This window comes from Bifidobacterium pullorum DSM 20433 (assembly GCF_000771405.1).
Lineage (GTDB): Bacteria > Actinomycetota > Actinomycetes > Actinomycetales > Bifidobacteriaceae > Bifidobacterium > Bifidobacterium pullorum.
Window position 1 is genome coordinate 1 of the sequence record NZ_JDUI01000009.1, and the last position, 57,671, is coordinate 57,671.

The 57,671-nt window shown below is 64.4% G+C and carries 50 protein-coding genes, 5 tRNA genes and 1 pseudogene (1 of these 56 running past the window's edge); 22 read left to right on the plus strand and 34 right to left on the minus strand.

The genetic code is table 11. The features are described 5' to 3' along the window. Window positions 1-426: 426 nt before the first annotated feature. The 3 genes from OU11_RS05280 to xylA all read right to left on the minus strand — a co-directional run bounded on the left by OU11_RS05280 (window position 427) and on the right by xylA (window position 5,094). Window positions 427-1,668 carry an MFS transporter gene (locus OU11_RS05280; protein ID WP_033515040.1) on the minus strand — a complete coding sequence of 414 codons (1,242 nt, stop codon included), beginning with the start codon at window positions 1,666-1,668 and terminating at the stop codon, window positions 427-429. Next, on the minus strand, window positions 1,637-3,475 hold the full coding sequence (locus OU11_RS05285; protein ID WP_052122723.1) for a glycoside hydrolase family 43 protein: 1,839 nt from the start codon (window positions 3,473-3,475) through the stop codon (window positions 1,637-1,639). Before OU11_RS05285 ends, OU11_RS05280 begins: the two co-directional genes overlap by 32 nt. Before the next feature lie 272 nt (window positions 3,476-3,747). Continuing rightward, the gene (xylA, locus tag OU11_RS05290; protein ID WP_033508454.1) at window positions 3,748-5,094 is read right to left on the minus strand and encodes a xylose isomerase; all 1,347 of its coding nucleotides are present in this window, start codon (window positions 5,092-5,094) and stop codon (window positions 3,748-3,750) included. An 834-nt stretch (window positions 5,095-5,928) separates the two neighbouring features. Here xylA and bilR point away from each other — a divergent pair. Together bilR and OU11_RS05300 are read left to right on the plus strand one after the other, a co-directional pair. Beyond that, on the plus strand, window positions 5,929-7,938 hold the full coding sequence (gene bilR / locus OU11_RS05295) for a bilirubin reductase, long form (RefSeq protein WP_033515042.1): 2,010 nt from the start codon (window positions 5,929-5,931) through the stop codon (window positions 7,936-7,938). A gap of 177 nt (window positions 7,939-8,115) precedes the next feature. Next, complete coding sequence (locus OU11_RS05300) at window positions 8,116-9,333, plus strand: ATP-binding protein (protein WP_206538223.1); 1,218 nt, start codon at window positions 8,116-8,118, stop codon at window positions 9,331-9,333. A gap of 13 nt (window positions 9,334-9,346) precedes the next feature. Here the strand turns inward: OU11_RS05300 and OU11_RS05305 are convergent, their stop codons facing one another. Then, window positions 9,347-10,342 carry an EamA family transporter gene (locus OU11_RS05305; RefSeq protein WP_206538224.1) on the minus strand — a complete coding sequence of 332 codons (996 nt, stop codon included), beginning with the start codon at window positions 10,340-10,342 and terminating at the stop codon, window positions 9,347-9,349. Window positions 10,343-10,518: 176 nt separating this feature from the next. On the opposite strand from OU11_RS05305, the gene OU11_RS05310 reads away from it, so the two are divergent. Both OU11_RS05310 and OU11_RS05315 read left to right on the plus strand, forming a co-directional pair. Further along, window positions 10,519-11,796: an O-acetylhomoserine aminocarboxypropyltransferase/cysteine synthase family protein gene (locus OU11_RS05310; RefSeq protein WP_033507685.1), complete on the plus strand. Its 1,278-nt coding sequence runs from the start codon at window positions 10,519-10,521 to the stop codon at window positions 11,794-11,796. Window positions 11,797-12,086: 290 nt separating this feature from the next. Beyond that, window positions 12,087-13,628 (plus strand): ATP-binding protein, encoded by a 1,542-nt coding sequence (locus OU11_RS05315; RefSeq protein WP_033515048.1) that lies wholly within the window; start codon window positions 12,087-12,089, stop codon window positions 13,626-13,628. Between the two features lie 34 nt (window positions 13,629-13,662). Here OU11_RS05315 and OU11_RS05320 read toward each other — a convergent pair whose 3' ends face one another. Both OU11_RS05320 and OU11_RS05325 read right to left on the minus strand, forming a co-directional pair. Next, window positions 13,663-15,048 (minus strand): MATE family efflux transporter, encoded by a 1,386-nt coding sequence (locus OU11_RS05320; protein ID WP_051917118.1) that lies wholly within the window; start codon window positions 15,046-15,048, stop codon window positions 13,663-13,665. A gap of 53 nt (window positions 15,049-15,101) precedes the next feature. Beyond that, window positions 15,102-15,623: a nitroreductase family protein gene (locus OU11_RS05325; RefSeq protein ID WP_033515050.1), complete on the minus strand. Its 522-nt coding sequence runs from the start codon at window positions 15,621-15,623 to the stop codon at window positions 15,102-15,104. A gap of 211 nt (window positions 15,624-15,834) precedes the next feature. Here OU11_RS05325 and OU11_RS05330 point away from each other — a divergent pair, with 211 nt between their 5' ends. From OU11_RS05330 to OU11_RS05340, 3 genes are all read left to right on the plus strand, one after another. Then, on the plus strand, window positions 15,835-16,851 hold the full coding sequence (locus tag OU11_RS05330; RefSeq protein WP_033515052.1) for a DMT family transporter: 1,017 nt from the start codon (window positions 15,835-15,837) through the stop codon (window positions 16,849-16,851). A 140-nt stretch (window positions 16,852-16,991) separates the two neighbouring features. Further along, window positions 16,992-17,762 (plus strand): flavodoxin domain-containing protein, encoded by a 771-nt coding sequence (locus tag OU11_RS05335; protein ID WP_161782764.1) that lies wholly within the window; start codon window positions 16,992-16,994, stop codon window positions 17,760-17,762. 12 nt (window positions 17,763-17,774) lie between these two features. Continuing rightward, window positions 17,775-18,704, plus strand: a complete 930-nt coding sequence (locus OU11_RS05340; protein WP_033515056.1) for a serine hydrolase domain-containing protein — start codon at window positions 17,775-17,777, stop codon at window positions 18,702-18,704. 222 nt (window positions 18,705-18,926) lie between these two features. Here OU11_RS05340 and OU11_RS05345 read toward each other — a convergent pair whose 3' ends face one another. Both OU11_RS05345 and OU11_RS05350 read right to left on the minus strand, forming a co-directional pair. Next, the gene (locus OU11_RS05345) at window positions 18,927-19,613 is read right to left on the minus strand and encodes a YczE/YyaS/YitT family protein (protein ID WP_033515058.1); all 687 of its coding nucleotides are present in this window, start codon (window positions 19,611-19,613) and stop codon (window positions 18,927-18,929) included. Window positions 19,614-19,762: 149 nt separating this feature from the next. Then, the gene (locus OU11_RS05350) at window positions 19,763-20,218 is read right to left on the minus strand and encodes a MarR family winged helix-turn-helix transcriptional regulator (RefSeq protein WP_051917119.1); all 456 of its coding nucleotides are present in this window, start codon (window positions 20,216-20,218) and stop codon (window positions 19,763-19,765) included. 397 nt (window positions 20,219-20,615) lie between these two features. On the opposite strand from OU11_RS05350, the gene OU11_RS05355 reads away from it, so the two are divergent. From OU11_RS05355 to OU11_RS05370, 4 genes are all read left to right on the plus strand, one after another. Further along, window positions 20,616-21,035: a peptide deformylase gene (locus OU11_RS05355; RefSeq protein ID WP_033507690.1), complete on the plus strand. Its 420-nt coding sequence runs from the start codon at window positions 20,616-20,618 to the stop codon at window positions 21,033-21,035. A 315-nt stretch (window positions 21,036-21,350) separates the two neighbouring features. After that, window positions 21,351-22,028: a DUF3800 domain-containing protein gene (locus OU11_RS05360; protein ID WP_033515060.1), complete on the plus strand. Its 678-nt coding sequence runs from the start codon at window positions 21,351-21,353 to the stop codon at window positions 22,026-22,028. Window positions 22,029-22,276: 248 nt separating this feature from the next. After that, a complete protein-coding gene (ettA, locus tag OU11_RS05365) occupies window positions 22,277-23,953 on the plus strand; it encodes an energy-dependent translational throttle protein EttA (RefSeq protein ID WP_033515062.1) in 1,677 nt (558 codons plus the stop codon). Between the two features lie 349 nt (window positions 23,954-24,302). Further along, window positions 24,303-25,205 (plus strand): acyl-CoA thioesterase, encoded by a 903-nt coding sequence (locus tag OU11_RS05370; RefSeq protein WP_033515064.1) that lies wholly within the window; start codon window positions 24,303-24,305, stop codon window positions 25,203-25,205. A gap of 57 nt (window positions 25,206-25,262) precedes the next feature. On the opposite strand, the gene OU11_RS05375 is transcribed toward OU11_RS05370, so the two are convergent. The 11 genes and pseudogenes from OU11_RS05375 to fucO all read right to left on the minus strand — a co-directional run bounded on the left by OU11_RS05375 (window position 25,263) and on the right by fucO (window position 38,645). Further along, the gene (locus OU11_RS05375) at window positions 25,263-25,799 is read right to left on the minus strand and encodes a DUF3180 domain-containing protein (RefSeq protein ID WP_033515066.1); all 537 of its coding nucleotides are present in this window, start codon (window positions 25,797-25,799) and stop codon (window positions 25,263-25,265) included. After that, window positions 25,796-26,269: pseudogene (locus OU11_RS09485) on the minus strand (2-amino-4-hydroxy-6-hydroxymethyldihydropteridine diphosphokinase); the annotation flags it as partial. The gene OU11_RS05375 and the pseudogene OU11_RS09485, both read right to left, overlap by 4 nt. A 439-nt stretch (window positions 26,270-26,708) precedes the next feature. Further along, window positions 26,709-28,790, minus strand: coding sequence for an ATP-dependent zinc metalloprotease FtsH (gene ftsH, locus OU11_RS05385; RefSeq protein WP_033515068.1), 2,082 nt, complete (start codon window positions 28,788-28,790; stop codon window positions 26,709-26,711). A 2-nt stretch (window positions 28,791-28,792) separates the two neighbouring features. After that, window positions 28,793-29,350: a hypoxanthine phosphoribosyltransferase gene (gene hpt / locus OU11_RS05390; protein WP_033515070.1), complete on the minus strand. Its 558-nt coding sequence runs from the start codon at window positions 29,348-29,350 to the stop codon at window positions 28,793-28,795. Continuing rightward, on the minus strand, window positions 29,283-30,431 hold the full coding sequence (gene tilS, locus OU11_RS05395; protein WP_052122704.1) for a tRNA lysidine(34) synthetase TilS: 1,149 nt from the start codon (window positions 30,429-30,431) through the stop codon (window positions 29,283-29,285). The genes hpt and tilS overlap by 68 nt, the downstream gene beginning before the upstream one ends. 5 nt (window positions 30,432-30,436) lie before the next feature. After that, the gene (locus OU11_RS05400) at window positions 30,437-31,891 is read right to left on the minus strand and encodes a D-alanyl-D-alanine carboxypeptidase/D-alanyl-D-alanine-endopeptidase (RefSeq protein ID WP_033515072.1); all 1,455 of its coding nucleotides are present in this window, start codon (window positions 31,889-31,891) and stop codon (window positions 30,437-30,439) included. Between the two features lie 27 nt (window positions 31,892-31,918). Continuing rightward, window positions 31,919-33,556, minus strand: coding sequence for an ABC transporter permease (locus OU11_RS05405; protein WP_188599647.1), 1,638 nt, complete (start codon window positions 33,554-33,556; stop codon window positions 31,919-31,921). After that, entirely contained in the window at window positions 33,553-34,416 is an 864-nt protein-coding gene (locus tag OU11_RS05410) for an ABC transporter ATP-binding protein (protein ID WP_052122706.1), read from the minus strand. The genes OU11_RS05405 and OU11_RS05410 overlap by 4 nt, the downstream gene beginning before the upstream one ends. Window positions 34,417-34,487: 71 nt before the next feature. Then, window positions 34,488-35,714: a glycosyltransferase family 2 protein gene (locus tag OU11_RS05415; RefSeq protein ID WP_033515217.1), complete on the minus strand. Its 1,227-nt coding sequence runs from the start codon at window positions 35,712-35,714 to the stop codon at window positions 34,488-34,490. Continuing rightward, window positions 35,714-37,210, minus strand: a complete 1,497-nt coding sequence (locus OU11_RS05420) for an AI-2E family transporter (RefSeq protein ID WP_052122707.1) — start codon at window positions 37,208-37,210, stop codon at window positions 35,714-35,716. Before OU11_RS05420 ends, OU11_RS05415 begins: the two co-directional genes overlap by 1 nt. A gap of 283 nt (window positions 37,211-37,493) precedes the next feature. Then, on the minus strand, window positions 37,494-38,645 hold the full coding sequence (fucO, locus tag OU11_RS05425) for a lactaldehyde reductase (RefSeq protein WP_033515076.1): 1,152 nt from the start codon (window positions 38,643-38,645) through the stop codon (window positions 37,494-37,496). Between the two features lie 158 nt (window positions 38,646-38,803). Here fucO and OU11_RS05430 point away from each other — a divergent pair, with 158 nt between their 5' ends. Beyond that, window positions 38,804-39,292, plus strand: a complete 489-nt coding sequence (locus OU11_RS05430) for an HD domain-containing protein (protein ID WP_052122709.1) — start codon at window positions 38,804-38,806, stop codon at window positions 39,290-39,292. Here OU11_RS05430 and OU11_RS05435 read toward each other — a convergent pair. The 6 genes from OU11_RS05435 to trmB form a co-directional block, all read right to left on the minus strand. Next, window positions 39,272-40,039: a carboxymuconolactone decarboxylase family protein gene (locus OU11_RS05435; RefSeq protein WP_033515078.1), complete on the minus strand. Its 768-nt coding sequence runs from the start codon at window positions 40,037-40,039 to the stop codon at window positions 39,272-39,274. The genes OU11_RS05430 and OU11_RS05435 overlap by 21 nt on opposite strands. A gap of 234 nt (window positions 40,040-40,273) precedes the next feature. Continuing rightward, on the minus strand, window positions 40,274-41,242 hold the full coding sequence (locus tag OU11_RS05440; protein WP_223224090.1) for a LysR family transcriptional regulator: 969 nt from the start codon (window positions 41,240-41,242) through the stop codon (window positions 40,274-40,276). A 143-nt stretch (window positions 41,243-41,385) separates the two neighbouring features. Continuing rightward, window positions 41,386-41,913 (minus strand): cation efflux transmembrane domain-containing protein, encoded by a 528-nt coding sequence (locus OU11_RS08655; RefSeq protein WP_052122711.1) that lies wholly within the window; start codon window positions 41,911-41,913, stop codon window positions 41,386-41,388. Next, window positions 41,910-42,056, minus strand: a complete 147-nt coding sequence (locus OU11_RS09595) for a hypothetical protein (RefSeq protein WP_188599648.1) — start codon at window positions 42,054-42,056, stop codon at window positions 41,910-41,912. The genes OU11_RS08655 and OU11_RS09595 overlap by 4 nt, the downstream gene beginning before the upstream one ends. 87 nt (window positions 42,057-42,143) lie before the next feature. Beyond that, window positions 42,144-42,215: transfer RNA gene (locus tag OU11_RS05450), tRNA-Glu, on the minus strand. A 54-nt stretch (window positions 42,216-42,269) separates the two neighbouring features. Next, window positions 42,270-43,151, minus strand: coding sequence for a tRNA (guanosine(46)-N7)-methyltransferase TrmB (trmB, locus tag OU11_RS05455; RefSeq protein WP_033515080.1), 882 nt, complete (start codon window positions 43,149-43,151; stop codon window positions 42,270-42,272). Window positions 43,152-43,315: 164 nt separating this feature from the next. Between trmB and galE the strand changes: the two genes are divergently transcribed. From galE to OU11_RS05485, 6 genes are all read left to right on the plus strand, one after another. Further along, a complete protein-coding gene (gene galE / locus OU11_RS05460; protein WP_033515082.1) occupies window positions 43,316-44,326 on the plus strand; it encodes a UDP-glucose 4-epimerase GalE in 1,011 nt (336 codons plus the stop codon). Between the two features lie 127 nt (window positions 44,327-44,453). Next, window positions 44,454-45,233 (plus strand): DUF4190 domain-containing protein, encoded by a 780-nt coding sequence (locus tag OU11_RS08825; protein WP_052122712.1) that lies wholly within the window; start codon window positions 44,454-44,456, stop codon window positions 45,231-45,233. 121 nt (window positions 45,234-45,354) lie between these two features. Further along, window positions 45,355-45,428 (plus strand) — tRNA-Asp (locus OU11_RS05470). Window positions 45,429-45,474: 46 nt separating this feature from the next. Continuing rightward, window positions 45,475-45,550 (plus strand) — tRNA-Phe (locus OU11_RS05475). A gap of 170 nt (window positions 45,551-45,720) precedes the next feature. Then, window positions 45,721-45,794: transfer RNA gene (locus OU11_RS05480), tRNA-Asp, on the plus strand. 5 nt (window positions 45,795-45,799) lie between these two features. Beyond that, a tRNA-Phe gene (locus OU11_RS05485) sits at window positions 45,800-45,875 on the plus strand. 144 nt (window positions 45,876-46,019) lie between these two features. Here the strand turns inward: OU11_RS05485 and OU11_RS05490 are convergent. From OU11_RS05490 to OU11_RS05500, 3 genes are read right to left on the minus strand one after another with little or no spacing between them, the layout of a single operon-like run. Further along, window positions 46,020-46,532 (minus strand): low molecular weight protein-tyrosine-phosphatase, encoded by a 513-nt coding sequence (locus tag OU11_RS05490; protein WP_033515084.1) that lies wholly within the window; start codon window positions 46,530-46,532, stop codon window positions 46,020-46,022. A gap of 22 nt (window positions 46,533-46,554) precedes the next feature. Then, window positions 46,555-47,214: a dihydrofolate reductase gene (locus tag OU11_RS05495; protein WP_033515087.1), complete on the minus strand. Its 660-nt coding sequence runs from the start codon at window positions 47,212-47,214 to the stop codon at window positions 46,555-46,557. A gap of 51 nt (window positions 47,215-47,265) precedes the next feature. Further along, window positions 47,266-48,138: a thymidylate synthase gene (locus OU11_RS05500; protein WP_033515089.1), complete on the minus strand. Its 873-nt coding sequence runs from the start codon at window positions 48,136-48,138 to the stop codon at window positions 47,266-47,268. A 155-nt stretch (window positions 48,139-48,293) separates the two neighbouring features. Between OU11_RS05500 and OU11_RS05505 the strand changes: the two genes are divergently transcribed. Further along, a complete protein-coding gene (locus OU11_RS05505) occupies window positions 48,294-48,707 on the plus strand; it encodes an OsmC family protein (protein ID WP_033515091.1) in 414 nt (137 codons plus the stop codon). A 146-nt stretch (window positions 48,708-48,853) separates the two neighbouring features. Here OU11_RS05505 and OU11_RS05510 read toward each other — a convergent pair whose 3' ends face one another. From OU11_RS05510 to OU11_RS05525, 4 genes are all read right to left on the minus strand, one after another. Further along, the gene (locus OU11_RS05510) at window positions 48,854-49,894 is read right to left on the minus strand and encodes a universal stress protein (protein ID WP_033515227.1); all 1,041 of its coding nucleotides are present in this window, start codon (window positions 49,892-49,894) and stop codon (window positions 48,854-48,856) included. A 154-nt stretch (window positions 49,895-50,048) separates the two neighbouring features. Further along, window positions 50,049-50,822, minus strand: coding sequence for a C40 family peptidase (locus OU11_RS05515; RefSeq protein WP_033515093.1), 774 nt, complete (start codon window positions 50,820-50,822; stop codon window positions 50,049-50,051). Window positions 50,823-50,956: 134 nt separating this feature from the next. Further along, window positions 50,957-51,775, minus strand: coding sequence for a CHAP domain-containing protein (locus OU11_RS05520; protein ID WP_052122713.1), 819 nt, complete (start codon window positions 51,773-51,775; stop codon window positions 50,957-50,959). A 94-nt stretch (window positions 51,776-51,869) separates the two neighbouring features. Then, complete coding sequence (locus tag OU11_RS05525) at window positions 51,870-52,919, minus strand: CHAP domain-containing protein (RefSeq protein WP_033515095.1); 1,050 nt, start codon at window positions 52,917-52,919, stop codon at window positions 51,870-51,872. 321 nt (window positions 52,920-53,240) lie between these two features. Between OU11_RS05525 and serC the strand changes: the two genes are divergently transcribed. Together serC and OU11_RS05535 are read left to right on the plus strand one after the other, a co-directional pair. Further along, window positions 53,241-54,380 (plus strand): phosphoserine transaminase, encoded by a 1,140-nt coding sequence (gene serC / locus OU11_RS05530; protein ID WP_033515097.1) that lies wholly within the window; start codon window positions 53,241-53,243, stop codon window positions 54,378-54,380. Between the two features lie 43 nt (window positions 54,381-54,423). Continuing rightward, window positions 54,424-54,678, plus strand: coding sequence for a hypothetical protein (locus tag OU11_RS05535; RefSeq protein WP_033515099.1), 255 nt, complete (start codon window positions 54,424-54,426; stop codon window positions 54,676-54,678). Window positions 54,679-54,684: 6 nt separating this feature from the next. Here the strand turns inward: OU11_RS05535 and OU11_RS05540 are convergent, their stop codons facing one another. Beyond that, window positions 54,685-55,962 (minus strand): sensor histidine kinase, encoded by a 1,278-nt coding sequence (locus tag OU11_RS05540; RefSeq protein WP_033515101.1) that lies wholly within the window; start codon window positions 55,960-55,962, stop codon window positions 54,685-54,687. A 163-nt stretch (window positions 55,963-56,125) separates the two neighbouring features. On the opposite strand from OU11_RS05540, the gene phoU reads away from it, so the two are divergent. Continuing rightward, a complete protein-coding gene (phoU, locus tag OU11_RS05545; protein WP_033515103.1) occupies window positions 56,126-56,806 on the plus strand; it encodes a phosphate signaling complex protein PhoU in 681 nt (226 codons plus the stop codon). A 529-nt stretch (window positions 56,807-57,335) separates the two neighbouring features. Here the strand turns inward: phoU and OU11_RS05550 are convergent. After that, window positions 57,336-57,671, minus strand: the end of a protein-coding gene (locus OU11_RS05550; RefSeq protein ID WP_033515105.1) for a phosphoglyceromutase. Its footprint extends 405 nt past the window's final position; only the last 336 of its 741 coding nucleotides appear in the window; the start codon falls outside the window, past its right edge — the gene reads right to left on this strand; it ends in the stop codon at window positions 57,336-57,338.

Below are 57,671 nucleotides of genomic sequence, written 5' to 3' on the forward strand. Positions count from 1 at the left end.
CTCTCCAAAACCTTGATATTGCAATGATTACTACCAGCCGCTCCCCGAGTTGGACCGTTTTCGTTCCTAGAGTTGGACTGTTTTTGTTCCCAGAGTTGGCCGGTTTTCATTTCACGGAGTGGAGACACTTCTCTCTTTGCACGTTTTGATGGGTTAGGAATCGTCGATTTGTCACGTTTTGATGGGTTAGGAGATGCCGGATCGACACGTTTTGATGGGTTCAAATATCGTCAACCGTCACGTTTTGATGGGTTTAGGACAGCGAAACCGCTTATTCCGGCACCCGAACCCCCGTTCCACGCCAACACGACGGTGCCATGGCCAGTCGTCATCGAACCGGCCATGACGCATGCCATACCATCGTCCGGGCGGCGTCCGCCCATCGGCACCAAGACCATCCATCGATGCCGATCCTCAGCCTTCCGACTAGCGCACGCAGCGGATTGACCGGAACAACGCGGCCGCGACCAGCACCACCACGGCCTCGCCGACGAACACGCCGCCGTACCCGACCGTATTGATGACCATCGCCGCCGCGAACGATCCGCCGACGCCGCCCAACGTGTTCGCCAGATTGAGGAAGCCCAGATCCTTGGCGACCGCGTTCGGATTCGGCAGCACCTCGACGCTGATCGTCTGGATCAGCGACGAGTTCGCGCCGTTACCGATGCCGACGATCACCGAGAATGCGATCAATCCCGCCGGGGTCGGGAACAGGAAGGGGACAAGCGCACCGACGGCGATCATGCAGGCGGTGATGACCGTCAGTATCTTCGGCCGCCCGATCCGATCGGCGAGCGGTCCGGCCGCCAGGCAGCAGACCAGCCCGATCGCCAGTGTGATCGACGAGTTGATGGACAGCATCCTCTGTGCACCGTCCTGGTCGAGGTGCAGGTAGTCCTGCAGGATGTACAGCATGTAGTTCGAGATCATGCTGCTGCCCACCGTCAACAGGAACCGCGCCGCCAGCGTCTTATAGAAATCGCGCGCGCCGTGCGTGGGGAACATGAACATCCTCAGCAGCTCGTGCGGGTTGAACGGCGGCATCGGTTCGTCCAGGTTCGAACGTTCCCCCGCCAACAGCGCGGAGATGATGCCGCCGATCAGCGCGACCGCGGCGAAGGTCTCCACGCCCAGCGTCACATTCTCAAGGAACTGTGCGGCCACGAGAATCCCGGCCTGTCCGCCGATCATCTGCCCGAGGCCGTATGCAGAGGACACGGTGCCCCGCCATCGCGCCGACACCCGGTCGGACAGCTGCGCGATCATCGCGGCGGCGACGCCGTTGACCACCAACTCGTACAAACACCACCAGCCGAGCATCGCGCCGATGCCGTCGGCCCGGCCGAACGCGAACAACACCAGACAGGACAGGATCGAACAGCCGATGATCCACGGCTTGCGCTTGCCGAACCGCGTGCGGGTACGGTCCGAGCAGGCACCGAGCACGATGTTCGATACGAGCGCGACCAGCATCGCGATGGTCGAGAACATCATGACCAGCGAAACCTTGTTCACCGGGTCGATCTCGGCTATCTTCTGCGGCAGCAGCGTGGCGATCCCCCCCTGATGCGGCAGCAGCCAGCTGGCCGGCCCGATCACCAGCGAGACGACGAGCCTCCACGGCAGGCGCTCATCAGCATTCGCCACATCGACGTTCGATGTCACCGTTCCCCTCTTCCACCGGCACACCGGCCATGCAGCCGACGAAGCCGCCTGCCCACTCCGTGCTCAGGAACCGCGCGTCATACCGGTCGAGCGCCACGCCCGCGGCGCAACCGTCCTCGCCGGCGGCGAGGCACGCGGCCACCTCGCGCACGTCGCCGTCATAGGCGAACAGCGTCAGCACATTGCGGTGCAGCAGCAGAGCCACACCCGCCATCCCGGGCTGCAGCGGGCCATACTCATGCTCCTCAGCCTGGCCGGCCCGCACGATCGTGCAGGTCACCCGACGGCTGGATTCGGCATCGGCCGCCGACTCCACACGCACCGTGACATGATGCGTGGAATTCTGACGGATGATCAGCGTGCCGCAAGCGGGCACGGGGATCACGCAGTCGTCGGACGTGACGCGGGCGTAACGCACGCCGCGCTCGGCGCGGATAATCTCCACGGCCGTGCCATCCACATCCATCACCGGGCGGGCTTCATCCGCCGACACCGGATCGGACACGGACGCGCCGATGGCGACGCGCGCGGCGCGATCGTCCTCGACCAGCACCATGTCGGCGGGCGGGAACTGCCCGGCCGGAACATCCTGCGCGATCGCAATGCGCTTGGGCAGGCGGCCCAGACCGGGGGCCACCACCGGCCACCCCGGATCGCCCTGCGGGGTGGAGGGGGCGCCGCCGCCATCCAGCTTCCAATCAGCGGGGTTGTGCTCCCAGGTCAGCGGGGCGATGAACGGTTCGCGCCCCAGATAGCTCAGCAGCTCGCCGGGGTCGGCGCCCTTGGTCTCGCGCACGCCGAGGCTCACGATCCACCAGCCGAGCCGCGGGTGATGGATCAGGTCGGTGTGGCCGACGCACTGCACCTGCTCGGCCAGGCCCAGCTGGCGGTGGGTCAGGATCGGGTTCTTCTTGTTCGCATGGAACAGGCGGCGGTGGGTGTCCAGCACGCAGCGCTCGTTGTCGCGCGGCGTGGGGATCGGCGTTCCGCCGGCCTGGACGTCACGCTCGAACTCCCCCATGGCCGCCTTCAGCCCGTTCGGGGCGAACACGCGCATGACCATCTCGCTGTGCTCGAAGCTGGTGCCGCCCTCGGCGGTCATCAGATACACGTAGTCGTCGATCCGGTACAGGTGCGGCCCCTCGGCCCACACCGCCTCGACGCCGTATCCGCGCCAGATCACGGTCTTGCCGCAGCCGGCCGCCTCACCATCGTCGACCAGCGTCCAAGTCTCGGGATCGATGCGCTGCGTCCAGACCTCGGTCTGTCCCTCCCACTGCGGGTCGACGGCGGGGCGGGTCTGCGTCCAGTACACCGAGCCGTCGGCGTCCTCGAAGACGTCCGGGTCGATGCCTTCGGCGCCGTCGATCCAGTACGGGCCGGACCACGGGCCCTCAAGCCGTTCCGCGGTGATGGCGAAGTTGCCTTCGGCACGGGCCGCGGCCTCGAGCTCGTCGTCCGACACCCCACCGCGGCGCGCCGCATCGGCGTCGATGCGGGCGATGGTGCAGACGATCACGTACTTGCCGCCGACCTTGCGCAGCGTCGGCGCGTACACGCCGCCGGAATCCTCGACGAACGGGATGAGCAGGCGGCGCGCCATCGCCTCGTCGATGGCGTCGGCGAGGTGCGTCCAGCGGCCCAGGTCGTCGGAGACGTGGATCGGCAGACCGGGGACCAGCTCGAACGAGGAGTTCACCATGGCGATCCGGTTGTTGTCGGCATCCCACATCCAGGTCGGGTCGGGGTACATGCCGGTCAGGACCGGGTTGGTGATGGTGGTGATGGTGGAAGGGGTAGTGGTCATCGTCATTGATCCTTGGGAGTGGCGGCCTGCGGCCGGTGATGGACGTTCTGGCTTCGAAACTTTCATACAGCGTTGTACCGAACAGTTGAAACTTTCGGCCCGCTGAAACGGGAGAACGCCCACGGGTTGCCCCGCAGGCGTTCTCTCGATCAATCGGAAGGAAAAGGAGAAAGGAGTAAGAATAAATGACCGGCGATGGCCGCCGGCCGGACCTTACCGCATGTCCGGCCGGTGGCGTTCACCGTTTGGCACGGGCCCTGGGCCCGGCATCATCACGCCTCGGCGAGGGCGTCGATGATGTAGTTGTTGATCGTGGCCTTGACGGACTCGAGGTGATCCGACTTGGTGGCCTCGATGAGCTTGGCCTGCGGGATGTCGAGAGCGTACTCCTCCAGGGAGGCCAGCGTGGCGGTGCCGTCCTCGATGGTGGCGCCGATGCCGGAGTCGTAGGAGGCATAGCGCTCGGCCTGCAGGTTCTGGATGAACTTGTCCTCGTGCATCTTCGCGGCGACCAGCAGGCCGGCGGCGAAGGTGTCCATGCCCGCGATGTGCGAACGGAACAGGTCCTCAGCGTCGAAGGAGGTACGACGCGGCTTGGCGTCGAAGTTCAGGCCGCCGTGGGGGCCGATCTGGCCCTCGTCGATGACCTCCCACATCACGGTGGTGGTCTCCATCAGGTCGGTCGGGAACTCGTCCATGTCCCAGCCGATGAGCTTGTCGCCCTGGTTCGCGTCGAGCGAGCCGAGCACGCCGGCCTCACGGGCCGTGCGAATCTCATGCTGGTAGGTGTGGCCGGCCAGGTTGGCGTGGTTGCCCTCGAGGTTCAGCTTCATGAAGTCGATGTCGTAGGTCTTCAGGAAGGCGATGGCGGTGGCGGCATCGAAGTCGTACTGATGCATCGTCGGTTCCTTGGCCTTCGGCTCGATCAGGAACTGGGCGTCCAGGCCGATCTCCTTGGCATACTCATGGCACATGTGGAAGAACTTGGCCATGTGCTCCTGCTCACGCTGCATCTGCGTGTTCCACAGGTTCTCGTAGCCTTCGCGGCCGCCCCAGAACACATAGTTCTCGGCGCCCAGGCGCTTGGCGATCTCGAGGCTGTGCTTCAGCTGGCCGCCGGCATAGGCGTAGATGTCGGCGAACGGCGAGGTGGAGGCGCCGGAGACGAAGCGCGGGTTGGTGAACAGCGAGGAGGTGTTCCACAGCAGCTTGACGCCGGTGGCCTTCATGTTCTCCTCGATCTTGTCGACGACCTTGTCCAGGTTGGCGTTGGTCTCACGCAGGGTGTCGCCTTCCGGAGCGATGTCGCGGTCGTGGAAGCAGAAGTACTCGGCACCGAGCTTGGTGAAGAACTCGAAGGCGTAGTCGACCTTGGCCAGAGCCTCGTCGAGCGGGTTGGAGTACTTGCCGTACCACGGACGGTGAGCGGTGCCGGTGCCGAACGGATCGACGAGCTCCTGATCGAAGGTGTGCCACCAAGCGACGCCGAAGCGCAGCCAATCCTTCATCTTCTTGCCGGCGACGACGCGATCGGCGTCGTAGTAATGGAAGGCCAGGCCCTCCTGCGGTCCCTTCTGGCGACCGACGTATTCGATCTTGTCAACATCCCACAGACCCATGGGTTGCTCCTTTGCTGTTGATTCGAGCTGTTATTGTGTCGGCGTCCTTGTGGTCCGCCGTTGCATACATAGTAAGACCATTTACCCAAGTATGTCAATTCGTTTAACTTTATCGGCGTTTCGCGCCGTATGGCACCTTTTCAGCCGACCACATCCCAATCAATCACCCGCAGCTTCCCGGCCAGCCGCCCATCCTACTTACCACCGCCACAACCGCGTGGTACAAAATCCCACGGACGCCCCCCCAACATGTTCCGTACCGCAACCGCGTGGTACGGAACCATCCAAACTCCCCCAGAGAGGTTCCGTACCGTACCACACTCACCCCCATGATGCAGAAACCCCGAAATCCCAACACCCACCCAAAACCCAACGGCCCGTGGTACGGTACGGAACACCCAAACCCCGCTTCCGACATTCCGTACCACAACCACGTGGTACGGAACGGCCAAAACCCCGCCTCCAGCATTCCGTACCACAACTGCGTGGTACGGCATCCCCAAAACGCGTCTTCCAACATTCCGTACCACAATCACGTGGTATGCAACCGCCCAAACCCATCAACGGGGTTCCGTACCGTACCACACCCACGGTTCATAGTCGTCAAGCGTTCTTCGCGCGTTCGCGTTTTGTACACTTGCCCCGCCGTCCCGTTGATGCGCCACACGCCATGCATCAATTACATGTTGCGCATATTTGTGGTGATAATGTGCGCATCAACAGTGAAGTATTGACATCTCGAAGTTGAGATCCTCGCCTCACGGCACCCACAGCGTTGAGGCCGGCCGTCACCACGGCGCATCCATCGTCCATCGACACGCAAAGGAGCACCACATGGCACTGCACACCCTGCTCGAACCGCTCGAGATCAACCATATGACCCTGAAGAACCGCATCATGTTCCCGCCGATGACCACCGGCTATGAGGCGCGCGACGGCTCCATCACCGAGCAGAGCATCAACTTCTACAAGCGCGTGGCCGAAGGCGGCGCCTCCTACATCGTGCTCGGCGACGTGACCCCCGTGCACACCATCTCCCCCACGCCCAAGCTCGTGACCGACGAGCAGATCCCCTCGTTCAAGGCGCTGGCCGATGCGCTGCACGAGTTCGATTGCAAGCTCGGCCTGCAGGTGTTCCACCCGGAGTATGACACGGTGGCCGTGGCCGAACTGTTCGCCAAGGGCGACATGGCCGGCGCACGCGCCAAGCTGCACCATGACATGCAGCACTACATCAACGAGGTCACCGGCGAACGGCTTCAGGAGATCCTCGGCCATATCACCGCACTGGCCCGCCGCGCCACGCAGGCCGGCGCGGACGCCATCGAGGTGCACGGCGACCGTCTGGTCGGCTCGCTGTGCTCGCCGCTGATCAACCAGCGCACCGACGAATACGGCGGCAGCTTCAAGAACCGCACCCGCTTCGCCCGCGCCGTCGTACGCGCCATCCGCGAGGGATCGCCGGACATCTGCATCGACTACAAGCTGCCGATTATCACCGAGGACCCACAGCTCGGCCGTGGCGGCCTGTTCATCGACGAGGCGGTGGAACTCGCCAAACTGCTCGAGGCCGACGGCGTCGACACCTTCCATGTCGGTCAGGCCAACCACACCGGCAATCTCAACGACACCATCCCCGCGATGGGCACGCGCCCCGAATGCTTCATGGCACCCTACGCCCGCCGTATCAAGGAGGCCGTGTCCGTGCCGGTCTCCACGGCGGGCCGCATCATGACCCCGGAGGACGGCGCCCGGCTCATCGAGGAGGGTGTGTGCGACTTCATCGGTCTCGGCCGCCCGATGCTGTGCGATCCCGATTACGCGAACAAGGTGGCCGCAGGCCAGGCCGATCTGATCCGCCCGTGCATCATGTGCAACCATGGCTGCACCGACGCCATCGCCAGCCGCCGGTTCATCTCCTGCGTACTCAACGCCGAGAACGGCTACGAGTACAAGCGCGTCATCACACCGGCCGAGACGCCGCGGAGGATCGCGGTGGTCGGCGGCGGCCCCGCGGGCATGGAGGCGGCGCGTGTCGCCGCGTTGCGCGGGCATGACGTGACGCTGTACGAGAAGACGGACCATCTCGGCGGCCAGCTCGGCATCGCCGCCGTGCCGCCGCGCAAGGACGAGATGAACCGTGCGACCCGCTGGTACGAGCGCGCCGTGGCCGCGGCGGGGGTCAACGTCCTGCTCGGCACCGAGGCCACGCCGGAACGGCTCATCGCGGACGGAGCCGACGAGGTCATCGTGGCGGTTGGCGGACGCTGCGCCACGCCGCCGATCGAGGGCGTGGACATGCCGCATGTGATGGACTCCTGGAAGGTGCTGGCCGGCGAACAGCACCCGCATGGCCGCGTCGTGGTCATCGGCGGCGGCCTGGTCGGGGCGGAGACCGCCGAGTACATCGCCCAGGACGGCTGCGAGGTCACCATCGTCGAGATGATGGGGCAGATCGCCGCCGAGGAGTCGAGCACGGTCAAGCCGTTTATCATGGAGGATTTCGCGGCGCACAACGTGGTGGTCAAGACCAACACCAAGGTCGACCGCATCACCGCCGACGCCGTGGAGGCCACCGAAACGCTGAACCCGCCAGCTCCGGCCGGACGCCCGGGCGCCCCCGCGCCGGTGCCCGCGGCCGACGCCCCGGAACCGCAGACCCAGGCGATCAGCATCCCCTGCGACTGCGTGGTCATCGCCTCCGGCACGGCGCCGGTGGCCTTCGACACCGGCGCGCTTGAGGCACACGGCATCAAGGTCACGCTGGTCGGCGACTGCAACGGCAAGGCCGCGGACATCAACCGCGCCGTGGAGGAGGGCTACCTGGCCGCCACCGCCGCCTGACACGGATTGCGTGTTTCTCCAGAGTCTCCGAACTCTGGAGAAACACCCCCATGCCACATCCAATAACCGTTACGCATTAAGCCATAACCGCATCGCGCGGACAGCAACCACAAAGATTCGGTCATAGCCGAAACTTTTTGTATAATACATAATAGTTTCAATCATAACCGCAACTTCGTGGAGAGCATCATGATCGTCGAACGCCCGACATATATCCAACAAATCACCCCTTTTATCGGAAAGAACGTCATCAAAGTCCTCACAGGCGTTCGCAGATCCGGAAAATCCACGCTCCTGGACCTCATCAAACCCGTTCTCATCAGCCACGGGGCCGATGAAAGCAACATCCTGCATCTACGTTTCGAATCGGAGCGTTACGCCGATATCCGCACCGACAACGACCTCGTTGACTACGTTGCATCGCACACCGACGCAACCCGCCCGGTCACACTGTTATTCGACGAAATCCAGGAAGTCGAACATTGGGAAAAAGCGCTACGATCATTCATGGTTGATTACAACGCCGATATGTACATCACCGGATCCAACGCGTATGTGCTTTCCAGTGACCTGGCGACATTCATTACCGGACGATACGTCACCATTAACGTCTTCCCCCTCTCGTTCAAGGAATTCCTTGCCGCCTTGCGCAACAACGAACCGGAAGTGGACTCCCATGCCGCGTTTCGCCGTTACGTCGAACAAGGCGGCTTCCCGTTCCAGACGGAACTCGAATTCGATCAATCCTCATCGTTGAAGTATCTGGAAGACCTGTTCTCCACCATCCTGCTCAAGGACGTCGTCAAACGCAACAACATCCGTGACGTCGACCTGCTCGAACGAATCGTCCGGTACGCCATTTCGGAGGAGGGACACCTGATCACCCCGAAATCCATCGCCGATTATCTGAAAAGCGAGCGCCGTTCCACCTCTCAGGAAACCGTGGCCAGCTATCTCAACGCCGCCGAGCAAGCCTATCTGATCTACCGTGCACCGCGGCAGGATCTTATCGGCAAACGCATTCTGCAATTCAATGAAAAGTATTACGTGGTGGATCAGGGCCTCAGACAGGCCATCGGCATGAACAACACGGCCGGCATCGACCAGGTGCTGGAAGGAATCGTGTACATGGAGCTGCGCCGACGTGGATATCGTGTGGCAGTCGGCAAAGTCGGGCAAAAAGAAGTCGATTTCATCGCGACCAAAGATACGATGACGGAATATTACCAGGTCACGCATCTCTGTTCCGACAACGCGACACAGGAGCGAGAGTTCAGCTCCCTGGAAGCGATCAACGACAATTATCCCAAAACCGTTCTCTCCCTGGATCCATTCCCGTACTCCCGCAACGGCGTGATGGGGAAAAACATCGTGGATTGGCTGCTCGACGACTAAGGCACGCCATTCCTCAGCCCAGCGTCAGACGGCGGTGGTGCTGGCGCAGCACGTCGACGGAGTAGATCACCAGCGCCAGCCAGATCACCGTGAATGAGATGAACCGACTGGCCGGCACCTGTTCGCCCAGCACCGCAATGCCCAGCACCAGCTGGATCGTCGGCGTGATGTACTGGCTGAAACTCACCGTGATGAACGTGGCGTGCTTGACCGCATACGAGGTCAGCACCAGCGGGATCACCGTCAGGATACCGCAGCCGGCCAGCAGCAGCCACCCCCACCACGACTCCCCCGCCGGCACGCCGAACCGCGGTTGCACGGCGAGCGCCACGAACGCGAACGGCGTCAGCACGCCAGTCTCGAACGTCAGCGATTCGAACGGGTCCAACGGCACGAAACGTTTGATCAGGCAGTAGCCGCTGTAGCTGAACGTCATCAGCATCGCCAACCCCGGGAACGCGCCCGTGTCCATCACGTACAGCACGCCGCCGGCCAGCGCCACCAGCATGGAGACGACGCCCGGCCCCGTCGTCCGCTCCCGCAGGAACACCAACGCCAGCAGCATGTTGATCAGCGGCATCAGGAAGTTCGCCGCACTGGCCTCGGAGGTGTGCCCGATCGACACCAGGTAGATGTACACCACCCAGTCGATCGTCACCAGCACGGCGGCGGCCACCGCGGCGGCGAACACCTTCGGGCGCGCCCACAGCGCCTTCACCGCGGCGACGAACCGCGGCCAGCGCCGCGTGGCCAGCATGAACAGCACCATCACCACGGCGGCGGTCACGATGCGGTACAGCATCACGTTCATCGACGAGATATTCGCGAGCGCCGCCCAGTACAGCGGGAAGAACCCGTACACCACTTCGGCGACCACCATCGCCGTCACGCCCTGCGGGGTCTGCGTCACCTGGCGCCCGCCCGACACCGGTCGGCCCCCCTTGCCTGCGGCACCCCGCACGGCACCTGTTCCGATTCCGCCACGCATACCCTTGTTCGTCTTGTTCACCGGACGATGATAACGCGTCATAGAAGATATGAATACCGGACCGCCGGTTTTCCGCGGGGCCGTGCCGCCGCCCGGTGCTAGAGTATGCGTAGCCAGGACCATGGCCGGCGATGCGGCCGTGCGCCGTCGAGACGACGCGGCGGAGCGGCATCGCGGCAACAATAGAAGGAGCATCAATGAGCGCGATCGATACCACATGCGTACAGGGCGGCTATCAGCCGGGCAACGGCGAGTCCCGTACCCCGCCGATCATCCAGGCCACGACGTTCAAGTACACGTCCAGCGAGCAGATGAGCCGACTGTTCGACCTGTCGGAGTCCGGATACTTCTACACCCGCCTGCAGAACCCGACGAATGACATGGTGGCGGCGAAGATCTGCGAGATGGAGGGCGGCGCGGCCGCGATGCTGACCTCGTCCGGCCAGGCGGCGAACTTCTTCGCGCTGTTCAACATCTGCAATGCGGGCGACCACATCGTCGCCTCGTCAGCGATCTACGGCGGCACGTTCAATCTGATCAACGTGACGATGCGCAAGATGGGCATCGAGTGCACGTTCGTGAGCCCCGACTGCACGCCGGAGGAGCTGGACGCCGCGTTCCAACCGAACACCAAGGCCGTGTTCGCCGAATCGATCTCGAATCCGGCGCTGATCGTGCTCGACTTCGACAAGTTCGTCTCCGCCGCGCATGACCACGGCGTGCCGATCATCGTGGACAACACGTTCCCCACCCCGATCAACTGCCGTCCGTTCGAGTACGGCGTGGACATCGTGACCCATGCGACCACCAAGTACATGGACGGCCACGGCTCCTGCGTGGGCGGTGCGATCGTGGACTCCGGCAACTTCGACTGGATGGCTCATGCGGACAAGTTCCCGGGCCTGACCACGCCGGATGACTCCTACCATGGCGTGACCTACGCGAAGGATTTCGGCAAGGGCGCGTTCATCACCAAGGCGACCGCGCAGCTGATGCGCGACTTCGGCTCCACCCCGGCGCCGATGAATTCGTGGATCATGGGCATGCATCTGGAGTCGCTGGCCGTGCGCATGCAGCGCCACTGCGAGAACGCGCAGAAGGTGGCCGAATTCCTGGCCGCCGATCCGCGCGTCAGCTGGGTGCAGTTCCCAGGCCTGCCCGGCGACAAGTATTACGAGACCGCCAAGAAGTACATGCCGAACGGCACCTGCGGAGTGATCTCCTTCGGCGTGCCCGGCGGCCGCGACAAGGTCTCCGCGCTGCTCGACCACTTCAAGATGATTTCGATCGCCACGCATGTGGCCGACGCTCGCAGCTGCGCGCTGTACCCGGCCGGCACCACGCACCGTCAGCTCACCGAGGAGCAGCTCGATGAGGCCGGCGTGGGCATCGATCTGGTGCGCCTGAGCTGCGGTATCGAGAACGCCGACGACATCATCGCCGACCTCAGGCAGGCGATGGACGCGGTGCTGTAGTCGCATTCCGCGCGATCATATACGACGGTGAAGCCGCGGCAGGAACGTTCCGCCGCGGCTTCACCGTATCCGACTCGCGGACGTCGCGACTCCCGCGGTCGCCATCGTCACGCATGCGTCGCCGCCGGCATAGGATAGTGGCAGGAGCCCACGGCAGACGGAGTCAACCGGAATACAACCGGAGCCAGACGGAGTACAGACGGAGTCAACCGGAGTGCGACCGGAGTACAACCGGAGTCGACCGGAATACAACGTCGCCGGGCAGCAATGACACACTCCCTGGAGACACGATGGACAACGACGACTACACGGCCAAAATGACCGAGCTCATCGAACTGATGCGCATCATCGGCAACGACACCCAACAGTGCGAGGTCAAGGAATGCAAGCGCAAGATCAGCTCCACCATCACCGAAACGCTGTCCGCGTTCTCCAACGGCAACGGTGGGTACATCATCCTGGGACTGAGTGAGAAAGCCGGGTTCACGCCGGTCGAGGACTTCGACGCCCGAGCGATGCAGGAGGCGCTGAGCCAGGCCTGCGAGAAGCTCACGCCGGTGGTCCGCCCGGTGATCGTGACCTGCCCGTTCGAGGGAGCGAACCTGGTGTTCGCCGTCATCGATGAGATGCTGCCGCGGGAGAAACCCTGCTTCATCTCTTCAATCGGCCCACACGGCGGCTCCTATATCCGCACCGGCGACGGCGACCGCAAGATGACCACGTATGAAGTCGATCGTCTGCTTGAGGAACAACGTCAGCCGGAGCATGACATCGCACTCGTGCCGGAAGCCACACTCGACGATCTGAACCCGACGCTCGTCCACGCGCTGCTCGAACGCGAACGTGAACGACACCCACACGTATTCGCGAACCGATCCGACGAAGACATGATGCTGGATCTGCGCATCCTGCGCCAACCACCCGTAGAAGAGGATGATGAAGACCAAAAGTCTCACAACGGAGCGCAAGTCCACGCTAGCCCCACGCTCGCCGGAATACTTGCCGTTGGTCGATATCCGCAGAAGTTCTTCCCCCGACTCGCCGTCACCGTCGCCGTATATCCCGGAACCTCACGCGATGACGTATTCAGGGGCGACGCGCAGCTCGTCGCATCCGAAACCATCACCGGCCCTATCCCGGTCATGATCGACGATGCAGTCACTTCGTTGATGGATTGGACCGCCAGCCCCACGGACGCCGAATCCGGCACGCATCCGACGCAGCCGCCGATGTATCCGCGACTGGTGCTGCGCGAGGCCATCGCCAACGCCCTGACGCATCGCGACTACTCCCCCGACGCGCTCGGCACGCCGGTGCACGTCGATGTGTTCACCGACCGCATCGAGGTCTCCAATCCGGGCGGCCTGTTCGGCGCGGTCTCCAAACGGCGGCTCACGCACGAGGCGTCCACGTCCGCGCGCAACGCGTTCCTGTTCTCCCTGCTGCAGTCCACCCCGTACCCGGACGGCGGCACCGTACTGCGGGACGACGGCACCGGATACCTGCAGATCAGCGCCGCGTTGCGCAGCGAGGCGCGCGAACCGGTACGCATCGAGAACGAGCTCGACCGGTTCCGCGTCATCATCCCCGGACGCGTGACCGACGCCGCCATGACCGAACGCAAGTTCGCGCAGCGCATCCTGCAGCTGCTGGAACGCGAGCCGTCGGCCAGCGTGCGCGACATCATCCGCGATCTCGGCCTCTCGCCGATCGCCGTGGCGGCGGGATTGCGCAGCCTGATGAACAAAGGGCTGGTCGAATCGGGCGATGCCATACCCACGCCGCACAAATATTACCGGCTGTGCACCCGCGACGCCCGTGCACGCCGGTAACGACGACTTGCCAGGCATGATCGCCCGTTAACGATCAACGTCGCGACGTTTGTCCATCGTTTCCGTCCGCGACACGCGGCGTGGAACCTTCCTTGCGGCGATACCATGCCATCATCACGAGGGCAACGAGCAGGGCGGCGATTTCGGCGACGGGGAATGCAAGCCAGATCCCGTTCAACCGGAACAGTCTATCCAGACACCATAACGCGGGGACGAGAAACAGCAACTGTCTGCACAGCTGGATCGCTATGCTCGAATATACCTTCTCCGTGGCCTGGAAATAGGTGGAGATCATCGTGGAGAGGCCACAGAACAGGTAGCTTGCCGCCATGATCCGCATGGCGGATATTCCGAACGAACGCATGGCTTCCGATGCCATGAACAATCCCAGGATCTGCGCCGGGAGGAGGACGACGACCAGTGTCCCCAGCACCATCATGCCGGTGACCAAAACGGTTCCGTATCGGAAGGCCAAATGCAGCCTTTCCTTGTTCCCCGCGGCGTAGTTGAACCGCATGACAGGCAGGCAGCCTTGAATCAAACCGTTCACCGTCATGACGATCAACTGCTGCACCTTGAAATACGCGCCGAAGAACGCGATTGCCGTATCGGAATACGCGACCAGAAACAGGTTGACGATGGTCACCATAAACGAGCTGAGGGCATTCATGATGAACGACGGCAGCCCAAAGACGAAGATCCGGCCGATCATCCGCCTTTGCAGACGGAATCCTCTGACTTTCACCTGCACTTTCTGCTTCGTCCCCAGCAACAGGGCGAACGCCAGGATCATGGATACCAAATAGCCCGACACGGTGGCCGACGCGGAACCGACTATGCCCATGGCCGGGAAGACGCCGATGCCGAATATCAGGACGGGGTTGAGAACGAAATTGACGACCACCCCCGCGATCTGGAACCACATGGGGGTCACCATATTCCCTGTGGCCTGTATCATCTTCTGGATCGCGATATGCACCATGTTGGGAATCTGCATGAACGAACATACGCCCATATAGGCGATGCTCAGCCGATAGATCTCCTCATTGCCGGTGAACGCCCGAAAATAAGGCCTCATCATGCACAGCGACACCAGGGTGAGCAACGCGCCGATGCCGAAAGACAGCAGCAACCCGTGCGTGACGGCGGCGTTCGCCTTGTCCTGCTCTTTCCTTCCGAGATACCCGGCGATCAGCACGTTCACGCCGACGCCGATCCAGATGGAGGCCGCGTTCATCAGAGTCGTGATCGGGAACGACAGGGAGACCGCCGTCAGCGCATTCTCGCTCAGCTGCGCCACGAACGCACTGTCTATCAGGTTATAGGAATATTGCAGGAACATGGAAATTAGAGGCGGCAGTGACATTTGCCAAATGAGTTTTCCAACGGGCTCAACGGCCATTTTGTTTTCGGTTCGCATATTTTCCTCCTCTCCGCTTATCCGATGTAGGGAATCGCGCCGGATAACGGATGTCAGACCCGTACGATGTAGTCTTGCTTCCGAGCCGCGGGCCGACCGGGCTCCCTGGCCGGATAACCCAATGCAATCGCCCCGACGCCGCGCAAGGTTTCCGGAAGCCCCCATTCCCGCAGAAGAGCCTTGCCTTTTTCTCCGTCAAAAATCTCACGCTCCCGATGCACCCACACGGTGCCCAATCCGAGCGCATGGGCGGCCAGCATCATATTTTCAAGAACGCAGCTCCCATCCTCCACAAAGGTATTCGCGGAGCCATTCGCCAAAACCAAAACCACAACGGGTGCGCCATGGTAAGGGTCCGTTTCGTTCCCTATCACTTCCGCGTTCAGTCTCGCTATCTCCTGCCGGTATTCGGGATTCGTGATCGCGACAATGACGGGAGATTGGCGTCCGCCGCCGGTAGGCGCGTAAGTTCCCGCTTCCAGTATGGCGTCCAGCACATCGGATGGTACCGGTTCATCTGTATAAGCCCTTACGGCGCGACGCGTCTTGATAAGAGACAGGAAGTCATTGTCCATAACACCATCCTCCATTCCATCGGCATTCCGAATGCGGACAACAAAAAAGCCACGTGGCTATCACAAGATAGCCACGTGGCAAAAAGATGACCGAATCCGGAAAAGTCCACTTGAATTTTGCGGTTCTGATTGTAGCGCGATTCCGGTAGACCGTCAAACATCAATCATTTCCCGCGCCCGTGGCTATCATCGGTCGTGGGAGGTGTTGCGTATGCCGTTGCTGCTTCTGGGAGTCATGGTCGGCGCCGTCACGCCGATCCAGACCGCCGTCAACAGTCGTCTGCGCATGGCCGTGGGGACGCCGTTCCGCGCATCGCTGGTCTCGTTCACCGTCGGGACGCTGGTGACGCTCGTCGCCTCGCTAACGCTGGGACCGCACCCGCTGCTGCCGGCATCGGCGCTGGCCGGCCCGTGGTGGATGTGGCTGGCCGGTTTGTTCGGCGTGATCTTCATGACTGGGAACATACTGCTGCTGCCGAAACTGGGCAGCCTGCAGACCGTGATGATGCCGGTGCTGGGTCAGATTCTCATGGGCCTGCTCATCGACGAATTCGGCTGGTTCGGCAGTCCGCAACAGCCGATGACCGTGGCGCGCGCGATCGGCGCGGTGCTGGCGGCGGTCGGATTCGCACTGGCGATCGTCGTCGCCGACCTGGTGTACGGCGGCCGGCTACGGCCGCAACGCGGCGTCCGACGGACGGAGGGGCCCCGGGCCGATGGCGGCGGGGACGACGGCACGGGAACCGGCGTTCAGGTCCGTCGCGACGAGCGGATGTCCCCGGCGATATGGCTGTGGCGCGGGATCGGTATGCTGTGCGGCATGTGCTCGGCGGTGCAGACCTCAATACTCGGACGGCTGGGCACCGAGCTGGGTTCGCCGATCAAGGCATCGTTCGTCTCGTTCCTCGTGGGACTACTGACGCTGCTGGTGATCGTGCTGGTCCATGACCGCGGCTTCGGACTGCACCGGGCATTCGGCGGCGGCAACCCGTGGTGGATGTGGTTCGGCGGATTCCTCGGCTCGTTGGTGGTCCTGACCAATTCGGTGCTGTCGCCGCTGCTGGGCACGGGGCTGACCGTGCTGGTCGCGCTGCTCGGCCAGGTGATCGGCGGCCTGCTCATCGATACGTTCGGATGGTTCGCGGTGGCCAGGCGCCGCGTCGGCGTCGTGCAGATCGCCGGCATCGTCGTCGCCGTCGCCGGCATCGCGTTGATCCGTCTGGGCTAGCGGGTTCCCGCGCCGTCATTCGAGCCACGGGCCGGCCCGCCGCGACCGGACCGGCATCCGGGCCGTCCGCGGACCACGGCCGCCCGTACAATGGGAGCCACCTGCCATCGACGAGGATGGCCGACATCAAGGAGGATGCGATGGACACCCTGATTGTGTACGGCGGCAGATATGGCACCACTGAACGGTACGCCGACGAACTCGCGCGGCTGCTGGGCACCGCCGCGGTTCCCTATGTCACGGTCGACGATGTCTCGCTGGTCACCGCGGACGTCATCGTGTATCTCGGCGCGGTGTTCGCCGGCGGCATGCCGGGTCTGAAGCGGACCATGGCGCGGCTCGTGCGCGCCACCGAGCGCATCCGCCGCTCCCCGCGCGACGACGACCCCGTCGCCGAGGCGAGCCGGCGTCCGCGCGTGATCGTGGTCACCGTCGGGCTGGGCGACCCGGCGATCCCGGGCAACGCCGAGCACCTGCGCGCCGTCGTCGACGGCCAGCTGCCGCCCGCCGTCGCGGCGCACGTCGAATGCTTCCATCTGCGCGGCGGCATCGACTACGCGGCGCTGAGCCCGAAGCATCGGGCGATGATGTGGATGATGTGGCAGCACGAGAAACGGGTGCCCGAGGACGAGTGGACCGACGACACCCGCATGTTCAACGAGACGTACGGCGGCGCGGTCGACATGGTCGACTTCGCCACGCTGCGACCGGTTCTCGACGCGATCGCCGGGAGTGGGGACGCAGGAGCCGACGGGATCATGGATGTCGGAACGGCAAATGACCGGATCGTGGATGGCGGCCCGGCTGATTGCGGGACCGCGAACGACAGGATTGCGGGTAACGGGATGACGGACAAGGGAACCACGGACGGCGGCACGGGGGACGACGGGCCTTCGCCGGCGGAGGATTAGAAGGGGGCCGTGATGGGCTGCATCGAGACGTTCGACGAATTCGTCCGGTACGCGGAGGACCGCGGCGGGCTGGGGATCGAGGGCGTCGCCATCGCCGACGGCGAGCGCGTCGTCAGGGAGCATCGCTTCGCGCCCGATCTGGCGCGCAACATCTATTCGCACACCAAAAGCTACGTCGTCACCGCGATCGGCGTGGCGGTCGAGGAGGGGCTGCTGGGGCTGGACGACCGGCTGGCCGACGCCTTCCCCGACTATGTGCCGCAGGACGCGCCGGAACGCCTCGGGCGCATCACGCTGCGGCATCTGCTGACGATGTCGAGCGGTTTCGACCACCCCTATCTGATGAACGAGGACCGCCGCGCCGGTGTCGGGGCGCCGGACTATCTCGCCTACATGTTCTCGCAGCCGGTCGAGGCCGAGCCCGGCGAACGCTTCTGCTATTCGTCGGCTGACTCCGATCTGGCCGGGCGGATGCTCGAGCGGGCGACCGGCGAGCGTCTGGGCGAGTACGTGTTCCGCACGGTGTTCGACCAGCTCGACCAAGGCTTCCCGCTGTGGGAGGCGGACCCGCAGGGGCACCACATCGCCGGCGGCGGCATACACATGACGCTGCGCGACATGCTGAAGATCGGGCAGGTATACCTCAACGGCGGCCTCTGGCACGGCCGACGCATCGTGGGCGGGGACTGGGTGCGGCTCGCCTCGTCGAAGCGAATCGACACGCCGGTCACGAACGTGTGGACATGCGGGTACGGTCTCCAGTTCTGGATGTCGCCGTATCCGGGCGCGTTCCGCGCGGACGGCGCCTACGGGCAGATCACGACCGTGCTGCCGGAGCAGGGACTGGTCGTGGCGATGCAGTGCCATGAGACCGGCGACTTCGACAACGTGATCCGCCCCGCGGTACACGAACGGCTGATGCTGCCGCTGTGCGCCGGCTGAGCCGCGGATCACGACGGCCGCCATCGTTGCCTCTGTGAATCACGGAACTTCCGTCACGCACGCCACGGTTTGCGGATGGAGGGGGGGCCGGCCGACACCCGGACGGATCGGCCGCCGGCCGTCATCCGCATGCACCAAACGTGCGCTGACGAGAGCACGCATCGACCGGAACATACACCGACGGGAACATGTGCCGACGGGGACCGGTAACGGTCCGTGCCCCTACTTGCGGACGGTGACCGTCTCGCGGTGGTCATCGTGGCTGAGCGCGAGCGCGCGGATGTGGTCCGGGAACCTGAACAGCTTGTTGATCGCGTTGATGAACAGGCCGACGATGATGGCCGAGATGATCGTGCCGATGCCGATGCCGTTCAGCCGGCCGAAGAAGATGAACGAGCAGATTGTCGCGATGACCATCAGCGTCACGTCGAACGCCACCTTGACGGTGCCGTAGCGCACCTTGGTGACGATCGACAGTGCGCGCACCAGCCCCTCGCCCGGCACGACGATGACGTTCGGCGCGACTTCGATGACGATGCCGAAGGCCAGGATCAGGCATCCGAGCACGACGCACAGCAGCCGCTCCCACAGCGCCTGCGGGTCAAGGAACCACAGGATGGCCGAGCTGACGTCGATGGCCGAGCTGAATAGGATGTTCGCGATAATCTGCAGGAACTGCGAGGGTTTGAAACGGCGGCGCAGCAGAACGACCTGGATCATGATGAACAGGATGTTCCAGATGAACGTGGTCATGCCGAAGCTCAGCTGCGGGAACGCGAGGCTGAACACGTACGGCACGCTGGAGATCGGCGAGGTGCCGAGGTTGCCGACCGTGATCAGCACGATGCCGAACGAGTTGATGGCCACGCCCAGCACGAAGAACGCGAATCGCGCCACGATATGGTTCATTGCTTGTTGCTCCCTTCTCCGTCATGGTTGTCATGTCGATCGTCGGACGCCGCCGGCATATCATCCGGCGATGCGGCCCACCGCCCGGCGTCCGTCTCCGCGTCATCGCCATCGGCATCCGCCGGCGCGGAGATCGACGGCGCGTGCCGTCAGGAGGCCGGCCGTTCCGGTCCGCGGCTCGTCTTGCACCGGTCGAAGGCGACGGTCGCCCTGCGCAGCAGCGCGGCGAGCCGCCGGTAGTCCTCCTTCCCCAACGCCTCCATCGCCGCGTCGTCGACCCCGGCGATGGACTCGCGCATGAGGCGCGCGATTTCGGCGCCGTGCGCGGTCAGCCATACCATCGATGCCCTGCCGTCGGTCTCGCTGCGGCGACGCTCGATGAGCCCGGCCGTCTCCATGCGGGACAGCAGGCTTGTCATCGTGGATTTGTCGAGCACGCAGCCGGCGCAGATGTCGGTGGCGCGGCTGCCGTCGTGCTCGGAAAGGTATTCGAGCACCTTCGGCTGGCCGGGCAGCAGCCCCATCGCGCCGGTGCGTTCGACGACCGCGCGGTTGCTGCTGTTGAACGCCCGCATCAGCAGGAAGTGCACCTCGTCATCCAGCATGGCGGTCCTTTCCCGTGCACGGCTCCGGCCGCGCACGCCCCGTTTTCCCGCGCGCGGTTGCGACCGCTCGCGACGTATCTCCGCATACGGCTCCGACCGCGGGCGATATGTTTCCGCACATGATTGCGCCCGCATGCGGCTTCCGACCGCACGCGACGTCCGCCGCATGCCAATTGGTTTGATTGCAAACCATTTTTAGGACCGCCTCTCGACAACCGCCGCGAACCATCCGACGGCGGCGCCCCGGCACGGATTCCGCCCGCGACGCAACCGACCCGGCCATGTCGGCGACCCCGACATAAGCTGGTGACACATCGCCGGTGGGCCGCAAACCGCCGCGACGCCGTCATCGCCGGCCCCGACCGACCGGCATCATTGTCCCTGTAAAGGAGTTCCTATGCAGCGTCCCATCATGACGTCGCTTTCGTTCCTGCGACGGCCGGCCGAGCCGGCGACCGCCGACGACCTGCCCATCGCCGACGACCTGCGCGACACGCTGGAGGCCAACCGCAGCCGCTGCGTCGGCATGGCGGCGAACATGATCGGCGAGGCCAAGGCGATCATCGCGTTCGTGGACGAGGAGATGGGCGGCCGCATCACCGTCATCTTCAACCCGCGCATCACCGCCGCCGACGGCGCGTTCGACACCTCCGAAGGCTGCCTGTCGCTCAAGGGCGAGCGCCGGACGCTGCGGTACCGACGCATCGAGGTCGACTACCAGGACCGCTGTATGCGCGACCGTCACGCCACGTTCACCGGCTGGACCGCGCAGATCATCCAGCATGAGGTCGATCACTGCAACGGCATCATCATCTGAGCCGACGCCCGCCATCCCCCTATAGCTGAAGTTAGGACCAACGTTTCCCGCCCGTAGCAGATGGCCTGACGACGTTCGCCCGGCCCGCAATCCGTTTTAGGGAATAATGGTGAACGTATGTGACCAATCGAATTCTTAGAGGATGGGGTCACTGTGATTGAGATCATCGCTTGTCCCAAGACCGTGTCATCTTGAGCAAACTTGTGCTAACGAGCTTCTGTAGATACACTACAGAGTGCTTTCTCTTAGCGATAAGGAAGGCTCCAAGCCGCCGGGGGTATTCCCCCGGCACTTCTTTTTCTTTGGGGGTCGACGGTGAACGAGTTGAGTATCATGGTCGACGAATCCGGCGAATGGGGCAAACTGTCCGAATACTATCTCATCACCTTGGTATTCCATGACCAGTCCGAGCTAATCAGTCCCCACGTCGAACGCTATGAACAACATCTCGCGGACGCTTCGTTACCCAATATTCCTTTCCACGCCGGACTGTTGCTCAACGGGCATGACGACTATGAAGCCCTATCCATGGCCGACCGCAAACGCCTCTTCGTCGCATTCTTCACATTGGCAAGGAACCTACCGTTCACATATGTGACGTTCGAACATCGCAAAAGTAAATTCGACGGAGACAAGAATCGTTTCGAAGCCCAACTAAAACGCGATCTAGCCAACTACCTGCTCACACACCTCGACCGGTTCCAGTCATATGACGCCATCAAAATCTATTACGACAACGGTCAGCAGGTCGTCACCAATGCGTTGCAGGCCTCCATCGGCTACGCGCTCTCCAAGGACGCGGTCGTCTACCGTAAGGCCGATCCCAAAGACTATCGCCTTGAACAAGCCGCCGATCTCATGTGCACCATTGAACTAACCGCCTTGAAATTCAAAGCCGGAGAAAGCACCAATACCGATCATAAGATGTTTGGAGACTGGCGTACGTTCAAGCAGAATTACCTCAAGGTATTGCGTCGCAAACTCGCATCGTGATCCGGTCCGACGAAGTCATCACGAAAACCGACTCACATTCTTCCAAGATATCAATTCAGAAAACATAGTAAGCACAGAGGTCCGCCGGACCGCAGACACCCGCACGTTTCTCGAGGCCTACGGCAACAACGTGTACTCGGTCGTTCTCGACACCCTGCAGCCGATTGCCAAGACACTGCAAAGTAGACCGCTTGGGGAATAATGGTGAACGTATGTGACCAATCGAATTCCTAGAGGATGGGATCACTTTGGCTGAATTCATTTACCAGATGATCAAGGCGCGCAAGTCGTACGGCGACCGTGCGATCCTTGACGATGTGACGCTGAGCTTCCTGCCCGGCGCCAAGATCGGCGTGGTCGGCCCGAACGGCATGGGCAAGTCCACGCTGCTCAAGATCATGGCCGGCATCGAGACCGTCTCGAACGGCGAGGCGTATCTGACCCCGGGCTTCTCGGTCGGCATCCTGCAGCAGGAGCCGCCGCTGGACGACACCAAGACCGTCGGCGAGAACATCAAGATGGCGTTCGGCGAGATCGCCGAAAAGGTCGCCCGATTCAACCAGATCGGCGAGGAGATGGCGAACCCGGACGCGGACTTCGACGCGCTGATGGAGGAGATGGGCGCGCTGCAGACCGAGATCGACGCCGCGAACGGCTGGGATCTGGATTCGCAGCTCGAGCAGGCGATGGACGCGCTGCAGTGCCCGGATCCGGACACCCCGGTCTCCGTGTGCTCCGGCGGCGAGCGCCGCCGCGTGGCGCTGTGCAAGCTGCTGCTCGAGGCGCCGGATCTGCTGCTGCTCGACGAGCCCACCAACCACCTGGACGCCGAGTCGATCCTGTGGCTGGAGCAGTTCCTGCACCAGTATCAGGGCGCCGTCATCGCCGTGACCCACGACCGCTACTTCATGGACAACGTGGCGGAGTGGATCTGCGAGGTGGACCGCGGCCACCTGTACCCGTACAAGGGCAACTACACCACCTACCTGGAGACCAAGGCCAAGCGTATGGAGATCCAGGGCGCCAAGGACGCCAAGCTGGCCAAGCGCCTGAAGTCCGAGCTCGAGTGGGTGCGCTCCTCGCCGAAGGCCCGCCAGGCCAAGAACAAGGCCCGTCTGGAACGCTACGACCAGATGGAGCAGGAGGCGCGCAACTCCAAGAAGCTCGACTTCTCCGAAATCCAGATTCCGCCGGGGCCGCGTCTGGGCTCGCAGGTGCTGGAGGCCAAGCATATCCACAAGGCCTTCGGCGACCGTGTGCTCATCGACGACCTGAGCTTCACGCTGCCGCGCAACGGCATCGTCGGCGTGATCGGCCCGAACGGCGTCGGCAAGTCCACGCTGTTCAAGACCATCGTCGGTCTGGAGCCGCTCACCTCGGGCGAGCTGACCGTGGGCGACACCGTCAAGATCAGCTATGTGGATCAGAACCGCGCGGGCCTCGACCCGAAGAAGAACCTGTGGGAAGCTGTCTCCGACGGGCTGGACTTCATCGAGGTCGGCGGCGTGGAGGTGCCGACCCGCGCCTATGTGGCCAGCTTCGGTTTCAAGGGTTCCGACCAGCAGAAGCTGACCGGTGTGCTTTCCGGCGGTGAACGCAACCGCCTGAACCTGGCGCTGACCCTGAAGCAGGGCGGCAACCTGCTGCTGCTCGACGAGCCCACCAACGACCTTGACGTCGAGACGCTCGAATCGTTGGAGAACGCGCTGATCGAGTTCCCCGGCTGCGCCGTGGTCATCAGCCACGACCGTTGGTTCCTGGACCGCATTGCCACGCACATCCTGGCATGGGAGGGCGATGACGAGAACCCGGCCCGTTGGTACTGGTTCGAGGGCAACTTCCAGGCCTACCAGGAGAACAAGGTGGCCCGTCTGGGTGAGGATGCGGCCCGTCCGCACCGTCTGCACCGCAAGCTGACCCGCTGACGCCAGACATCCATACGAACGAAACGCCGCCGAACGGTGTCCACTCCGGACCCGTCCGGCGGCGTTTCGTCATATACCAGCGACAACACGGACGCTGGAACGACCGCCGCACGCCGTGTTGTCGCATAAAGGCGACGACACGGACGCTGAGACACCACCTCACGTGCGTGTTGTCGCATGAAAACGACAACACGCACGCGGGAGTACAACAACCACACGGGAAACGGAGCCGTATGCGGCTCCAGCCCATACAAGCCTCCGACATGCACGGTCATGCGCCGTTACCATCAGCGACTAGACTGCATCACAGTACTTGATTCACAGTGTAAGCAATCGGAGGGAGCAATCGATGACCAACGAAACCACCGCCATGGAGCGTCTCCTCAAGGTGCTGGGGCTGGGAGAGCCGTCCGAAGATCGCGGCCACACCTACATCCAGGGTGAGGCGTTGTATTTCCCCACCGGCCGCGTCTACGGCGGCCAGGTCATCGCGCAGTCCGTGGTCGCGGCCTCGAAGACCGTCTCCCCCACCCGTCTGCCGCATTCCATCCACGGGTATTTCATCAAGGCCGGCGACATCCACCAGGATCTGCTGTTCGACGTCGAATCGCTGCGCGACGGCCGTTCGTTCTCGGCCCGTCGGGTCAATGTGACGCAGTCCGACGGTGCGATCCTCACCGCCATCGCCAGCTTCCAGGAGCACGGCCAGCATGGCGTGGAGTTCTCCGACCCGATGCCGGAGGACGTGCCCGACCCGGAGACGCTGACCAGCGCGCGCGAGTTGATGCAGCCGTTCGCCGACCAGTCGCCGTTTGCCCGATATTACGCCGAGAAGTCCCCGTTCGACATCCGCCATGTGACCCGCACCGTGATGCTGGGCGCGGACAGGAAGAGTGCCGCGAACGATTCCGGCAAGCAGATGGTGTGGATGCGCGCGGCCGGGCATGTGGACGCGCCGCAGATCATGCATCGGGCGATGCTGGCGTTGGGCTGCGACCAGATCATGCTGGAGCCGATTCTGCGCCGTGCGGGGCTGAGCCTGATGACGCCGGGCATCTCCTACGCCTCGATCGACCATTCGATGTGGTGGTACCGCGACATCGACATCAACCAATGGCACCTGTATGTGCAGGACACCCCCACCGCCGGTCACGGCCGCGGTCTGGGCGCCGCGAAGGTCTACACGCAGGACGGTTCGCTGGTGGCCGTGATGGCCCAGGAGGCGATGATCCGAGTCCCCGAGGAACACTGAGACGGTTTGCTCCGCTTCACATATGGCGTGCACCTTCCTTTGGAAGGGCACGCCTTTTTATTCGGAGGTCTTGGCGGTGGCCTGCTGCATCCGGCGACGGCGTTCGGCGCGCTTGAGTTTGGGGTTCTCCGCGCCCTCGTCCGGCGGCAGCTGGCACAGGCTTTCGCTCACGATGCCGATGATCATGTCGATGACGCAGATCACCAGCGCGATGACGCATTCCACGGCGGCGTCATGGTAATAGGAGGCCTCCACATGCATCAGGCACATCACGGCCTGTCCGCCGTACCATCCGGCGAGCGCCGCGCCGGCCAACCCCAGCGCCTTGGCGCACACCAGCGTCATCATGGCCCGCTGGGGGTTGATGAACGCGTGGGGCCGTTTGGCCGGGTCGGTGTTGGCGTAGGCGTGCACCTGCAAGGCCAGCACCAGCACCACGATGCCCAGCACCAACAGCAGCAGGTCCACGAACCATGGCGCGCCGAGCAGCGAGGTCGCCATGCGCTCGTCCACCACCGCCAGGCCGAGACCGCCCAACGCGCCGATGACCAACGCCACCGGGTAATACCACCATGGGGTTCGTTTGACGCTCATAGCACCTCCCCGATGATCCAGTCATCGGATAGCACACCGACACGGCCGGCGTCGGGCGCCATCGCCAGGAGGAAGGACACCGGGTCCCCGCCCAGCCGGGCGTCCGGATCCATGTCGAACCACGGTGCCAGCACCTGGGCCCGTTGCGCGGCGGACGGCCATGGCACGCGGCAGTCCGGCTCGTCGCTGACGACGCCCTCCATATCGATCAGGTCGCAGTCCAGCTGATCGGCGTGCGCCGCCTCGATCGCGCCCAGCGCCCCGATCAGGGCGCGCGCGTCAAGCCTGGTGGTCAGCTGTACGACCGCGGCCATCGCATCGGGGCCGTCGAAGTTGGAGACGTGATACAACGGTGAAATGCCTTCGATCTCATTGCCGGGGATGGCGTCCAGCGACACGATGGCGGAGCGGAACAGCGCCTCCGCCTCCGGGAGGGTGCTGTCCAGGGACACGACGGCGCGGCGCGGGACGGATTCGCCAACGTCGCCTGCGCCCTCACCGGCCCGCACGACGCCCCCATCGACGGACGGCGTGCCATCGTCCGCGGGAACGGCCGTCGCCGGAACGCCTGTGCCGGCCTGCATGAAACCGTCCGTGCCGGCCTGTGCGAAACCGTCCGTGCCGGCCCGTGTCAAACCGTCCGTGGCGGAGGCGTCGGGCATAAGCCGCACCACGACATCCACGGCCTGCCCCGCGGCAAGCGCCTGCGTCTGTTCCTCGGTCAACCGCACCGTCACGGTGATGGAGACCGGCCCGTGATTGTCGACCATCGTTGTTTCCCCTTGCTTCCTACGGCGAGGGGCGTGCCATCGTCGGATGGCATGCCCCTCGTCATTGTTGTTCACAGTCCATCGGATGACCGGATTCGGAACGGATGCCGAACCGAAAGCATCGATCACCGGCCGTGGATCATTCGCCGGCGGTCATGCCGACCGAACGCTTGAGCGCTTCGGGAATCGGCACCGGCGGCAGGTCGGAGTCCGGACGCTGGTCGTTCGACAGCCACACCTCGCGTTCCGGAGCCTTCCGGATGTTCGCGAAGATGGCGGCGACCTCCTTCTCGTTCAGCGTCTGCTTGACCAGCAGCTGGCGGACCAGTTCGTCGAGCACGTCACGGTTCTCGTTGAGGATGGTCCAGGCTTCGGTGTGCGCGGTCTCGACGAGCTTAAGCACCTCCTGGTCGATGATCTCGGCCGTGCGGTCCGAGTACTTGCGAGGCTGCAGACCGTCCATGACCGTGGTCTGGTCGTCGTCGTCCGCCCACTTGATGGCGCCGAGCTGCGAGGAGAAGCCGTATTCGACGACCATCTTGCGTGCGATCGCGGTGGCCTTCTCGATATCGTTCGAGGCGCCGGTGGTCGGGTCGTGGAAGACGATCTCCTCGGCGGTGCGGCCACCCATCGCGTACGCCATCTGGTCGAGCAGCTGGTTGCGGGACTGCGAGTAGCGGTCCTCGGTCGGCATGACGGCCGTGTAGCCGAGCGCGCGGCCTCGCGGCAGGATCGTGATCTTGGTGACCGGGTCGGTATGGTGCAGCGCCGCGGCGACCAGCGCGTGACCGCCCTCATGGTAGGCGGTGTTGCGCAGCTCGTCGAGGGCCATGCCCTTGGACTTGCGCTTCGGGCCGCTCATCACGCGGTCGATGGCCTCGTCGATGGCGCGGTTGTCGATGAGCTGGGCGCCGGCACGGGCGCACAGCAGCGCGGCCTCGTTGAGCACGTTGGCCAGGTCGGCGCCGGTGAAGCCCGGCGTACGCACGGCGATGGCGTGCAGGTCCACGTCCGGCACGAACGGCTTGCCCTTGGCGTGCACCTTGAGGATGGCCTCGCGGCCTTCCAGATCCGGGGCCTCGACGGCCACCTGGCGGTCGAAGCGGCCCGGGCGCAGCAGCGCCGGGTCGAGCACGTCAGGACGGTTGGTGGCGGCGATGATGATCAGGTTCGTGTCGTTGTCGAAGCCGTCCATCTCCACGAGCAGCTGGTTCAGGGTCTGCTCGCGCTCGTCATGGCCGCCGCCCATGCCGGAGCCACGGCGGCGTCCGACGGCGTCGATCTCGTCGATGAAGATGATGGCGGGGGCGTTCTTCTTCGCCTCGTCGAACAGGTCACGCACGCGGGAGGCGCCGAGGCCCACGAACATCTCGACGAAGTCGGAGCCGGCCATCGAGTAGAACGGCACGCCCGCCTCGCCTGCGATGGCTCGTGCGAGCAGGGTCTTGCCGGTGCCCGGAGGGCCGTACAGCAGCACGCCGCGCGGGATGCGCGCGCCCAGGGCCTTGTACTTGGAGGGGTCCTTGAGGAAGTCCTTGATCTCCTCGACCTCCTGCACGGCGGCGTCCTCGCCGGCCACGTCGGCGAACTTGGTCTTCGGGGTCTGGCCTTCGAGCAGCTTGCCGTTGTTCTTCTTGCCGCCCATGCCGAACATGCCGCCGGCGCCGCCCATGCGGCTCATGGCGAACCAGAAGATGCCGAAGATGATGATGAACGGCAGGATCGAGCTGATCAGGTAGCTCCAGATGCTGGTCTGCTGCATGCTGGAGGTCCAGCCCTTGCTGGGGTTGGCCTTCTCCACGCTGGTGACCACGTCGCCGCCCTGCGCGAAGGTGTAGTAGAACTGCACCTCCTTGCCGTAGTTGCGCTGACGCCCGGTGTCCGGATCCTGCTTGGTGAAGTTCTGGCTCAGGTCGAGCTGGACGAGCTGGCGGTTGTCGATGATGTCCGCATAGGTCACCACGCCGTTGTCCAGCAGTTCCAGACCATCCTTGGTGTCGATGGTCTGACGGCCGGTGCCCGCGAACATCTGGAACATCAGGATGGCGAGCACCACGATGGCCACACCCCACAGCCAGGGCGAACGCCACACCGGCTTGGGGCCGTTGCTGCCCCCGCGGTTGTCGTCATTGTTACGGTTGAAGGGATTCATCGGCCAGTTGCCGTTGTTGTTGCCGCCGTTGTCGCCGGACGGCTGCTGAGGCCCCTGAGGGAAACCCATAGTCACGCTCCTTGATACACTGCCGGTTTCAGCACGGCGATCGAGTCGAGATTGCGGTACCGTTCGGCGTAATCAAGGCCGAACCCCACCACGAACTCGTCGGGGATCTCATACCCGCTGTATTTCACGTCCACGTCCACCTCGCGCCGGGACGGCTTCTGCAACAGGGCCATCACCTCCACCGAGGCGGCGCCGCGGCGCTTCAGCTCGTCGACCAGCCAGGCCAACGTACGTCCCGAATCAACGATATCCTCCACGATCAGAATGTGCCTGCCGCGAACATCGACGGACAGGTCCTGACGCACGGTCACGGTGCCGCTGCTGGTCGTGCCGTCGCCGTAGCTGGACAGGCTCATGAAGTCCATCTGCACGGGAATGCTGAGCGCCTGGGAGAAGGCGACCAACGTGTTGACCGCCCCCTTGAGCACCGCCACCAGCAGGAGGTCACGCCCCCGATAATCCTCACTGACCTGCGCGGCCAATTCCGCGATTTTACTGTCGATCTGATCCCTGCTGACCAGCTCGTGGTCGATCTGGTCCTGAACATCCGCGATTTTCATGCATTCCATCTTGGCACAGGCGAATGACGTGTTTCTGACGTTTCGCTGAATATCCGCCGGGAAGGTTCACAGCCCCCTGCCCGTGCCAATCCGTGGCCAGACGTTCGATCGACTCGATCTGGCGCTGGTTGCCGGCGATGCCGACGGCGGCCAGCCCATGCGCTATGACGCGCCGGCGAATCGCCGGATGCAGCGCGTCCAACCCGGCCGCGTCGAACGACAACGCCGGCGTGCTCTCGCCTTCCGCGAACCTCGCCACATCGGCCAGGGCACGCTCCGCCTCGGCGTCCAGATACGCCTTGTCATATTGCGCGGTCCGCGCGCCACGCGCCAGCATCGCGGCCACATCGGCCCGCGCGAACCGCGTCAACGCGGGCATCAGATCATGCCGGATGCGGGAACGCAGCGGATATCGCCCGTCGAGTTCCCCTTCCGCATCCTCGCCGTTGGTCGGATCGTCCCACCACGTCAGGTCCGACTGCCGGCAGATCGCCGTCGTATCCTCGCGGCTCAGGTCCAGGAACGGTCGGACGAACACCATCCCGTCACGACGGAACGCAGGAGGCATCCCCGCAATCGCATCAACACCGCCGGACCGCAGCAGCCCCAACAGCACCGTCTCCGCCTGATCGTCACGCGTGTGGGCCAGCAGCACCGCCGCCGCGCCGCACTCCAGGGCCGCCGCAGCCAATGCGTGGTATCGGGCGTCCCGGGCGGCGGACTCCATACCCGCGCCGTCCCGTCGCACCTGAACCGTGCGCACCAGCACCGGGGCAAGCCCCAGGCTTCCGCAGAGCCGTGCCGTACATCCCGCGACATCCGCGGACCCCTCCTGCAGGCCGTGGTCCACGATCACCGCACCGCACCGCACCCCCAGCGAGGCGCACACGATTCGCGCCACGGCAGCCAACGCCATCGAATCCCGCCCGCCCGAGCATGCGACCAGCACCAGCGGCGCGTCCGGCAACGGGTCATGTTCGCCGTGGCGGGTGAACCGCCGATCCTGCACGCCCAGTCCCACGCCGGCCAACGCCGTGCGCACCATGCCCACCGCGGCCCGCATCTGCCTGCTGTACGCCATCCGACTCAAAGCCCCGGCAAGTCGGCGATGAACGCGTCCACGGCGCGGGCCGCCTCCCACGCGTTCTCGGGATTGTTGACCACGACGGCGAAGCACAGCACGCCGCCATTGGTGCGGGAGACGTTGCCGACCATGGCGGTCACGGCGTCCAGTGTGCCGGTTTTCACGCGCAGCAGCCCCGCCGCGGCGTCATCGTCGAGCCGGTCCACCGCGGTGCCGGTGAGCCCGGGCACGGACATGCCCTCAATCAGGGACGAAGCTGATCCGCCGGCCAGCGCGGCGGCCTGCACGCCGATCAGCGTCCGCACGTTCAGTCTGGAGCCGGGGGCAAGCCCCGAACAGTCGGCCATCGTCAGCTGGCCGGTATCCACGCCCAGCCCGCTGACGATGTCGGCCACCGCCTGCGTGGCACCCGACGGCGAATTGTCGTATCCGGCGGCGATCGCGGTCAGCCGCCCGAATTCCTCGGCCAGCGTGTTGTCGGAATGACGCATCATGAACGCCATGACCTCGCTCAGCTGGGCGCCGCTGACGCTCGTCAGCGGCGACAGCCCCTCCGGCACGTCCCCGGCGGAAGGCTCTCCCTCCACCGTGATGCCGTACTCCCCCAGCCGTGTGACGAAGGTCGCGGCGGCCTCCGCGGCGGGTTGCGTCGACAGTTCCGGATACCCGGTGTATTGGTCGGGATCCTCCGGCTGCCCGTCCTCCCAGTGACGGCCACCGTCCACCGCCATCGCCGAGACCGGCGCGTAGTACAGGTTGCCGGGGTTGTTGCGTTCGATGTTCGCCGGACTGCGCCGGTCGCCGAACAACGTGTCGTCGTAGACGAGGCGCACACGGTCGATGCCGCGCTGGAGCAACGCTTCCGCGGTGCGTTCGGCCAGCGTGCCCAGGCCCGCACGACCGTTGACGTGGCGGGGATCGCTGGCGCCGGCGCCGAGCAGCATGTCGCCGTTGCCGTTGAGGATCAGCGTCGGCGTCTGCCCTTCGCGCTGGTCCAGGTAGGTTTCGGTGTCCAGGGTGTCCGACAGGTCCAGCGTGGCGGACGCGGCCAGCGCCGTCAGCGTCTTCAATGTCGAGGCGGGCTCCCGTGCCGTGCCGATGTTGCGTTCCGCGACGATGGTGCCCTCCGCGTCCGCTATGGCGACGGACAGGTCATCGCCGACGCCGTCGGCACCCGTCAGTGTGTCAATGAGCGCGTTCGCGGCCGCCTGGTCGATGACGGCCGCACGATCGACGTCGCCGACGACGTCGCCGGATGCGATCGCCGCGCGGGCGTCCGGGACCACGGGGATCCGCGCCGGACGCAACGTCAGCGGACCGGGCAGCACGTCGGTCAGGTCGGCAACCAGATACCCGAACGCGAGCACGACCGTAGCCGCCGCGGACACCGCGACGGTGACGGCACGACGGGATACCGCCGGCACACGCCGACGCCGTCTTGCCGCCCTCCGTGCCACGCTCTCCCCTTCCTGATGGATGAACGATTACTTCTGCAGGGATGCGAACGAATCGACCGTGGCGATGATCGACAACATCCGAGCATCCATCAGCTTACCGCCAAGCCACGAACCAAGGATCAGGAACCCGACGCCGTTGGCCAGGCCGACCGGGATCAGCGCCCAGTACAGGTCCCCGTTGCCGCTCAGCAGCAGCGCGCCGCCGACCAGCGCGGTCGGTACCATCAGCACGAACATGCCGAGGATCTGCACGAACGGGAAGAACCCCTGCGCCACGGCGCGTCCCTGCGGGGTGGAGAACGGCTTGTCCATCGACGGCACCGGATACATCAGCACGCAGGAGAGCACCTCGGCAAGGCCCAGGCTGCACAGGGCCAGGCCCGTCGAACAGGCGGCGAAGGTCAGGCCCATCAGTATGCCGTCCGGCGTGCGCCAATCCCCAGTCACGATAAAGCAGACGACGGTGAGTATCAGCATGTACGGCACGATGATGCCCGCGTAGACGCGCACGCGGCCGTGCCGGTCATCCACGCCGCGCACGCCGCTGATCGCCTGCATGGTCAGGCCGCGGCCGTCATAGGCCAGACCGTTGGATTCGGTCAGGGCCAGGAACATGGAGGACATGATCATGGCGCTCCACACCATCGGCGTGACGCCGTGCGCCTGCAATGCGAACAGGACCACGAAGATCAGCGGGAACACGAACATCGGGCTCTGGCGCGGATCGCGCTTGAGGTAGGTGAGCAGTCGGGCCGACACCGCTCCGGAGACGCTGTCCGGCATCCAGGAGAACGCCCCGATGCCCTTGAGGGACACCGCAGTCGTGGAGGCGCCGGCGACCAGCCGCTCATGGCGCAGACACCAGGTCGATGCCATGAAGCAAAGCACCCAGGTGGCGGCCAGGATCGCCAGACGCGCGGCCAACGGCCCCCATGCGCCATGCAGGACGTCGAACGGCAGTTGGAAGGCCGCCCCGAACGGCGTCCATGCGAACACGGCGGCCGGCGCGGCGAGGGTCTCGACATCGAAACCGTCGAGATCCGCGGACGAGTTCAGCGTGATGCTGGGCACATAGCACACCGACACGAACACGATGGTGACAATCAGATAGAACAGGTTCTTGCCCTGGTTCGACTTGACGAGCGTGGTGGCCGCGTTGATGATCATCTTCGAAACGCTCATCAACGTGATGACGGCCAACGGCGCGGCGATGACGGCCGTAATCACCACGCCCGCGCCCATCCACCGGTAGGCCATCGCCCACAGCATCAGCGCCACGGTGGCGCAGACGGCGGGGATGCCCGACAATCCGGACACCAGCAGACCGGCCTGCAGGATCCGGTCGGGGATGCCGTACAGCTCGAGCCGGCGCGGGCTCATCGTGGAACTCTCGCCGATGAGCATGAGTTGCGCGAATGCGGTCATCACCATGGCGAACGAGCCGATCAGCACCACCGCCACCTCCAGGCCAACGGCGAACCCCTGCACCTGGCCCACGACCTCCGAGTCGCCCAGGAACCAGGCGAGCACGCCGGCACCGACGACCACGGACAGTCCCATCAGCATCGAGATCACGTATCCGATCGTCTGCCACACCGATTTGCGCAACGCGGCCCAGGTCAGCGCCCACCGCAGCCGGACGATGGTCAGCACTGTATTCATCATGCCTCCGAATCCGACGCCTGCGCGGCGGGCTCGTCGGCGCCGCCGTCCAGCCACGACAGGTGCGCGGCGGCATGACGCCCGCCGACCAGTTGCAGGAACCGGTCCTCCAGCTCCTCGCCCGCGGCGACCTCGTCCACGGTGCCGGCGGCGCACACCTGGCCCTGGTTGATGACGGCCACATGCGTGCACATCTTCTCGACCAGCGACATGACGTGGGAGGAGATGATCACCGTGCCGCCGGTATGCGCGTACTCGATGAGGATGTCCTTCAGGTTGGCGCTGGAAACCGGATCGACCGATTCGAACGGTTCGTCCAGCACCAGGATGCGCGGGCTGTGGATCATCGCCGCGGCCAGGCACACCTTCTTGGTCATGCCGGCCGAATAGTCGGCGACCATCTTGCCTGCGGCCTGTTCCAGATCGAACGCGGCCAGCAGGTCCTTGGCCCGCTTGACGGTTTCGGCGCGCTTCATGCCGCGCAGCATGCCCGAATACACCAACAGCTGCATGCCGGTCAGCCGGTCGAAGATCTGCTCCGGCTGCGGCATCACGCCGATGATGCGCTTGGCGCGGTTGACGTCGCTCCACACGTCATGCCCCAGGATCATGGCGGTGCCGGCGTCCGGGACCAGCAACCCGGTCAGCATGTTCAGCGTGGTCGTCTTGCCGGCGCCGTTCGGCCCGACCAGACCGTAGAACGAGCCCGTCGGGATGTCCAGGGACAGGCCGTTGACGGCCACCTTCTTCTCGAACCTTTTGAACAGGCCACGGATCGATACGGCCGCCGACGGGTCCGCCGGCACCACGGGCACCGGCGCCGGACCAAATGCGGCAGATGGCATTGCATTGTCTAATGTCATGCTCATAAGCGTATACCCCCCCCCCGCGGCTTCCCCGGCGTGTTATCCGAATGTTCGCGATGTGGAAACAATCAGGACCCTTTGTGCACGATCGGTTTCCATTCGGCCTTGGAGAAGATCGCCTGGAAGGAGATCGGCACGTAGCTCAGCATGTAGATCGGGAAACTCAGCACGTAGGCGAACAGCTCCTTGTTCGTGGCGCCGATCTGGTCGCGTTCCACGATGATCGTCAACGCCGCGAGCGCCATCAGCGAGAGCATGCTGCTGAGGATCACGGAGAACCAGCTGGTCATGGATACCAGCTGACTGGGCCAGGTCACGAAACCGAACGCCGCGAACAGCAGTCCCAACACCACACGGACGACGCCGAGCACCGTGAACGGGCAGATCAGCAACGTCAGATCCACGGCGGAGAAGTCGCGCTCCCTCACCGCGCGTTTGATCAACGCGGGCCCGTAATAGCGGAACACCTGCAGGAACCCCTTGCTCCAACGCAGACGCTGCCGCCAGCTCTGACGGAACGTGACCGGCTGCTCGTCATACAGGATCGCCGTGCCGCAGTACCCCACGCGGTCGCCATGCAGCACCGAGTCCATCGTGAATTCCAGGTCCTCGGTCAGCAGGTGGAACTTCCAGCCCTTGTTGCGGTTCATGATCTCCCGGGAGAACATGAACCCGGTGCCGCCCACATGGCAGCTGGTGCCCAGGCGCATGCGCGAGGAATTCAGGAACCGGGATTCCCTGATGAACCACAACGCCGAGCCGGAGGAGACCCAGTTGTCGGACAGGTTCACGGAGTTGCGGTAGCTGGTCAGGATGCGGAACCCGGATTGGAACGCCTTGTTCATCTCGGCAACATAGTGCGGGTCAAGCCGGTTGTCGGCGTCGAAGACGAAGAACGCGTCGTACCGCTGGGCGTCGCCGGTGGACTGCATGCGGTTGAGCAGATAGGTCAGCGCGTAGCCTTTGCCGATCTGCTCCTGGTTGAACCGTTCGATGACGTGGCAGCCGCGGCCGCGGGCCACGTCGGCGGTGTCGTCGGTGCAGTTGTCCGCCACCAGCCAGATGTCGATCAGATCGGTCGGGTAGGTCTGCGCGTGAATCGAATCGATGAGATTGCCGATGACGTTCGACTCGTTGCGCGCGGAGATCAGCACCGCGAAGCGCTTATCCATCGGTGCCTCCGGGAAGCGCACCGGTTTGCTGAACAGGGAGATCAGGATGCACACGCCCTGATACAGCAATCCCGCGGCGCCGACAATGGCCAGCAGAACATCCAGTACACTCAGCAGCACCATCAGCGCCACCCGCTTCTGGGATTGTCGACGTTCGGCTTGGGCGCGGCGGCATCCGAGTCGACCGAAGCCGCGGCGGTATCGGCACCATCCGCGTCGGTGGCATCCCCGGCATCCGTCTCGGCGCCCGACAGCACGGGTTTGCCGTTGGACGCGGACGGCGTGCGCTTGGGGATGGCCACGGTCTGAGAACCGTCGAGGTCTTCGGAGGTGGGCATCTGATACAGCTCGCGCAGCCGTTCGAAATTGTCGTCGGAGGGCACGCGGGCGCTCGACCCCTTCGCCGCGCGCGGCATATGGTCGCTCACCGGTTTGATGACATGGTCGCTGAACGCCTCTGCACCGGCGACGATTCTCGATTTCTTCACCGGCTTCGGATCGTTCATCAGCGGGGAGTCGACCAGATCGTAACGGATGGTGTACACCTTGAAGATCGCCTGCAGGCTGGCCGTGATCGGCAGGGCCAGGAACGCGCCCAACGCGCCGAACACGCCGCCGAACACCAGCACGGCGAGGAACGCGATCGCCGGGTTGAGGTCCATCGTGCGCTGGGAGATCTTCGGGGAGAGGATCAGGTTCTCGATCTGCTGATAGACCACGATGTAGACGAGCACGCCCACCGCATACATGATGCCGTTCGCCCCCCAGGCGAACAGCACCGGCAGCGCGCCGCCGATGTAGGTGCCGACGGTGGGGATGAACTGGGAGACGATGCCGCAGAACAGGGCCAACGGCAGCCAGTACGGCACATGGATCAGTTCCAGGAAGACCGCGGTGCACGCCGCGTTGATGGCGGCCAGGATCGTGCGGGAGAACAGGAAGTTCGAAATCTGATCCTGCACGATGGTCCAGCCGAGCAGGAAACGGCGCTGCGTGGCCGGTCCGAGCCACTGGCACAGGCTGCGGCGCAGCTTGGGGCCGGCGGCGGACAGATAGTAGGTGACCATGACCACGGTCAGCAGGTCGAGCAAGAAGCTGAACAGGCCGACCGTGGTGCTCAGCGCCTGGCCGGCGAAATTCGTGACCCACGAGGTCTGGATGTTGTTGAGGATTTCGCTGCCGAGGCGCTGCATCTCCGGCAACTTGAACGACGTATACTGCGCCACCGTGCGGGAGATCTCATCGTAGATGGTGGGCAGCCCCTTGACCATCGAAATGGCCTGCTGGACGAACATGTTGCCGAACAGCCCCAGCAGCGCCGCGATCACCGCGCCCAGCCCGACCAGGCTGACCGCCGAGGCCACGCCGCGCTTCCACCCGTGACGCACCAGGAGCAGCACCACCGGTTCGATGGCGAGCGCCAGGAACAGGGAGATGACCACATCGAGCACGACGCCTGAGACCTTGCCCCACGACTGCCACGCGAAATAGGCCAGGAACACGGCGATGGCGGTGTACAGCAGGGCGCGGCCGTACCATTCCGGGGGGCGGCGGGCGTCGCCCTTCGCGGGGAACACCGAGGCGAAATCGATTTTCAGGTCATCCTGGTCATTGCTCATGAGGCCCTATTGTACGGCGGGGTACGGGCGGGAACCTCCGATGTGCCAATGGCGAAGAGGCCCGGAGTCCGTTTGATGCATAAACAGCATGACCCTGCAGCAAAAGGGCCAGAAACGCCATGCAAAATGAACCATTTGACGCACGAACACCGCACCAGTGCAACAAAAAGACCAGAACCACCACCCGAAATGAACCATCTGACGCATAAACACCGGAATCATGCATCAAAAGGGCCCGTTCCGGAGAAACGGAACGGGCCCGGACGCTATGGCGTCGATCGGATCACATCAGCGACTTATAGATCGCGTAGATGTCCTCCTCGGTGGCCTGACGCGGGTTGCCCGGCGTGCACACGTCGTTGAACGCGTCGTGGGCCAGGCCCTCCAAATCGGCCTCGGTGGCGCCGACCTCGGAGATCGTGGTCGGGTTGCCGAGATCCTTGGTGAGCTTGCGGACGGCCTCCACGGCCTCGTCGCGCACATGCTCGAGGTCGCCGGTGTAGGCATCCTCCACGCCGAACGCGTCGGCGATGTCGCGGTACTTCTCGCCGGTGTAGTCCTTGTTGTACTCCATGACCGGCGCCAGCAGGATGCCGTTGGCCACGCCGTGCGCCACGCCGAGACGGCCGCCCAGCGGGTGCGCCATGCCATGCACCAGACCCAGGCCGACGTTCGAGTAGGCCATGCCGGTGATGTAGGAGGCGTAGGCCATCTGCTCGCCGGCGGGGATGTCGCCGTCCGCGGACTTGGCCAGGTTCTTGGCAATCATGCGGATGGTCTGCATCGACAGGCAGTCGGACAGGCTCCACGCGCCCGGGGTGATGTAGCCCTCAATGGCGTGGGTCAGCGCGTCCAGGCCGGTGGCGACCTTCAGGCCGCGCGGCTGGGTGTCGGTCAGATCCGGATCCACGAATGCGACGATCGGGATGTCATGCGGGTCGACGGCCACGAACTTGCGCTTGTTCTCGGTATCGGTGATCACGTAGTTGATCGTGGTCTCCGAAGCGGTGCCCGCGGTGGTCGGCACGCCGAAGATCGGCACGGACGGGTTCTTGGTGGCGGCCACGCCCTCCAGCGACAGCACGTCGGAGAACTCCGGGTTGGCGGTGACGATGCCGATGCCCTTGCAGGTGTCCTGCGGGGATCCACCGCCCAGGCCGATCAGGAAGTCGGCGCCGGAATCGGCGAACTTGGCCACGCCGTCCTTGATGCATTCGACCGGCGGGTTCGGCTGCACATTGCTGAAGATCTCATACGGCATGCCGGCCTCGTCGAGCACATCGGTGACCTTCTTGACGGTGCCGGTCTCGATCAGCACCGGATCGGTGACGATGAATGCCTTGGTGAAGCCGTGCGCCTTGGCCACATCCGGGATCTGCTTGATCGCACCACGGCCGAAGTACGCCTCCTGGTTGAGAATCATGCGATAGACCATACAAGACCTCCTTTGAGTCTGTGTCATATGACTGCGGGCCGCTCGCCATCGAGGGCGGCCAACGGTTTCATTCTAACGATGAAACTGGGAAATCGCTAGGTATCGCAGGCATGTTGCGCGCCGCACGACCACATGCCACACCTTATATATTAGGAGTCATGATGCTCCATACCACGAACCTGCTGAAACTCGCCGAACGTCTGGCCCGGGAACGTCACGCCGGCCAGGTGGACAAGGCCGGCGCCGACTATTGGACGCATCCGCAGCGCGTCTCGCAGGGGTGCACGTCCCCGGAAGGCCGCATCGCGGGATGGCTGCACGATCTGCTGGAGGATACCGACACGACCGCCGACGAACTGCTGGCCCTCGGATTCCCCGCCGAGATCGTGGCGGCCGTCCAGCTGGACACGCGAAGGCCCGGCGACTCCTACATGGACTATGTGCGCCGCATCGCGGACGCCTGCGCCTCCGGCGATCCAGCCGTCGCCCATGCCGGACGCATCGCCCGCGAGGTCAAGATGAGCGACCTGCGGGACAACATGAACCTCAGCCGTCTGCGCACCGTGACCGACGAGGATCGCCGCCGCGTCGAGAAATACCGCATGGCCTACGCCACGCTCGAACAATCACACGGCATCGCGCTCTGACAGCAGATCCTTGCAGGCGTTCAACGCGTTGAACAGACGCGGAATACCCATGTAGCAGCCGGCGTGCACGAGTGCGCAGACGATCTGTTCCTTGGAGTTGCCCGCCTTCAACGCGCCCTCCACATGGCTCCTGACCTGCACCTCGGCGCCGCCCAACGCGGCCAGCAGCACCACGGTCAGCAGTTCACGCGTCTTGCCGTCCAGACCGCCACGGCTCATGTAGTCGCCGAAGCACAGCTCGGTGAGCATACGCGGCACGAATGCGGCGAAGTCGCCGGGCAGCCACGTGTATCGGTCCTTGATCTCCGTGCCGTATAGCGGCGCCTGCAGCTCCAGCCCCTTCTCCTGGCGCGTGTCCTCGGTCACCGTGGCCTGCTCGGGCAACGGCAACGTGATGTCTGCGGCCTGGAACGCCTCGTTCATGGCACCGATGGCGTTGAGCGTCTTCGGGAATCCGATGAACGGCGCGCACTGGTAGACGGCTTCACGAATCTCCACCGGCGTGCAACCGACGTTCAATGCGGCCTGCGTGTGCGCCTGGAGCTGCGGCAACGTGTTGAGCGTGGCCAGTACGGTGACGGTCACCAGCTCGCGCATCCGGTTGTCCAAACTGCCGGTGTGGCAGACATCGCCGAAGATGAAGCGCTGCAGGATGCGCATGAACTCCGGGTCCGCGCCCTCCGTGGTGACGGCGGGCTGGTGGAACAGCTCCTGCATCGTGGCTTCCGTGCGTTCGATTCTATCCATGGTTCCTCCTTCACCGTGATTCGTCAATCCATCGACTGTATCCGCACAGCCCGGGCCGGGCCAATGTCCGTCGGGCCGTGTCGCCCATACGTGCCGGGCATGACTCAATCCGGCGATTGCGAACTGTGAGCCATCGGCATCGCCTTGGAATATTGACTACAACCTGCCCGGGAGCGTCGAATCGCAACCCATCGGGATGTCCATGCGCGCCGGGTATGGCCTGATCGTTCACAGTCAGCAGGCGATATGCCGTCCTTCGGTGCGCAGGAACTCCACGAAGGCGGCTGCGGCCGGGCTCAACGTCCTCCCCCGTTTCCAGATGACGGCGCCACCGGATTCCAGTACGGGATTCAACGGTTTGAAGCGCAGGTCCTCGGCGACGCCGAGACCGAACGACATGGCCAGCCCGACCCCGCCGCGCACCATCGTCATCACGTTGATGCTCAGGTCGCATAGGCCGGCGACCGCCACCGAACGCAACGACCCGCCCATCCAGCTGATGAGCTCGCTGCGCACCTCCTCGCGGAATGGCAGAATCAACGCCCTTCCGTCCAAATCATCGGGGCGGATCTCATCCAGTTCCGCCAACGGATCGTCGGCGCGCATCAGCACGCCCCACCTGTCATCGATGTGCGTGCGCAGGTAGTCGTATTTGCTCACATCCAATGGTTCGGTGACCAATCCCAGATCGGCCAGCCCCTGTTCCAACCGGTCACCCGTCACGTCGGCCGTGCAGGTGCGCACTTCGAATTCCACCTCCGGGTACCGCCGCCGGAACGCCGCGATGCACCGGGCCAGCCAATCCATGCTGTGCGTCTCCGCGCAACCGATGGCGATGATTCCGGACAACGAACCATGCAGCTCCCGCACCTCACGCTCCATCTTGTCCGCCAACTGCACCAGTTCCTGGGCGCGTTCGCGCAGCAGCCGGCCTTCCGGCGTCAACGAAATCTGATGCGGGCCGCGATGGAACAGCGTCACACCCAGCGCATCCTCCAATCCCTTGAGCTGCCGGGAGAGGGTGGGCTGTGAAATCCGCAGCAGCTCGGCGGCCCAGGTGATGTTGCCTTCATCGGCGACCGCCAGGAAATACCGCAGGACGCGCAGGTCGATGTTCGAGCGGCCGCCGCTTCGGTCGTCATCCAGCAACGCCAAGTCCGAAGACGTGAACGACATGCCGCTGTCCGCCGATGATGTGCCCATATCCGTCTCCGTTCTCCGATCGCTCCGCTCCGCCCGGCATCCTCGAGCCGGATTCCGGTGTTGTCCAGTGTAGACAATCATGCCGCTGGTGGCGCAATACGAGCAAGGCCGCGGACTCCTTTCGGATTCCGCGGCCTTCCGTATCAGTCGTCGGATGCGCCCCGCCACTCGCCGGTCTTGCGCCACAGGTCGGGCTCCACGTAGATCTCCCACTCGTACCAGGGCAGCGCCTTGCGGATGTTGGCCTCGATCTTGTTGACCGTGTCGACGTCGAAGTCGCGATCCAGCTTCGAGGTCTGCACCTTCAGGCACAGCAGCACCGCGTCCTCGTCCATGTGCAGGGCCTGCATGTTGATCAGGCGCTCCACGCCCTCGGTCGACTCGACGGCGGCGACGACACGGCCACGCGTGCGGTCGCTGATGCTCTCGCCCAGCAGCAGCGACCCGGATTTGAACATCAGCGCCGCCGAGCCGGCGATCAGCACCAGACCGACCAGCAGGCCGCCGATCGCGTCATACAGTTCGTCCCCGGTGATCATCGACAGGCCGATGCCCAGTCCGGCGAACGCCAGACCGATCAGGGCGAGCGTGTCCCCCATCATCACCGAGGCCAGTTCCGTCGACTTGGTGCGCCGCCAGAAGCCGATCAGCGACCCCTCCTCGACCTTCACGCGCCGCAGCGCTCATGCGCCTCGCGGATGGAGGTGTGCAGCCCCCATCCCTCCAGGCAGGCGGAGACGATCACGACCGCGAGCGCGGCCTTGACCGCCGCACCCGTCGACTGCGGCTCGTTGACGCTCTTGTCGTCCGTCATATCCGTTCCTCTCTCATCGCCCTCCCCATTCGGGGAACATGGGCCGGAATACGAGAAAAGCCCGCCGAAGCGGGCTTTTCAGGTTTGTACCCCCAGAGAGAGTCGAACTCTCGTTGTCAGATTGAAAGTCTGGTGTCCTAACCGTTAGACGATGGGGGCAACGAAATAGAAAGTATAGGCGAGCGCCATCGCACTCGCAACACGGCGTGTCGCCTATACGGTGCGGTAGGCGAAGTCATGGATCACACGGCCGGCCTCGAGTCCCTTGCGCTCGAAGTTGGTCAGCACGCGCCCCTCGAACCGGGGCGATTCCACGAAGTCGGCGTGCGGCAGGTCCACGGCCAGGTCGGCGTTGCCCTTGCCGACATGCTCGGTCGGCAGGCTCACGGTCACGCCGCCCACGTTCTCGAAGCCCGGCATCGCGTCCATCACCTCATGGACGTGCAGCGCGTAGTCCTCGATGTCGGTGGCGATGCGCCATACGCCGCCGGGCACCAGCGCACGATGGACCAGCCCGGCGAGCTCCGGCTGCACGATGCGGCGCTTGTGGTGCCTCATCTTGGGCCAGGGGTCGGGGAAGTACGTCCATACCTCCTGTGCCACGCCGTCCGCCATGACCTTGAACAGTTCCGGCGCGTTGACCTGGGCGACGCGCAGGTTGCCGAGCCCCTGCTTGCCGGCCAGCAGCAGGGTGTGGGCGACGCCCGGATCGTACACCTCCAGCGCCAGGAAGTTGAGTTCGGGGTGCGCGGCCGCGGCCGCGACGACGTTCTCGCCCTGCCCGGTGCCGATCTCCACGATCAGCGGGTTGTCATTGCCCCACATCTCGCGCACGTACGCACCGTCGAACGTCACGCCGGGACGTACAGTCAGCGACCCCTCGCCGGCGTTCACGTCCAGCAGATACTCCCCCGCATACCTGTCCCACGCCCGCTGCAGGCGCGCGTCCAGACGCCCCGAGCGCCGGACGAACGAAAGCACCGGACGGCCGCGCCGCGCCTCCTGCCCCGCATCGCCGTCGGACCGCGACGCCTCCTGCGGCGTCACGTCCGCGGACAGCTGGGATTCCTCTTGTTCACGAATGTCTTCCTGCATACCCTTAGTTATAGAGGAAACGCGCGAACGAACACACGTTTGTGCGTTCGTGTTCTCATGCTATACTGAAACTGTTCAAAAAATAACAAAACTGGAGCAAAAGTGAACAGCGGATGTTCACACGGCATCCGCACACCAAACTCCGATGAATGAAAGGTCGGAACATGACTGTTCTCGTCACCGGCGGGTGCGGCTACATCGGCGCCCACGTCGTTCACGCCCTCCATCAGACCGGTCAGCAGGTCGTCGTCGTCGACGACCTGAGCTATGGCAAGCCCACCCGCATCGAAGGCTCCCGCCTGTACGGCATGGATGTCTCGGCCCCCGGCGCCGGCGAGCGCCTGGCCGAGATCATGAAGGCCGAAGGCGTGGAAGCCGTCATCCACTTCGCCGCCCGCAAGCAGGTCGGAGAATCCGTCGAGAAGCCGCTGTGGTACTACCAGCAGAACATCAACGGCATGCTCAACGTGCTCGTCGGCATGCGCGACGCCGGTGTCAAGAAGCTCGTCTTCTCCTCCTCCGCGGCCACCTACGGCGTCCCGCCGGTCGACGTGGTGCCCGAGGACGTGGTGCCGATGCTGCCGATCAACCCGTACGGCCAGACCAAGCTGTTCGGCGAGTGGATGGCCCGCGCCTGCGAGACCGCCTACGACATCCGCTTCTGCGGCCTGCGCTACTTCAACGTGGCCGGCTGCGGCCCCGTGGAGCTTGAGGACCCGGCCATCCTCAACCTGATCCCGATGCTGTTCGACCGCCTGAAGAAGGGCAAGGCGCCCGCGATCTTCGGCGACGACTACCCCACCGACGACGGTACCTGCGTGCGTGACTACATCCACGTCTCCGACCTTGCCGACGCGCATGTGGCCGCCCTCGACTACCTCGACCGCGACGAGCGCAAGTACGACGTGTTCAACGTCGGCACCGGCGAAGGCACCTCGGTCCGCCAGATCGTCGACGAGGTCAAGAAGGTGACCGGCCTGCCGTTCACCGAAACCGTCATGCCGCGCCGCGCCGGCGACCCGCCGCACCTGATCGGCTCCCCGAAGCGCATCAACGAGGAGATGGGCTGGCACGCCAAGTACAACGTCGAGGACATCGTCAAGTCCGCCTGGGAGGCCTGGCAGGCCAACCCGGAGCATCACATCGACGTCGAGACCTGGAAGCAGGCCGACTGACGCATCCCTTCCGGCCGATGCCGGCAACGTGGTCGGGGCGCGGTTCCGCATGGGGCCGCGCCCCGATCGCATTCCATCCCGCAACCCCGCAATCGCGATGCACCGGCGTTGCGGGTACTCTGGAATCATGACAGATTCGAATCCCTTCGCACCGCAGCAGAACGGCCCGGACGGCACCCCGCAGTATGGGGCCGCGCCCTCCGACCAGCAGTCCTTCACCCCGCAGCCCGAACAGCCGTACACCCAGCCCTCCCAGCAGCCGTACACCCAGCAATACGGCGCCGCATACCAGCAGGGAGCCCCCTACCAGAACGGCTACCAGCAGCAGGGCACGACGTATCAGAACGGCTACCAGCAGCAGGGCACGACGTATCAGAACGGCTACCAGCAGCCCGGCGCCTACGGGGCGCCGTACGGGGCGCAACCCTACGGCTATTATTACGGACAGCCCACGCAAGTCGACCGTTGGAACGGCCTGTGCATCGCCGGATTCGTGCTGGCGTTCATCATTCCGCCGGTCGGCCTGATCCTCTCGGTCATCGCACTGGTCCAGATCAACAAATCCCATGAGAAGAGCAAGGGGTTGACCATCGCCGGTATCGTCATCAGCGCCCTGGGCACGCTGTTCTTCGTGGCCGTCATCGCCCTGGCCGTATGGGCGGTCGGTTTCACGGTCGATTACGTCGAGGAGCACCCCGAGGTCTGGTACGAATCCGGCGACTATTCCCAGCTTGACGGGCAGCTCTGCCTGCCGGACGGCACCTGCGTCGACACACGGGACCTTCCCGACGGATACGACTGGTCCGACCTGCTTGACGATTTCGGCTCGCACGACGGCACCGAATGGACGGACCATTGGCAGACCGCCCTCGGCAGCATCCCGATCGAAATGGCGCTTGTCGACTGACGCGACCGCAGGTTTCCCGAACCCCCCAAAACCGCGAAATTCCAACGCGACACGCGGTAACTTGCGCTCTGCGCCAATCTGAGTAATATTTCTATTCGGCTTCTCGTTCAGAGAACACCACGGCCCCGTAGCTCAGTTGGTTAGAGCGCCGCCCTGTCACGGCGGAGGTCGCCGGTTCAAGTCCGGTCGGGGTCGCGAATGGTTAAGACCCGGTTTTTACCGGGTTTTTTCAACTGTTCATGGCTCTGTAGCTCAGTTGGTAGAGCGAACGACTGAAAATCGTTAGGTCAGCGGATCGATGCCGCTCGGAGCCACCACCACCCCGCCTTGTGCGGGGTTTTTGCTTTCACCCCCTCCCCCGAGAAACGGATGACGGCCGAAACACCTTCATTCGGAAGCAGGCGGAAGACACGCCGGCGACACGATTTGCATAATGCGCAGAACCATGTAATATCTCTTCTTGGCTTCTTTTCCGAAAGAACGCCACGGCCCCGTAGCTCAGTTGGTTAGAGCGCCGCCCTGTCACGGCGGAGGTCGCCGGTTCAAGTCCGGTCGGGGTCGCTCATGGCTCTGTAGCTCAGTTGGTAGAGCGAACGACTGAAAATCGTTAGGTCAGCGGATCGATGCCGCTCGGAGCCACCACCGTCGCCCCGCCATCGCGCGGGGCTTTTCCTTTTCCTTTTCCTTTGCGAGCTGGCCCCGCCCTTATAACCCATGATGGCCGGTCGCATTCCTGCGACCGGCCATCACTGATGCCATCACGGATGAATCGGCAGACTCACACTGTCAAGCGAGCTGGCGTTCGACCCAGTCGGCGATATACGGGGCCACATGCTCGATCTGGTCAATGGCGACCTCGAACTCGTGGGTGCCGCCGTACCAGGGGTCGACCAGGTCGATCTCATCCTCGCGACCGGCGGCCGGCTGCCGCAGGTCCGGATCGAAGCTGCGGTACATGTGGACTTCAGCCTGCTTGTCCGCCGGCAGCTGTCGCTTCAGCGCACGCATGTGCGACGCGGTCATCGGCAGGAACAGGTCGGTTTCGGCAATCTCGTCAGGCTCGATACGGTGGGCGAAATGCCGCGTGGGAAGCTCGTAGCCCCGCGCCTTGAGCACGCGCACCGCGCGACGGTCGATCGGATTGCCGTATTCCTCGTCGCTGACGCCGCTGGACATCACGCGCACGCGGTCGGCCAGCCCGCGACGCTCGAACTCGGCGCGCAGGATGATCTCGGCCATCGGGGAACGGCAGATATTGCCGGTGCAAACGGTCATCACGGTATACGGGTGGGTGGTCATGGTGAAAATCCTCCGTCAAGCGTCAGCGGGTTTTGCGATAGGTGACATACCGGAATCCGCGGATTCCGTCACCGGTTTTCGCGGGCATCAGCCACGGCGATTTCTCGGCCTCCTGCCACAGGCCGGATTCGACCAGCGCCTCCATGTCGGGCGCGTACGTATCCGCCTCCACATCGGCGCGAATCTGCGTCACGAACGCCTTATCGGCCTGCGGCAGCGCCTCGGTGAACAACTGGGCGCCGCCGATGATCCAGATTTCGCTGCGGTCCATGCCGTCGTCCGGAATCGCCTCCTGACGGGCCAGGTCGAGCGCGGCTTCGAGGTCGCCGACCACGATCGCGCCGGGGGCCGCATAGTTCGTGTTTCGGGAAACCACGATGTTGTCGCGGTTCGGCAACGGCCGGTACTTGGCGCTAAGCGATTCCCAGGTGCGCCGGCCCATGATGACCGGGTGGGAGATCGTCAGCTCCGTGAAATGTTTGAGGTCCTCGGGCAGGTGCCACGGCATGCCGCCGTTGACGCCGATTGCGCCGGCGTGACCTTCCTTGTCATGCGCCTCCGCCCAAATCAGGTTCACCGAGAACGTCTTGGGGAAATCATCGCCCCAATCCTCAGCTTCCTCAAGCCCGGCTGTCCCGGGCTCGGGTTCGTGATAGCCGCTGAGGCTACTATCGTGCTCCATTTCATTCACTCCTTGGGTAACGTGGAACTGGCACTTAGTGTATAGGGCGGCTCAGACCGCGACCGGTGCCTTGATAGCGGGGTGATGCTGGTAGTTCACGATCTCGAAATCGTCGTAGTCGTACTCGAAGAGCGAATCGGCCTTGCGGATGCGGATCTGCGGATAGGGGTACGGATCACGCCCCAGCTGTTCGAGCACCTGGTCGATGTGGTTGTCGTACACATGGCAATCGCCACCGGTCCACACGAACTCCCCCGGTTCCAGACCGGCCTGCTGCGCCATCATCAGCGTCAGCAGCGAATAGGAGGCGATGTTGAACGGCACTCCCAGGAACATGTCGCAGCTGCGCTGATACAGCTGGCAGGACAGCCTGCCGTCGGCGACATAGAACTGGAACAGGGCGTGGCACGGCGGCAGCGCCATCCGCTCCACCTCGGCCGGGTTCCAGGCGCTGACCACCATGCGGCGCGAATCCGGATTGGTGCGGATCAGGTCGAGCACGTTGCCGATCTGATCGATGGTGCGATTCGGATCCTCGGGTGTCGGGGCGGGCCAGCTGCGCCACTGCACGCCGTACACCGGGCCCAGGTCGCCGTTCTCGTCGGCCCATTCGTCCCAGATGTGCACGTTGTGCTCCTGCAGCCAACGCACGTTGCTCGACCCCTTGAGGAACCACAGCAACTCGTAGGCGATGCCCTTGAAGAACACGGTTTTGGTGGTCAGCAGGGGGAACGACTCGGACAGGTCGAAGCGCATCTGCTGCCCGAACAGCGAGATGGTGCCGGTACCGGTGCGGTCGGATTTCAGCGTGCCTTCGGTCAGGATCTTGCGGACCAGGTCCTCGTACGGCATCGGGATGTCCGTCTGCGGACGGGCGGGGATGCGGGTGCGGATGTCTGCGAGCTGTTCGGGTGTCAAAGCCATGCACCTCAGTCTAGCGGGACGCATGCCTGAACACGGGCCCGTCCGTCCACGGCGCAACCGACGGCGCTGCTGTTCGCGGACGGCTCACCATGGATGCGCGCCGATTCGGATACATTGGATATGTACCTGCGTACAACGACCAAGGAGGTTTAGGCATGGGCAAGCGACTGTGGGTGGAACGCAACAAGGATGGTTCCTGGGACGCGTTCAGCGAGGACGGCGCGCACATCAAGTTCGGCAAGGACAGGGGGCAGTTCACGCCGGGAGATCTGATGAAGATCGCCCTGGCCGGCTGCGCGGCGCTGTCCAGCCAGTTCGCCATCGAGCATACGCTCGGCGAGGGCAAGGGGGCGCGCATCGTGGTGGACGGCACCTACGACGGCGACGACAACTCCTATATCAATTTCAACGAGCAGCTTGTGGTGGATGCCACGGACGCCTCGCTGAGCGAGGAGGACGCCGAGAAGCTCAAGGAACGCATCAAGCGGCATATCGACAAGGGGTGCACCGTGTCACGCACCTATGTGCATGACACCCCGGTGCGCCTGGACGTGACCGTACGCCGCTGATCGGCGCCGCGCGGTGCCGATCGACAGCACCGTGGACACGGCGATGGGGGCTGGTTCCTGACGGACCAGCCCCCATCGCGCATCGACGGGATGTGTTCCCGTTTCGTACGGGTTCCCGGCGCCCCTCAGAGGGCGCCGGTGCCGGATCAATCCTTGTGCAACGGATCGATGGCGGATTCGATGTCGTGGGCCTGCTCCGCGCCGGCGGTCGGCACCGACACCTCCTCGACGCCGCTGATGTCGTCGATCGGCTTGGCCGGAACGTCGGCCGGGGAGCTGGGCACGGTATCCAGACGGCTTTCGGCCGCCTCCACGTACTTGCGGGGTACCACATACACCGGGTTGATGGCGTGCTGGATCAGTCCCTGGCTGGTCGAGCCGAACAGCAGACCGGTGAACCCGCCGCGCCCGCGGGAGCCGACCACGACCACGTCATGGTCGCGGCTGGCCGCCGTCAGTGCGTCGACGGCGGACCCGGGCACCACCGACTTGGTGATCCGCAGGTTGGGATGTCGTTCCAGAATCGGCGAGATCCGCACGTCCAGGTCTTCCTTGAACGAGTCCATCACGCCCTCGTCCCCCTCGACGCCCTGCATCTTCGGCACGGCGGAGATGACATCGAGCTCGGCGTCCCAGGTGGCGGCGAAATCGGCCGCGATCTCCAACGCCTTGATGCCCCACTTGGATTCGTCCGACCCCACGGCCACCTTGGTGATGGTGTTGTTCAGATGCATCGGGTTGCCGTCGTCGTCGGTGTAGGGCACCACCACGATCGGGCAGTAGGCGTATGCCGGCAGGCTGGAGCTCGTGGTGCCCAGCAGCCGCTCGGCCAGACCGCCCTTGCCGCGGTTGCCGATGACGATCAGGTTGTAGTTGCGCGACAGCTCCACGAATACGGAGGCGGGGTCGCCGGTGACGATCAGCGTGACGGCCTCGACGCCCTGTTCGTCGGCGATGGCCTTGGCCTTGGACAGGATCTCCTGCGCATCGCTGTGTGCCGCGTTGTCATCCCCCATCGCGGTGTAGGTGGCATCGAACGAAACCGCCGCATAGCTCGGCAGCGAATACGCGCAGACGATCTGCAGGGTCAGCCCGGCGTGCTTGGCATAGTTCGCGGCCCACCACGTGGCCTTATAGCTGGCGTGGGATCCATCCACGCCCACAAGAATGGCTTTGTCGTTGATCATGACGACCTCCTTGGTTGTCGGCGACGCCGCCATGCGCCGCCTTTAGCACTACCTTACCGCGTCATGCCGCGTTGCAGGCATATCTGCCCTGGGGAAACACCAAAGAAAAAAGGACGCGCCTTATGGCGCGTCCCTGACGATTCTGCCGGCCCTCTCAGACCACGCGACGGATGGCGTACCCGCCGGTGAACACCCAGGAGACGGGCGCGGTGTCGGTACCGGAGCTGGTGGTCATGGCGTTCATCACCATGCCGTTGCCGATGTAGATGGCGGCGTGGCCGGCGTTGGCGATGATATCGCCGGGCTGCGCCTCGGCCAGGCTGCCCACGGGGGAACCGACGCTCATCATCGCACCGGAGGTACGCGGCAGCGAAACGCCGAACTGGGCGAACACATACTGCACGAAGCCGGAGCAATCCCAGCCGGACGGCGAGGTGCCGCCGTACACGTACGGATAGCCCTTGAACTGCAGCGAGTACTGCGCGATCGCCGAACCGGTCGCGCTGCCGGCCGGCGCGGACACCGTCGACGTCTGGGCGGCGGAGGTGTCGGTCTCACTGGAGGAGGAGGTGACGGACTCACGATACGAGGAACGGCTCGCGGCGGCGGCCTGCTGCTGCGCGGCGGCGGCAGCGGCCTGCTGACGGGCCTGCTCGGCGGCCTCGGCCTCGATCTCGGCCGGGGACTTGGTCTGCGGGACATCAAGGCTCTCGATGCCGCCCCAGTCGGCACCGCCGTCCACCTCGGTGGAGGTGGATTCGGAGAGCAGATCCTTGCGAACGGTGGTCACCTTGGGGAAGGAACGGGTGGAGGTGGTCGCCTCGCTCTGATCGGCGTCCGCCGAGGCGAGGGGCACAACGGCGACGGACAGCAATCCGGCCGCAACGAAAGCGGTGGCAATCGAAACAGTCTTCTTTACGATACTCATCGTTGCCCGATTGTACTGAATCACGTGTACAAAAACCCTTCCGCAACAGCCCGATCAGCGAATACGGCAGCGGGCGCGTCCCTATTGGGGAACACGCCCGCATCCCATGACCGGCATCGATCAACGACGCCGAATCAGAAGTGAATGTACTGGTAGTTGCCGGTATCGGAGAACACACGGCTGGAGCAGAACCCGCCGGCGAATCCGGAGCCCATCTCGGAGACGCGCACGCTGCCGTCCGCATAGATCTCCTCGACGATCGCCACATGGCCGTACCCCCAGGAGGACCCCGCCTGGCCGCCCTGGAAGACCATGATGTCGCCCACCATGCGCGGCGTGCTGTCGACCCAGTAGCCCATGGCACTGGCGGAGGCGGCCCACTGCGCGCCGTTGCCGAAGAACGAACCCACGGGCAGACCCAGCTGGTGGCGGCGCTCATACGCCCACCAGGTGCAGTTGCCGCCGGCGTAACGGTTGCCGACATCCCCGATCTCATGGTTCGGGTTGAAGCCCGCGGGAGCGATGCTGTAGTCGAGGGAGGCGCCCCCGGCCAGACCGCTATCGGAGCTGGTGCGCACCTCGGAACGGCTGGCGGCTGCCGTGGACGACGACCTGGAGGCGGTGGCGGCGGCAGCGGCCTGCTGCTCGGCCTGGCGCTTGGCCTCCTCCTCGGCGCGCTTCTGCGCGGCTTCGGCGTCCTTCTCGGCCTGGGACTTGGTCTGGGGCACGTCAAGCGACTCGACCCCGCCCCAGTCGATGTCGTCCTCGACGGACACGGACGATGCCTCGGCGAACAGGTGTTCGCCGCCTTCGATCACGCCGGGGAACGACCGGACGGAGGTCACGGCATTGGACTGCTCACCGTACGCGGCGGCAGGCAACACGGCAAAACCCACAACGCCGACCATGCAGGCGACGGCGGCCGAAACACACGTCTTGGTAAAGCTCTTCATCGGAACTTCACGATACCATCACGTCCGCCCATGAACGGACGCCCACCTGCGCGGCTGGGCCGCGATACCGCACGACACGCCGTAAGGGTGGAAATCAGTAGTGGATGAACTGGAAATCGCCCGGGTTCGTATACGTGCGGGAGTAGGTCTTGCCGTTCATCACGGCGCCGCACTCGGAGGTGACGATCGAACCGTCGGGATTGATCTGCTCGACGATGGCCACATGGCCGTAGTAGGCGTCGGAACCGGCCTGGCCGGCGGCGAACACCATGATGTCGCCCACATGGCGGGGGGTGTTGTCCACCCAGTAGCCCAAGGCGCGGGCCGAGTTGGCCCACATGTTGCCGTTGCCCATGTAGGAGCCGACCGGCAGGCCGAGCTCGTGACGGCGCACGTACACCCACCAGGTGCACTGGCTGAACGAATAGGCGTTGCCGCTGTCGCCGGTGGCGTGGTTGGGGTTGAAACCCTCGGGCAGCGCGCCCTGATCCCGATCCATCAGCGTGGCGACCTGCGGATTGTTCGCCAGCGAACGCGACATCTGCTCCACATCGAGCTGGGAGGCGTCGCCGGTGGCGTGCCATTCGCCTTCGCTGGAAACCTGCACGGTATCGGCGAGAGGCTGCTCGTCCTGCGCGGCCTGATCCGGCTGCGGAGCGGCCTGGGACTCCTGGTCCTGCTGATCGCCCGACTGGGCCTCCGCCACAGCCTGGTTCACCTCGCTCAGCGGCGTACGGTCCTGCGAACGGGAGACCACGTCCGTGGTGATGCGCTTGAGCTGGGTGGTGGTTGTGGGGTCGGCATCGGCCAGGATGCTGCCTTCGATGTCCTCGGGGCCGGCCAGGGCCACGGCGGTGGCGGCGGTGCCCACGAGCGCCGCCAGCGATGCGGACGTAAGGATATGGGAGCGACGTTCGGCGGCGCGCGTCGCCTCACGCAACGCACGACGGGTCTGGGGGGCGACCTCGTTCAGTCGATCGATGACGGCCTGGTCGAGGCCGACCATGGCGCCATTGGACTGCGCCATCTGCACCGCGCGCACGGCCTTGGCGCTGTGGGCGCCGCTGGTCGCGGAAAACAGCGAACGGGAGGTACAAATGGACTGACGTGAGCTGTTGGCTGCCTTATGGGCTGCATGCCTCATATCTCAACTACTCCTTAGGCGAATTGCCGACGTCTCTTTTCGGTGCAGCGTCTTACGCCACGATTGACAACCGTACAACGCACCCCGCCCAAAATGGGACATCCGTCCCGCCAAACACCGCCGGAACGCGCCCGAGAACACCCCGGAACCGTTGCAATACCGCCGATGCACCGATTCTTCACATTCCCGCCGCCGGCAGTTCAGCATCGACCATCATTCCGGGCGTGTCACCCCGGCCGAGGAAACGGATACCTTCCCCGAACACGTCCATTTAACGGTCAGCTCCCGCTGCAATCCGCAACCGACGCTAGGCTGGGGTGCATGGCCAACATCGTTATCCCTCCATCCATGCTGCCCGAGGACGGACGCTTCGGCGCCGGCCCCAGCAAGATCCGCACCGAACAGGTCCAGGCGTTGGACGCCGGCGCGACCGACGTCCTGGGCACGTCGCACCGCCAATCGACCGTCAAGCAGATCGTCGGGGGGATCCGCGAGGGACTGGCCGAGTTTCTGCAGTTGCCCGACGACTATGAGATCGTGCTGGGCAACGGCGGCGCCACGGCGTTCTGGGACATCGCCTGCGCCTCGCTGATCACCCGCCGCGCCGCCTTCGGCGTCTACGGATCGTTCAGCGCGAAGTTCGCCGCATCCGCCACATCCGCACCGTTCCTCGAGGAACCGGTCATCTACCGGTCGGAACCGGGCACCTGCCGCCTGCCCGAGTATACGGAGTACGTCGACGCATACTGCTGGGCCCATAACGAGACCTCCACCGGCGTGGCCGCACCAGTGCGCCGCATCGACGGCAGCCGGGAGCAGGGGGCGCTGACGATCATCGACGCCACCAGCGCGGCGGGCGCGCTGCCCGTGGACATCGCGCAGACCGACGCCTATTACTTCTCCCCGCAGAAGGCGTTCGGGGCCGATGGCGGCATGTGGATCGCCGCGCTCTCCCCCGCCGCCATCGACCGCGCCTACGGCATCGAGCACAGCACCTCGCTGGAGGGGGTGCTGCGGTGGATTCCGCCGTTCCTGTCGCTGAAGTCCGCCATCGAGAACTCCCGCAAGGACCAGACGCTCAATACGCCCGCCATCGCCACGCTGATCATGCTCCACGAGCAAGTGCATTGGCTGAACAACAACGGCGGCATGGCCTGGGCGACCGCCCGCTGCGCCAAGTCCGCGTCCCTGCTCTACCAGTGGGCGGAACACTCCGACTATGCGCGGCCGTTCGTCGCCGATCCGGCGCTGCGGTCGAACGCCGTCGTCACCGTCGACATCGACGAGCGGATCAACGCCAAGCAGATCGTCACCACCCTGCGCGAAAACGGCATCCTCGACACCTCCGGATACCGCAAGCTGGGACGCAACCAGCTGCGGTTCGGCGTGTTCCCCTCCGTGGAGCCCGCCGACGTCGCCGCGCTGACCGCCTGCATCGACTACGTTGCGGAACGGCTGTGACGATCAACTACCCTTATCCGGTATACCGCGTTAGAGTAATGGCATGAAAATCGCTCCGATCATCGACCCCGGCGCACGCAAACCGGCGCCCAAACCCGTGCGCGTCGATTTGCGCAAGGCGTTCGTCATCGGCACGACGCTGTGGCTGCTGGCCACCATCGTCTGCCTGGTGCTACAGGCAGCGGGGCTGGTTTCGGTCAAGGTGACGCTGGTGTGCGGCATCGGCGTCGTCATCGGATTGATGATGCTCGTCTGGGAGCACTTCGACCGCTGGGACTACCGCCGACTGGGCGAATGACGCCGGCTAGCGCGCGACCGGCAACGACAGCGTGAACGTGCTGCCCTGACCCACGCGGCTCCACACCGACGCGGCGCCGTGGTGCGTCAGCGCCACGTGCTTGACGATGGCCAGCCCCAGTCCGATGCCGTCCGCAGTGCGCTCGTTCTGGTTGCTGCCGCGGTAGAACCGCTCGAATACATGCGCCTGCTCCCGCTGCGGGATGCCGCAGCCGCGGTCGATCACCCGGATCTCGACCTTGTCGCCGTCCTCGCTGGCTCGTACGGTCACGCTCACGGCACCGCCATCATCCGAATACGCCACGGCGTTATCCACCAATTTGGCGACGGCGGTGCGGATCTGATCCGCGTCCCCATGCACCTTCAGATCGACATCACCCGTAAGCGTCAGCTGAATAGACCGGTCCGCGGCGGTCGGGCCCGCCGCGGCGACGACCGCCGCCAACGGGTCACGCAGCGCGATGGCGTTCGCAGCGGACGGCGTGATGGGCTCCTGCGCCTTGATCAACAGCAGCAGATCCGACACCATGCGGTTCAGATGGCCGCAGGCCGCACGAACCTGTCGGGCGTCACGCTCGATGCGTTCCCGGCTGGAGTCGCCCTGTTCCAGGGAATCGGCGAGCGCCATCAGCGCCTCCGTGGGTTTCAGCAGCTGCTCGGAGACGTTCGTGATGAACGAATCGCGTGTCTGGGCGAACCGGATGACATCGCTCAGGTCCTCGACCATCACCACCACGAACCGCTCGCTGATGCGGCCCACTGTGACCTTCAGCCAATTCGGACGGCTCACCGATCGGCGGCGACGGCTCTCCTTGGCCTCGTCGCCCAGATTGTCGAACGCGTGCTCGTACTGCCAGGGGGTATGGGTCTCCACGTTGAACTGCACGCGGCCGCCACTCGAACGGACATGATGGATCTCATCCAGTACGCGTTCGTTGGCGATCGCGTCGTCGACGACCACGCCCAAGGTATAGGCCGCGGGGCTGGCGCGGACGACCTCGTCATCCTCATCCACCACGATCGACGACCCCGGGATCAGCGACAGCAGCAGCGCCGTGGAATCCTCCAGATCGTCCTGCGTCTGTTCCTCCGGCTGTCGGCGGCGGGGCAGGACGCGCTGCACCTCGGCCTCCAGCCTGCTCACCGGCGAAGCCCCGCCGAACAGCTTGGCCACCACCGGGCTGATGCGGTCCATCAGGAAGAATCCGACCAGTACGGCCACCGCGATGGCCACGATGCCGAACGCCACGAAGATGAGCACACTGGGGTCGTTGAATTGAGGCATAGGGTCATTCTCGCACAATCGGGCCAAAATGAATGACAGGTAAACCATCCGATGAATTTTCAGCCAACGGCGGGTGGCCATTGACTACGTTGCCGGTAAATCGGCCGTGCCGAATATTACACTGGATGAGGTTGTACAGCACTACCCATGAAAGGCATGAACAATGCGCGTTATTTTCGACGAGGAGCTCAAAGCCGTTGCCGATGACCTCGATCGCATGGTGCAGGATGTGCGCAAGGCGATCAACGGCGCGGGCAACGCGCTGCTGAACTCTGACCTTGAAGCCGCCCAGGCCGTCATCGACGGCGACATCGAGATCGATGCGCTCGAGTCGAGCGTCATCGACCAGTGCGTCAAGCTGCTGGCCAAGCAGAACCCCGTGGCCACCGATCTGCGCGTGGTCGTCTCCACGCTGCGTCTGGCCGCCACCTTCGAACGCATGGGCGATCTGGCCCGCCACATCGCGGAGACGGCCCGCCGCACCTATCCGCAGTCCCCGCTGACCGATGACGCCAAGGCGCTGTTCACCGAGATGCAGGAGTTCCTGACGATGACCGCCGACCGCATGGTCGCCATGCTGCAGGACCGCAACACCGCCATCGCCGAGCAGGTGATCGTGGACGATGACAAGCTCGACGCCCTGCATCAGAAGACCTTCGACCTGATGCTCTCCGACGAGTGGCAGGGCACCAAGCAGCAGCTCATCGATCTGGTGCTGTTGGGCCGCTACATGGAACGTCTCGGCGACCACGCCGTTTCGGCGGCCCGCCGCGTGGTGTTCATCGTCTCCGGTTTCGATCCGTCCAAGGAACCGTCCCGCGACGAGGACGGCAGCGTCTACTGATCGTCGGCGCTCCGCCGAACACGAGTCACAGCAAAACCGCCGGGTGCCCATCCACCCGGCGGTTTTCCATACCCGACACCCCACCCCAGCTACGTAGCCCGCACCGCATCCCCGCAACACGCCCACCCTCTGCGCAACACGCCCGCCCTCTGCGCAACACGCCCGGCCTCTGCGGACTGTGATGCATCGTGACTCTGACACATTCCACAAAACGTTGAAATATCAAGGTTTTGAACTTGCATCACAGTCACAAAAGTGTCAGAGTCCGCAGAGGCCGGGCGTGTTGTTAGGTCGGGGCCACGGCCGTGGAACGAAATGGCCACAGTTGCGGAGCGAAGCGACCAAGACTGTGGAGCGAAACGGCCACGGTTACGGGGCGAAACGGCCAAGACTGTAGAGCGAAACGGCCATGGTTGTGGAACGCGAGGGGTGGAGAGGAGCAAGATACAGCGACGGTGCTGCGATACGACATAGGGGTTGCACGAGATATCGTGCAACCCCTATATGAGAAGCGGTGAAGCCTAATGCATCACTTCTGGCCCTGGGCGGCGACGGCGGCGGCACCGGCGGCGGCGGCCTCCGGGTCCAGGTACTCGCCACGCGGCTTGATCGGCTTGAAGTTCTCATCCAGCTCGTACAGCAGCGGGATGGCGGTCGGGATGTTGACCTTGGCGATCTCCTCCTCCGACAGGCCGTCGAGCATCTTGACGATGGCACGCAGCGAGTTGCCGTGGGCGGCGATCAGGACGGTCTTGCCGGCCTTGAGCTCCGGGATGATCTCCGACTCCCAGTACGGGGTCACGCGCTCGACCACGTTGGCCAGGGCCTCGGTCTCCGGGACCGGGTCGCCGGCGTAACGCGGATC

Bases quoted from the DNA above. Each gene is read 5' to 3' on its own strand.
- OU11_RS05325 (WP_033515050.1), bottom strand. From the start codon at position 15,623: ATGGACAATGACTTCCTGTCTCTTATCAAGACGCGTCGCGCCGTAAGG.
- OU11_RS05495 (WP_033515087.1), bottom strand. From the start codon at position 47,214: ATGGAGCACGATAGTAGCCTCAGCGGCTATCACGAACCCGAGCCCGGG.
- OU11_RS05515 (WP_033515093.1), bottom strand. From the start codon at position 50,822: ATGAGTATCGTAAAGAAGACTGTTTCGATTGCCACCGCTTTCGTTGCG.
- OU11_RS09595 (WP_188599648.1), bottom strand. From the start codon at position 42,056: ATGACGGACGACAAGAGCGTCAACGAGCCGCAGTCGACGGGTGCGGCG.
- OU11_RS05490 (WP_033515084.1), bottom strand. From the start codon at position 46,532: ATGACCACCCACCCGTATACCGTGATGACCGTTTGCACCGGCAATATC.
- OU11_RS05375 (WP_033515066.1), bottom strand. From the start codon at position 25,799: ATGAGCGTCAAACGAACCCCATGGTGGTATTACCCGGTGGCGTTGGTC.
- OU11_RS05505 (WP_033515091.1), top strand. From the start codon at position 48,294: ATGGGCAAGCGACTGTGGGTGGAACGCAACAAGGATGGTTCCTGGGAC.
- OU11_RS05285 (WP_052122723.1), bottom strand. From the start codon at position 3,475: ATGACCACTACCCCTTCCACCATCACCACCATCACCAACCCGGTCCTG.
- OU11_RS05345 (WP_033515058.1), bottom strand. From the start codon at position 19,613: ATGAACCATATCGTGGCGCGATTCGCGTTCTTCGTGCTGGGCGTGGCC.
- OU11_RS05430 (WP_052122709.1), top strand. From the start codon at position 38,804: ATGATGCTCCATACCACGAACCTGCTGAAACTCGCCGAACGTCTGGCC.
- OU11_RS05520 (WP_052122713.1), bottom strand. From the start codon at position 51,775: ATGAAGAGCTTTACCAAGACGTGTGTTTCGGCCGCCGTCGCCTGCATG.
- OU11_RS05440 (WP_223224090.1), bottom strand. From the start codon at position 41,242: ATGGGCACATCATCGGCGGACAGCGGCATGTCGTTCACGTCTTCGGAC.
- OU11_RS05340 (WP_033515056.1), top strand. From the start codon at position 17,775: ATGGGCTGCATCGAGACGTTCGACGAATTCGTCCGGTACGCGGAGGAC.
- serC (WP_033515097.1), top strand. From the start codon at position 53,241: ATGGCCAACATCGTTATCCCTCCATCCATGCTGCCCGAGGACGGACGC.
- OU11_RS05500 (WP_033515089.1), bottom strand. From the start codon at position 48,138: ATGGCTTTGACACCCGAACAGCTCGCAGACATCCGCACCCGCATCCCC.
- OU11_RS05320 (WP_051917118.1), bottom strand. From the start codon at position 15,048: ATGCGAACCGAAAACAAAATGGCCGTTGAGCCCGTTGGAAAACTCATT.
- fucO (WP_033515076.1), bottom strand. From the start codon at position 38,645: ATGGTCTATCGCATGATTCTCAACCAGGAGGCGTACTTCGGCCGTGGT.
- OU11_RS05355 (WP_033507690.1), top strand. From the start codon at position 20,616: ATGCAGCGTCCCATCATGACGTCGCTTTCGTTCCTGCGACGGCCGGCC.
- OU11_RS05310 (WP_033507685.1), top strand. From the start codon at position 10,519: ATGAGCGCGATCGATACCACATGCGTACAGGGCGGCTATCAGCCGGGC.
- OU11_RS05330 (WP_033515052.1), top strand. From the start codon at position 15,835: ATGCCGTTGCTGCTTCTGGGAGTCATGGTCGGCGCCGTCACGCCGATC.
- OU11_RS05525 (WP_033515095.1), bottom strand. From the start codon at position 52,919: ATGAGGCATGCAGCCCATAAGGCAGCCAACAGCTCACGTCAGTCCATT.
- bilR (WP_033515042.1), top strand. From the start codon at position 5,929: ATGGCACTGCACACCCTGCTCGAACCGCTCGAGATCAACCATATGACC.
- trmB (WP_033515080.1), bottom strand. From the start codon at position 43,151: ATGCAGGAAGACATTCGTGAACAAGAGGAATCCCAGCTGTCCGCGGAC.
- OU11_RS05420 (WP_052122707.1), bottom strand. From the start codon at position 37,210: ATGAGCAATGACCAGGATGACCTGAAAATCGATTTCGCCTCGGTGTTC.
- OU11_RS05350 (WP_051917119.1), bottom strand. From the start codon at position 20,218: ATGCTGGATGACGAGGTGCACTTCCTGCTGATGCGGGCGTTCAACAGC.
- ftsH (WP_033515068.1), bottom strand. From the start codon at position 28,790: ATGGGTTTCCCTCAGGGGCCTCAGCAGCCGTCCGGCGACAACGGCGGC.
- OU11_RS05540 (WP_033515101.1), bottom strand. From the start codon at position 55,962: ATGCCTCAATTCAACGACCCCAGTGTGCTCATCTTCGTGGCGTTCGGC.
- OU11_RS05410 (WP_052122706.1), bottom strand. From the start codon at position 34,416: ATGACATTAGACAATGCAATGCCATCTGCCGCATTTGGTCCGGCGCCG.
- phoU (WP_033515103.1), top strand. From the start codon at position 56,126: ATGCGCGTTATTTTCGACGAGGAGCTCAAAGCCGTTGCCGATGACCTC.
- OU11_RS05405 (WP_188599647.1), bottom strand. From the start codon at position 33,556: ATGATGAATACAGTGCTGACCATCGTCCGGCTGCGGTGGGCGCTGACC.
- OU11_RS08825 (WP_052122712.1), top strand. From the start codon at position 44,454: ATGACAGATTCGAATCCCTTCGCACCGCAGCAGAACGGCCCGGACGGC.
- OU11_RS05415 (WP_033515217.1), bottom strand. From the start codon at position 35,714: ATGGTGCTGCTGAGTGTACTGGATGTTCTGCTGGCCATTGTCGGCGCC.
- xylA (WP_033508454.1), bottom strand. From the start codon at position 5,094: ATGGGTCTGTGGGATGTTGACAAGATCGAATACGTCGGTCGCCAGAAG.
- OU11_RS05315 (WP_033515048.1), top strand. From the start codon at position 12,087: ATGGACAACGACGACTACACGGCCAAAATGACCGAGCTCATCGAACTG.
- OU11_RS05370 (WP_033515064.1), top strand. From the start codon at position 24,303: ATGACCAACGAAACCACCGCCATGGAGCGTCTCCTCAAGGTGCTGGGG.
- OU11_RS05535 (WP_033515099.1), top strand. From the start codon at position 54,424: ATGAAAATCGCTCCGATCATCGACCCCGGCGCACGCAAACCGGCGCCC.
- tilS (WP_052122704.1), bottom strand. From the start codon at position 30,431: ATGGCGTACAGCAGGCAGATGCGGGCCGCGGTGGGCATGGTGCGCACG.
- OU11_RS05510 (WP_033515227.1), bottom strand. From the start codon at position 49,894: ATGATCAACGACAAAGCCATTCTTGTGGGCGTGGATGGATCCCACGCC.
- OU11_RS05435 (WP_033515078.1), bottom strand. From the start codon at position 40,039: ATGGATAGAATCGAACGCACGGAAGCCACGATGCAGGAGCTGTTCCAC.
- OU11_RS05335 (WP_161782764.1), top strand. From the start codon at position 16,992: ATGGACACCCTGATTGTGTACGGCGGCAGATATGGCACCACTGAACGG.
- hpt (WP_033515070.1), bottom strand. From the start codon at position 29,350: ATGAAAATCGCGGATGTTCAGGACCAGATCGACCACGAGCTGGTCAGC.
- galE (WP_033515082.1), top strand. From the start codon at position 43,316: ATGACTGTTCTCGTCACCGGCGGGTGCGGCTACATCGGCGCCCACGTC.